Here is a 57,671-nt window from a genome sequence, read left to right as displayed (position 1 = left end):
ATTTTGGGTAAACAATTTTCTGAATTATCAGATAAACATGTAGAGTTTATCGAAAAGCAAAAAATCTATTTTGTTGGTACTGCCGCTGATAGCGGTAATGTGAATTTGTCACCTAAAGGTGGTGATTCATTGAGAGTCATCAATTCAAAGCAAATAGCGTGGTTAAATTTAACAGGTAGCGGTAATGAGTCTGCATCGCATGTTATTAAAAACGCACGAATGACACTCATGTTCTGTGCATTTGAAGGAGCTCCGCTCATTTTTCGAGTATATGGGAAGGCAAAAGTCTTACATACTAAAGATGAGGAATGGGGTCAGTTTGTGCAGCTATTTCCAGAAAGTGTCGCTTCTAGACAAATATTTATCTTAGATATTGATTTTGTTCAGTCGTCTTGTGGCATGTCGGTTCCGTATTTTAGCTATGAGGGGGATCGTGATGACTTGGCGAATTGGTCAAAAAAGCAAGGTGTCGAAGGAATAGAGCAATACTGGCTCAAAAAGAATCAAAAAAGTATCGATGGCTTTGAAACTGAAATAGCGAAAAGATCTGGCTTGGACGTAGAGTAATGAATTAAGCGGTTATTTCGCGCCTAATACTTCATCATACTACTCACGATATAACGTATTCATGGCCTGTTACGCTAGTATTTTGCTAGAAAACGCTCATAATCTTGCAAAACAACATTTAAAGAAGAAATTATCTATGACTGACTTTCAATATTACTTTCAGAAACTGCCATGTTTTAACTGTAAAAAAAATACAGTTAGCATTGATCTTGGTTGGTTAACCGCAGCGATGAAAGAAGATGTTATTGCACAAGCGTCTGCGATTATTGCGCAAGATAACGTTGAGCCTGAAGTGTCGGTGAACGTAACTTGTACAAAAGATGAAGCTCGTGATTATTTATTGCTTAATTTCTACGGTTATTCTGAAGAAGAGTTAGCGCATCAAGTTAAAGCTGAAGATGAACAAGAAGTAGCAGAAGAAATTGCTGAGCTTTTTGCTGATGGTGACGATGTAGGTGTATTTGAACACGAAATCGTACTGCTAAGTTGCACTGATTGCGGTATTGACGATTAGTTTAATTCAGCGTTGTAAGTATAAGGCAATGCTTTTGATAGCGTAATGCCAATGAAAAAGTCCGCAATTAACTTATTACTAGCGCCTAGTAGTAAAAGATTGCGGACTTTTTGTTATGTTTTTTAAGGTTGTTATTTGTCGACGTTTAACGCAATGGCGTTTTCAGTTGCAAATGCGGTTGCCACGTTACCTCCCGCAAGCGCTACATTGGTCGCTGTTAGCAATACATTGGTAGTCCCTGCTTCTGCCACGGCGAAATCGTAATTACCTTCACCCACGTTAAGTACAGCAGAGTCTTTGAAATTCACATTTTGTAATACCGCAGTATCGGCTGAGAATCCTGTACCGGTAGGGGCTGCGTGAATATCCACTGTGCCAGCTATTGGATTAGCATGAACGACTCTTAGTTTTGCATATGTCGCAACACTTCTTAAATCATCTTCAATGATAACAGGTTCTATAGATTGAGCGGCAAATTGTCCGACGGCAAAAATGGTTGTTTCAGAGCCTGCTGCAAAAGGGGTGCCTGGAGCTTTAATGGCTTCAGGTGTTGTTGATCCAGAAGGAGTAACCGTTAAATCGTAAGTGTTCGGCGCTAAATCAAGGCTTTTAATTGTTTCATAGCTTATCGAATCAAGTCCAGACACAACATTGCCACTGGCTCTTATATCGACATCACCTAAATCAGCGACGGCATGACCAACACGCACCGTTGAGTTTTCGCCAGTGTTTCTCAGTACATTAACGGTTGATCCGTCTGCAACAAGAAGATTGACAGGAGAAACGGCACCACCGCTTACATTGGGTACTGCTGTGACCATTAAGTCGCTACCACCATCTAATGCGATGTTGCCACTGTCATATACTACATCGGCATCAGTACTGTTACCTGCTAACGTGATCCTTATTCGGTATTCACCAGCGGGAAGTGTAACGGGGAGATTTGCATCGTCTTCTTTAAAGGTGAGATCGGAAACCGCAATTGTATCTGCACTGATACTAGGATCGGTCGTTACGTGAATATCAACACCACCAACGTTGGGGTGTCCATGTAACACATCGACGCGAATAGATTGGTCATCAGGGGCTTCATTAGACCGAGAAAGAATCACAGGCTCTATAGCATTCACATTATTTACAGCAAAGACGTCATACTGCATATCTGGTGCAAGGTTTACTGCGTTTGCTGTGATCACATCAGCGGTCGCATCGTTTGCAAGAAGTCCACGCACAATCAGATCATGACTGCCTGAATTAACAGTAAGTAATGGGCTACCTTGCTGATAATCAACGTTAGATAAGCCACTAACTACATCACCATCCATTAAAATAGAAACAAGCGGAGCATCCGCACTTGCATGCGTGACCCTTAACTGTGAAGTAGGCATTTCAGCTTGTTTTGTCTCATTTTCATCATGCGAATCGCTGTCACAACCGTTTAAGATTAATGCCGCAGTTGTAAGTAATGTAAGTGTTGTTTTTTTCATATAAAACCTCTTCCTTGCTTGATTAAGGAAAAATTTCTACGGCAATATGAATATATTGGTTCACAAGCAAAAAATCGTCACTGTGCATCATTTGTCTTATTGTGAGGAATATCACTCAATAGCTATGAATTATTACTTTTTTCATATTAGAAACCTTGGATAAGTTGTTGTGAAAATTAAAAATAGATAAATATGCTTACGCTCTGTTTGTTATCATTTCTATTACATTGATCTAACTTGTTTGTATATGAAACTCATTTTTAAAAGCAACAAATTTATAAAATAGGTGATTTATTAATAAGGAAGTTAAATATTACTCTTATGAAGCGTTTTATTGCTCGCCTGTTAATTTAAATGTTCTGTATTTTATTATGGAGAGAGTCATTTATCAGGATGATTTATTGATGTGGGATTGTTACATTTATACTTTTATTTCATTAAAAATAACAATGCTTTATCACATGTTATTCTTAATTTATGTTTGTGCTTTTAAATTATTTATTAACAAATAATAAGAATAAAAATATATTATCATAATGTTGATTTATTGTTACGTTATAACATTAATAATGGGTAATGTTTGTTATTCATCCATTATTTTTAAGTAACCATATTAGTATGTGAATTTTATTGTTTTTTTTAAATAATGTCTAATTTTCTTTATTTAAATGTACAATTTTCATTTATATGCCTACACTATAAAAACATTAATAAAATGTTACGTAAATTCAAAATTACAAATAAATAAAATCTAATTTCACCGACTATTCATTGATTAATTAATAATAAGTGAAAAACTGAATTTTTATTGAATAAACAGTTATTTTCATATTATTACCATAAGTTTGAGATTGCTTCTATTAAAGATGTTGACATAAGATTATTATTGATATGCAACTTGTTTTTATTCGCAAATATAGTATTTTCTAGGTGAGAGTTATATTAGTTCATAAATTAAAAGGATTATTATGAATAACTTGAAAATATATGGACCGATGATTTTATACTCATCTTTAATTTTATTTTTTCCTACTGCATTTGCTGATACCAATAATGTTTCTAATAATTGGTATGTAGGACTAGATATCGGCAAAGGAAGTTATACCAACGCTGGAGATGAACATGCTTTATCTGTTGATCAAGATCATTGGGCGTTTGGCACGCATGTTGGTTATCAATTTAATCGGTATTTATCAACTGAAGTTGCGTACCAATACTTTGGTGAGGGAAATGCATCATATCCATTAGGAAATATTAAAGGTAACTTTCAACAATTAGTTTTAAAAGGAATTATTGGCAATTATTTAAATGATTTCTACCCATTTTTGAGTGCAGGTGTTGCTGCATGGTCAGGTAAAAGTAAAGGTTTAAGAGAAGGTACTGCTACAGGTTTTTCACCCGTATATGGCGCAGGTATTCGCTATTATATAAATTCACGATTGAATATTAAGTTGGAATATCAACGTACGGAATCAATGGGAAATAATGATATAGGGCATACCGATCATCAATTAGTTTCTATGGGCGTAAGTTGGGTATTTTAAAAGTACAAGGAAGAGCGTACTATGAAAAAGTCGTGTATACCTTTAGTTATATTATTAACAGCGTGTGGTGGCGAAGATGATGGTTTTCTCGATCAGGAAAAACCTTCGAACAATGGCAACGATACTTCTGAGTTTTTACCACCAATTACTAAAGATTATGAAATTATTACCTTTAATCAAAAAGCGATAACACTAAATCTTAATAATTTATTTTCAGACCTTGATACAGAACAGAAGCATTTAATTGTTAGCATTGGAAAAAACTTTCAAATTAAAAGCCCTAGTACATATGAATTATCGAATCATAACTTAACTTATATTCCTAATGGATTTATTGGTGAGCAGGTTATACCTTACAATGTTTTTGATGGTACATCGTCGACGATAGGCCATATCAAAATAACTAATGAGCCTTCTTCTGGCTCACCAATTACACCTGATATTATTGAAGTTCATACGCGAGATCTCATTATTTATATGGCGTCGTCTGCAACTCAATCATTTAGTCTTGGAAGTAAAGGTACTGTTATTGATTCATTATCAGGGGGATCGCTAGGTCGTATATCTACAAATGGGAATCAAATTACCTATACACCCAATATTAATGCTGATGGTGAAGACATACTTTCTTATGTTACGACAGATAGTAACGGTAAGGTTGTATCAGGTACCATTTCCATTAATGTAATTAACGATAAACCTGAACCTTTGGTGCCAATTACAAAAGACTATTTTGTTTCTATGGTTACTGGAACCGAGAAAATAATCTCATTGAATTCTGGCCCATCTAATATTTCAATAGACACAATTTATGGTGAAAAATTAGGTACAATTAGCTTTTCTGGTAGTCGTTTTACCTATAAATCTATCGCCGGAAAATCAGGTGAAGATATTATATTTTACACAATGACGAATAATGATACGGGCCAGACATTCAAAGGAAAGGTTGTTATCGATCTCTCTTTACCTGCTCCCGTCACGAAAGATATTATTCTGTATGTTGATGCGGGTGAATCAAAAACATTTTCTTTGGGTGATGGTTCATCCATCAATAAGATCCAAGAAATTACTAACGAAAAGTTAGGCTCAGTTTCAATTAACGGAAGTGAATTTACCTATAATCCGTCTGAAAATAAGTACGGGCAAGATATTTTATCTTATACCATGGCTGATCCAAATAACCCGAATAAAAAACAAACAGGCAATATAATTGTTAATGTTGTACCACCTGAAAAGCCAACATTAACATATATAGGTCTTGATTTAGGTGGGGCGAGTTATGAACCTGGTGCCGAACTAACTTCTTCTTTATATTGTGAAAGGCATTGCGATAGTTATGAATATCAATGGATCATTAATGGAAAAGTGGTCGGGACTGATGAATCTTATACATTACAACCAGAAGATATAAATCACGCAGTTAAATTAGAGGTTGTTGGTGTTGATGAGTATGGACAAAAATCTAGTTCTGAGTATTCAATTTACTCTATAGCCACTGTCAATCAGATCCATAGCAATCATTATTCATTCATAGCGTCTAAAAGCCCTTCTTTAGATCCTTTTATTTCTTCATCAGATTTTATTGGTTGGGGAGCTGAAACATTAGGCGCTAAAGACCAATATATGCCAAGACCAGGAGCCGAATACAAACTCGTTGCAACGCAAATGGCTTATGTTTATGTACCTGAATACGATGCTGATGGTTGGGTGAAAGCTCCTGTCAATGCATGGGGAGATATTCGGCATGGTGGCGAGATGGGGATATATGATCCAAATTTCGGTACTAATAAACTTTATTATATTAAAGATTGTGTCGCATCACGTTTTGCATTTGCTTGTGTAACGGGTTTAGATTTTTATGATGACACTGGTGAGATACCATTTGGTAAAGTTTATACATGGTATGACCCTAATCATGACGGAAGCTATACCAAAGTCGTTGAAGAAGAGGTCCCTGAAGGTATTGACGTAATTTTTTCTGCTGAAAATGCTTTCGCTGCACTAAAAGGTGACGACCTTGTGTCTTGGGATGTTAGTGCAAACCCGACAGTATTAAAACTTAATGATGTTGTGAAAGTTTATGATTCAGGAAAGCAGGACTCAATTTGGAAAAGACGTCCTGGTTTTACCGCAGTGACTTCAACGGGGAGAATCTTCACTTGGTCAGGTGGAGAGACGTCAGCGAATGAGATTACTTTTAGTTCCGCAACTGGTACGCCTCTTAACGGTGATGATATTGTATCTGTTCATACAACCGACTCTGCATATGCTGCAGTAATGAAAGATGGCTCGGTGCAGGTATGGGGTAATACAGATGGGGGGGCGGATATTAATGGGCTCGAGCATCATTTATCTTCTGGTGTTGTTGATATTTTCTCCACGTCATCTGCTTTTGCAGCCTTAAAACAAGATGGAAGCGTTATTGTTTGGGGTGATGAAAGCTGCGGCGGCAAAAATAATACAGGTGTAAACTTAACTGATATTAAAGCAATCTCTAGTACAACAGATGCATTTGCCGCAATTAAAAATGATGGTTCAGTCGTCACTTGGGGAGATGTATCTGCAGGTGGTGACTCAAGTAGTGTGAGTTCTGAATTGATTTCAGGTGTTAAAGATATTGTGGGTAATAGGGAAGCATTTGCCGCTATTAAAAGTGACGGTTCTGTCGTGGTATGGGGATATAATCATGGCGGCGGTTTAATTACATCAACTGATGGTGTAACTGAACCTACAGAAAATGCTAATTTAGTTTCACGCTTAAAGTCTGGCGTAATTCATATTCAAGCAACATTATTTGCTTTTGCTGCACTAAAAGATAATGGAGAAGTCGTAAGCTGGGGACGAGATTATTTTGGTGGTGATACGAGTACTGTTGATTCAGAATTTATGCCAGATCCTAATTCGTTTTCACTTAGAGAAACATCTATTTTTGAGTCATATTGAAATTAGTATACCTATGATAATGCCCATTAATGTAGCTAGTTCATCTATAAATAAGCCGTTTTATTTTCCATATTAAATATTAATTAATGGTCAAAATATTATATTTAAGTGTGATTTTAGTAAATCGTGAATATTAGATGATTGTTTTTACGTATGTATTAACTAAATATAATGAGTGTCGGAGGTATATATATTAAAAATCACATATTAACCTAACGCTATTGATTGCATTGTTATTTACATTGTTGCAGAAATATTGAGGTTGATATCATATTACAATGATGAATTATTCATTAAAGGTATGTTTGGTTGATTTATGATAGCTGGTTGTTATAATAAAGACCTATAAAAAATATGGTTTTTAATTATTCACTTTAAAAGGTAACTGATCTGATGTTAATTAATCGCTCTGGTGTTAATTAATCGCTCTGGTGTTAATTAATCGCTCTGGTGTTAATTAATCGCTCTGGTGTTAATTAATCGCTCTGGTGTTAATTAATCGCTCTGGTGTTAATTAATCGCTCTGCTGTTAATTAATCGCTCTGCTGTTAATTAATCGCTCTGGTGTTAATTAATCGCTCTAGTGTTAATTAATCGCTCTGGTGTTAATTAATCGCTCTGGTGTTAATTAATCGCTCTGGTGTTAATTAATTGCTCTTATGTTAATTGATCGCTTTTATTTTAATTAAACACGCTGGTGTTAACTAATTTATTTTGTTGGAAATAAATTTAATGTGAAAAATGAAATATTTAAAGGTAATACTTTAAATGCATTTTTGAACAACGAATATTGATAAGGATATAATATGAAAATGGATAAAAAGACTACATTAGCTTCTACTATCTTACTATCTACTGCTTTTTTTTCAGTATCAGCTTTGGCAAATCAAGGTGATGTTATATTTCAAGGAGAAGTAACGAAAGCAACATGTAATTTTGTTATTCAAGACAGTGATGGTACAACGAATGCTTCTAACGTTGTGAATTTAAAGACAGCTACTGTTGATGAAGTAGAAGCTGGTAATGCCGAAGAAGTCGTTTTTGATATTGTTTCAGCAAAAAAAAATGATGGTTCTGATTGTTTCACTGCAGCTCATGATGTGACAGTTCTTTGGGTACCTGTTAATGGATGGGATGCTGATAATAACTTGGCTAATTTGGCGCCAAATGCATCAAAAGCACAAAAAGTTGCAGTAAGATTAATGAAAGGAGACGATGGCACTCAAATTACATCAACTGATTCACGTGTTCATTTTGAGAAAATAGCTCCAGGTACTGATGCTATTCACACACCTACAAGATATCAATTTAAAGCACAAATGGTAAAATCTTCTGATGATGCGAGTACAGAACCAGCAGTAACAGCTGGTAACGTAAAATCGCAAGCTAAATTTGTTGTCGGCTATCGTTAATAAATTGGAGAAGTACTTTATAAGTGCTTCTCAATTACTCTTATTAATAGTAATTATATTATTAATAACTTATATGTGAACATTACAGTAAGCATAATATCACAAGAACTCTATTAATTATTAGAGACCAATGATTACAAATTAAGATGGATTTAATTCGTGGTTGAAATGCGATGGAGATACGCATGCATATAAAAAATGTGATTACTATTTTAGCTGTTATGAACTCTTCTTTGTGCTTGGCACAAACTGAGTTTGATACTTCATTTATGAATGGTGGCAAAAATGTAAGATCAGATTTTTTAGACTATTCAAGTAGCAATGTTCCTGGAAAATATTTGGTTGATTTTTATCTAAATAATAAAAATTATGGTCGTCATGTTTTAGTGATAAAAGATGATGATAAAGAATCTATTTGTTTGCCATTAACTTTATTAGAAACGTTAGATCTACCTATTAATTATGAGAAAATGATCGACGCTTTCAATCCAACAGATCATTGCTATAATTTAGAAAAAATACCGAAAGCTTCAGCTATATTTGATTTTTCTACGCAATCTTTATCGCTTCAATTACCACAACTTATTTTATTAGAAGATAATGAGTATAGCTGGGACTATGGTGCTAATGGTTTTATTCTAAATTACAATGCAAATGCAAGTCATCACTATTATCGGGATCATGGTAAAGATACATCTTCAGCATTTGTGAATTTTGATTTACAGATGAACTATGATCGCTGGGTATTTACAACACAGGCGAGTGGTACTAATAAAACAGGTATAAGATCTTCAGAATATCTTGTGTCAACAGCGATAAAACCAATAAAAAGTGCTTTCTCTATTGGTAAAACATATACCCGATCATCTGTACTCAATGATTTTAGTTTTGTCGGCTTAACATTATACTCTGATAGCTCAATGGAACCTCATAAAACGAGAGGTTATGCACCGATTATCGAAGGATTTGCTGATTCCAGCTCAACAATTACCATTAAGCAAGGTAAATATATATTACTTTCTCGTGATATCCCTGCAGGTCATTACTCTTTTAGTAATATTAACCCTATTGGAAGTAAAGATATTGTTGTGGAGGTAGAAAGTGACACTGGAAAAATTACTAAAAAAATATATCCAATGTCAACGTTACCAAATCTGCTTGCTGAAGGTGACTACGATTATAATATAGCAACGGGACGCAAAGGTGATTTTGATAACTATATTAAAAATCCATTTATATTTGCTTCTTTAGATCGTGGGTTTAGGTATGCAACGTTAAATACAGCTGTGGTTTTACATGATAAGTACCAAAGCTTAGGTATAGGAGCTGGAGTTCCTTTAAGCTATTTCGGTGCAATTTCTTTTAATGTCAATGGCTCTAGAAGCGAATATAACAAAACGGATAAAAGTCAAAAAAGAAGTCTAGAAGGGATCAACACAAGTTTACGTTATGTGAAAGATATTACAGAACGTACACATGTTCAATTTGTAGCGTATGAATACCACAGTACTGGTTATGTTGATTTTAATGGCTTTGATCCTGATTCTTTTGATGAGTATGGCAGTGAGTCATTAAGAAATCGATTTGAAACAATTCTTACGCATAGTTTTGATCATTCATATCTATCTGCTTCTGGCTGGTACAGTAATTATCGAGGGATAATCGCTAGCGAATATGGTGGCAACGTATCATTCTCAACAGCATTTGAGAATGGTGTGACTGCAAGTATTAGTGGTTCAATAACATCGTCTGAATCTCTTGGTGAGGACTATTCAACGACTCTAAGTTTAAGTATTCCATTATCTTATAAAGAACGAGATATATTCACTAATTCATCAGTGACTTATTCTAAAACATCTGGGACTACCGTTAGTACCAATACGTCATTCAACAGCAGTGATAATATTTCTCATTCTGTAAGTGCAAGTGCTTCGAAGTCTGAACGTTCTGCGTCATTTAGTACAAATGCCAACTTGAATCCTGTTGCTATCGGTTTTAATGCTTCAACGAGTAATAACTCAACGTCTGTTGGCGGATCTATCTCGGGCTCAGTTGCTGCTGCAGAAGGGGCTGGTATTGCTTATTCAAGCCGTCGCTCGCAAACTATAGCAATTGTGAATACAAAAGGGATAGATAAAGCTAAAGTTAACGGTCGTAAAGCTGATAACTTTGGAAACATTATTATTCCGCTTTCAACTTATACACAGAATCGTATTAATTTAAATAGTAAAGATATATCTCATGATATTGAGTTAAATAAAACGTCATATAATGTAATTCCGACTGATAAAGCAATAATTGTTCGTAAATTTGATTATAAGAAAGTGCAAAGATACTTACTTCGTGTGTTTGATAAGAATGGAACTGAATTACCATTAGGTTCACAGGTAACAACGGACGATAATGTTTATGTTGGTTTTATTGCAACACAAGGGGTGTTAATGGCAACGCTTGACTCACCTTCACATTACCTACATATCAAAACAAATACTCAAACTTGTAAAGTGGACATTTCGAAAATTAAGCCAGATCTTAATGAAGTTAAAGATATATATTGCCAATAATGTTGAGGTTTTAATGAAAAATTACTTAATATCATTTTGTTTAGTAAGTTGTATGCTACTTTCTAGCAGTGTATATGCTGGGCTTAAAATGAACAAAACGCGTTATATTTATAATGAAGGACAAGGTGATATTACCGTAAAAATTGTCAATGATAGTGATGTTAACTATGGCGGCCAAGTATGGATAGATAATCTGAATGAAATAAATACGGATAGTGTTAATTTTATTGTGCTTCCTTCAATGTTTAAAATAGTAAAAAATGGTCGACAAATTATAAGATTAAAAAAGATTGGAAATAATATAAGAAAGGATCAAGAGTCACTCTTTTTTATTAATGTTCTTGAAATGCCACCTCGGCCAAAAGATACTCCTGATAGCTTTATGCAAATAGCGCTTCAAACAAAAGTGAAGTTGATATACAGACCAACATCATTACAAAAGACTCGTTTGGAAGCAGAAAAAGAAATAAAAATAGAAAAAGTGAATCATGGTTATAAGATAATTAACCCAACATCATATTATTTTGCTATTAGTAAAGTAATAGTGGATGGTAAATTGATTAATTTTAATAAATCCGTTGATAAAAAATTAGGATTATTTTCTCCAAAAAGTTCAATAGATCTATCTGGGATAAAGGTTAAATCTAGTTCAAAAATTACAATTTATGCACTCGATGATTTTGGCAGTAGTAGAGAATACATTATCAATGGGTAATTACTAAGACTTATTAAATGGTATTTATATGAGTGTGAATAAAATTGCTTTTGCAGTATTACTTTTATCATCTAATTACGTAATGGCACATATAGCTGAAGTAACTGTAAATATTAGCGGTAATATTATTAGTCCAGGTTGTACTGTTAATAGTAATAATGATGAAACCGTTGATTTTGAAACTGTTGATACGGGGCAGGTAATAACGGGTATTATAACAGAAACAGTGCCAGTTGTGATTCATTGCGCTAGGCCTGAAATTATTGACGGCATTAATATCAAATATGACCCTATTGATACATTAGGAAGTTCTGATGGAATACTTTCTACGAGTAAAGATGAACTTGGTATAAAACTCTTAGTTGAAGGCAGTAACTTGGTATTTGATCAAAACTACCCTGTTCCTATCGGTAATGAAACAGAATTTATCCATGATGTTACTGCTACACTGATTTACACGGGTAACGGTAATTATACAGATTTAAATGCAGGGGAGTTTACAAGCAAGTTAAGAATTACTTTAACTTATTATTAATCGTATTTTACTTAGGTTGATTCATGACATTCAAATATATTTTACATATTGGGCTATTTATACTTTTTTACAGTAGCAATTCGTTTGCTGCATTACAATTAAACGCAACAAGATATATTGTTAATGAAGGCGATAAAAGCGTTGAAATTAAGATAGAGAATATAGCAGATAAAACATACGCTGCTCAAATATGGATAGAGAACGAAAATAAAAAAGATAAAAACGTTAACTTTATCCCTATGCCTAACTTTTTTAAATTTAACAAAGGTGAAACACAAGTTGTTAGACTGCTAAATACACATAAATCGTCATCTCTTAATAATGAATCTCTGTACTGGCTCAATTTACAAGAAATACCACCTGTTGATAAGTCTAAAAAAAGTAGAATAACACTAGCTTTAAAAACAAGAGTAAAACTAATTTATAGACCTAAAGTTCTTTTAGGTAAAAGGGCTAATGCTGAGAAATTATTATCAATTGTTAAATCTAATGGAAATATAAAAATTACGAATCCAACACCTTTTTATCTAGCAGTAGTTAACGTTAAATTTAATGGTAAAGAAATAAAACTAAACAATGAGATGAAACAGCAGTTAGGTGTTTTTCCACCTGAAAGTTCAGTATTTATTAAAAACAATTATGTAGCAACAATCTCAAAATTTGAATTTGACGCTATTAATGATTACGGAACAGTCAGTCATTTTCAAGGGAAATTAGGATATTAAATACTAATTAAACGTTTTAATTATAGAATACATATTAGGCTATCAGAATGATTAAAATTAAAGGAATCATGTTGTTCCTAATTGTTACCAGTACTTTTAATGTATATGCTAATGATATTGATGTTTTTGTTAATCCAGGTAGAGACGTTGTAGTTCCAGTTGTGCTAGATGGAATTACTTTAAATAATCAATTAGTTAACAGTGAGTTCTTTTGGGCTCATGAACGAGTCGGTACTAGTGACGAATACTCACGATCTGAAACTAGAGGTAATATAACTCTTAGTATGGTAGGAACTGCATCAACATTTCGCTTGTTATTTAATGGTGGTGGAACAAATTGGAATTGTAACCTTGGCGGTAATCCACTTCCTGGTGCGTTTCCTGGCCATAATTTAGCGGGTAATATATTGCATAGATTTTGTGGAGGAGGAAGTCAACGTTTGGGGTTTCACCTCAGAAATCGGGTTTTGCGCAATAATTGGAGAGTTAACCTTCGAACTAGAGTAAATCAGGTACGTATAGTTGTACCCGCTAATGCTACCACTCAACAAGAAAGATTTTCTATTTTCCATCGAGTGCAAAGAAATAATGCTGATAGACCTATTAATGTCGGCACTGCTGATAGAATCACTGTACATATTATACAAAATACCTGTACGTTTGGAGCTAATAACGCTGATATAGATATTAATGTTGGCGATATTACACCCGGTATCGATGGACCGAGAACTCCAGTGGACCTTGATTTAACCTGTATTTCTGAAAATAATGAAGTTGGAACCGCTGTTAATGCTGGCTTATCGAATACGGAAAATACAATGTTGGCAAATTATCGTATTGAAGAGAATATAGCGAGTAATTTTAATGACAAGGCTGTAAATGTGTTCTTATTTAGACCGAATAATGTTCGTGTTAATTTAGGTCAAGTATATGATGATATATTTGAATTAAACAACTTGGAATATCAAGTTATACCAAGTCCAATTGATGAATTTGATCCTCATGATAACACGGCTGCTCAGTTTGGTGCTTTTACTCGATCATATAATGTAATAATTGATTATTTTTAATCATGATATTGGTTTTAAAAAGGCTTAAGCTATATTTTAATAGCTTAAGCCTTTTTTTATCAATAAGTAAAGTATTCATCTTTATAGTTATTTTAATGATAAAGATAGTCTGTTTCCTTTTTGGAATTGAATGGTATCTTGTTATTCTCTATATTAGTTTTTTATTACAATATAAACTGTGGTTGTTGTATATCGAGATTGTTAAATTATCTTATATTTTTAATATTAGAATATTTTAATAAAATTTAATCTTTAAAACGCTATATTTATATTGGTATTAATTAATGAATAAAAGGATTCTGTGTTTATCTTTAATTTCTTCTTTTTCACAGGCTAATGAGCAACATATTTATGTAAATCCGGGACGTACTGTTATTGTTGATGTCAATCTTGATGGTTATAACGGTGAGTTTGATACTGGTAAGAATCATGTTTGGAATGGCCTATCTTTAGCTAGAGAGCATAACTAGGTGTGCCAACATATAAATTTAAAGATATCCAAGCAACAATTGTGAATACATATAACCGTATGAGAATTAAGCGAAAGGGGTAGAGTTGGGGAAATATAAATAATTGTGATTATGATTGGTCTAATAGGGGAGATCCTGTGCCAACCTGGTTTCCAAGAGGTTACAATTCAACTCCTCAACCTAAAAATAGTGATTATGATACAAAAAAATGTCGAAACAATGTTCGAGCTGGTTTTAGTTTTAAAACAGGTAATGGAAGGCTTGATGGTTATAAAGCAAGTTACGATATTAAATTAACCAAGATTCAATTTGAAGTTCCCATCAGTCCTGTAAGTACAATTTATAGTATTCCGATACATACCAAAAGAACGACAAATAATAATACCTCAATAATTGATACAGATTATATACAGTTACATATTGTTCAAAATACATGTGGATTTGTTGATAGTGAATTGAATAATGATGTTGGTGATATGACTCCCGGTGAGACTTCAAGTATGCGAGATCTAGATGCTGCTCTACAGTGTACACATAGTGATATTAGTACTGGACAAGCAGGAATTTCTCCTGAACCGAATACGATGTATGCGACATATACAATGACGCCAAATGAAGTATTTGATGAAATTAACCGTGATGCAGTTGATGTTCATTTTTATCGTAATGGGTTTGATCCAATTCAGTTTGGTCATATATATAATGATAATTTATATGAGCTTAATCATTTAAAGTATCAAATAATAGTAAAGCCGATTAAGGATTTTAATCCCCGTAATGATACCGGACCTCAGTTTGGACGGTTTTTAAGATCATATACAATAACAATAAATTATTATTAAAGTTATTATTTATCGAATTATTACTTATTTATTATTAGTCTGTGCAATAATTTATATGTTCGTTTTAAGTTAACAAAGCCAGCAATAAATGCTGGCTTTGCTGTTAACCTGATGTGTTAAGTTAAGCGTTTAAGCAAGTAACAACATCTTCTGTAAAGTAGGGTTCTTGGTATCCCCAGAACATGTATTTTACTTTTAGGAAGTGCTGACTAAATGAGTGCAGCATCGGTGCGATGTTGTTTCGTTTTTCAACTACTGCAGTTGTGTTTGTTTGCCCTATGTAATTACCGTCTTGAATGGCAATCCCTAAAGGGACGGAATACTTATTTTCATGCATCATAGCTAAAGCATGGTTTAATTGTCCTCGACGCTTAACCATGAGATCAGGTGCACCTAATCCCACACCCATTTTTTCGCCATATCGATAAATACTTTTCAGGTAACCTTTGTCTTCCCAAGGAAGCCATTCACCGTTAACAAAGTTGGCATATTGCATGGTTGTTGAGGAAGGAAACGTCTGTTTCAAGGTCAGCATGTTTGCTTTGATACCTGTTATATAGTCTTTTTCATTAAAGCTTGGATCGGTTTTTACTGATACACCAATAGCGGTTTTTTGTAAGTTTATCCCTTCCATTTTTCGTCAAACTGGCGTCCTAATGCTTGCACTAATAGTGAGAAGGTATTTAGGTACGGCTTTATTTTCAGAATAGAAGATTGCATCTTGAAGTTGAATAAACAGTTTTTTACCGTGCTTTTTTAGGTATTCATAATCATCAAAAATGATAGAGAAATCTTAAACGTCTTTTTGAGGTTCTAAGTCAGACCATGAATACATGATTTGTGCGCCTACAAAACGAGGTTTGTTGAGTAAAGGATGAGATTTAATGGCTTGTCTGTCTTTAGCAAAATAGACGAAATGTTTCATGTTATCACTAGCAATAGGGCAGCTTGCGCTTAAGTGTTTTTCATATTCATCTTTATAGCGATCTGTTGGGTTACCCCATGCCGCATGGTGTTAATACTGAAACAAAGTGTGAAGAGAAATGGAAATATTGGCATAGTAGTTAGCGGTATATAGAACAAAAGCTAGCATGTTATATGCTAGCTTTTGTCGTTAGTTTTTCGTTGTTATAACGGTATGTTTAGAGTTTAAAGCGACTGATTTCTTGTTGTAGTTCATGAGATAAATTTGATAACTCAGCTGCCTGTTTGGCGGCTTCATTGGCTTCTACAGCAAGTTCATTAGAAACATCACGAATTCCCTCTGTATTACGGGTGATCTCAGATGTTACGGAAGATTGCTCTTCAGCGGCGGAAGCAATTTGTGTTGCCATATCATTGATCGTGGTTACGGCAGTCGTAATTTGTGACAAGCTTACTGCTGCTGCATTGGCATCATCAACACTGGTTTCAGAGAGATGACGACTATCCTCCATGATATTCACAGCTTGACCTGTGGTTTTTTGTAGGGTCTCTATCATTTGTTGAATTTCTTGAGTTGATGCATGCGTCCGTTGGCTAAGTACACGTACCTCATCTGCAACAACAGCAAACCCTCGACCTTGCTCACCAGCTCGGGCTGCTTCAATCGCGGCATTTAATGCCAATAAGTTGGTTTGTTCAGCAATCCCTTGAATTGTAGATAGGATAGTTGTAATGCTTTGAGCATGGTGATTTAGCTCACTGATCACAGATGTTGCCGTATCCACTTCTTGCGCTAATGTGCTGATGGATTGTTGGCTTTGGTTGACCTGTGTTGCACCGTGATTAGAAGCGGTTACCGTTTGCTCTGATGTTCTTGCTGTGTTTTCTGCGTTGGCAGCAATCTCTTGTGTGGCGGCTGCCATTTCATTGATTGCTGTTGCGACCATATTAATTTCATCTTGCTGATGCTGAATACGAGTGCTGCGCTCTTCGGCTTGTGAAGCGGTTATATGAGATTGATGATTAAGTGATTCTGAAACATGACGTAATCGAGTCACCATTTGGTGCATGTTACCGACAAACTGGTTGAAATTTAGTGCAAGCTTACCGACTTCGTCTTGGCTTCTTGGTTCTAAACGTTGCGTTAAATCACCTTCACCATTTGCAATTTCAGCCAGTGCTTTAGATACACGGTTAAGATCGCGAAGAAGATAGTTTACTAACCACGCTACCGCCATAACCACGATCAAAGTGATCACAATAGCAGTGATGATTAACTCTGTTAATAGTGAATAGTAGCTGGCTTCTTCTGTGGATTTATCCATTTCAAGACCAAATATCCAATCACTATTTGGTATATTTGCAAAGTAAAATAGCTTATCTACCCCTTTGATTGAGATCTGCTCTAAGCGGTTTGTATTGGCACTTTGTTCAATGTTACCCATGTTTAACTGATTGCTATAATTAGCAATCGGTTTCAATAACAGTGACTTATCAGAATGAGCAAGGAAAGTTCCATTCTTTTTATCGATTAACATAGCATGAGCATTATCACCAACGTTCAAACTGATCACATCGTTAATGAGTTGATCAATTAATACGTCGGCACCGATAACACCAGCGAGTGCACCGTTATGTCGAATAGGCTCGGCAATCGTCACTAAAAGGGCGTTAGTAATAGCGTCTTGATAAGCGGTGGTGATCACTTGTTTGTTGCTGTTTACGGCGTCACCGTACCAAGGGCGAGTACGAGGATCGTAATCAGCACGGTTACGTTCTGGGTGTGAACGAAGCATTTGTCCTGCAACGGTACCGTAGTAGATATCGTCAAAACCGCCTGCATCACGTGCTTGTTGAAGGAAAGGCACAAGATCTGCTTTTTGATAGGGTTCTTTGACTGAGGAGGTAATACTGCGACGGATATTAATCCAATCTTCAATACCGCTGGTAGCTGTGGTTGCTACGCTTTGTACGCGATCTAAGATATTTTCATTTGTTTGTTGTTGTAAATTACTGGCAGCAAGCCAAGTTAATACTGTTGCCATAAGGACAACAGCAGACAAGCTCGCGCTGATCAGCTTTTGTTTCAGTGATAGTTGCATTGTTGTCTCAGAAAATGAGGTGTTAGAAAGTGCGGCGAGTGTAAATAGTGTTTTATATATATGCACGTAAATAAATACAAAAATTAGAGGTATCACTTAAAAGAATTAAAATTGTCATTTTTATGACTGTGTGTAGTCTGATTGATGGCGTTTTATTCTAAATGTTAGGCTTGTATTGATTTTAATTTTTTTGGGAATAATTGTTTTTTGTACTTAGTACAAGAACTAAAACTCTAGCGTATATTAATAAAGAGTAGCGGCTGAATATAGTCAACCGTGATGTTAAGTTATGGATGTCGTATTGGGCTCATTCCACTGATTTATCAAAAGATAAATAACCTAATAGAAAAGAAAGATCGTGATTGAGCATAGTGTTAAACATTTAGCTTAGCTGACGTCTATTAATCAATTGAACAGCTATTACAACGGGATTTTCCGGTTAATAAATAGGAAATATGATAACGGTTTCTGGCAAAAAATAAGTATGCTTTATCGGCAACGATACGTATCACAGGAAGCCTGAGTATTTTTAACCATTTCTTTTTACCAACCAGGTTCCATGCTTTATAAGTGACATCAAGACCAAGTAAAAGCTGTTGTTCTGCGCCTATTTGAGATGAGAGTAAACCGTGTAAAACAGTGCTGGCTTTCTCTTTTGATATATCAGGAAAGCGTTGGATAAAATCAGGCGCAAGAATATCTTCAAATTGTAATTTTTGATGTTTATTAAGTTGTCGAAGTTGTTTCATTTCAGCGACGCAAAGTGGGCAACTTCCATCATAAAAGATGATCATCTTTTCCATTTTTCATATTCCCTGGTTATGTGATTGCAAATACAACCGCATGTAATCCGCAAACACAAGAAGTTAGACGATTACGTAATTGTTGATAATACTCATCTTGATGAACAGAGTTAAACTTCACCTCGGCGATACGAATGCAAATGAATCCCAGCATTAATGCAACAAGAGCCCAAGTGTAGTGATCTGTAGAATGTAATAGCGAAAACCAAGCGAGTAGCGCAAAAAAGTTACTCAAGAGTAAAGCAAACCGACTGGTTGAATTTTCCTTGTGATTCAGGCTGTTTCCCCACATAACACCAGAAAGAAAACTAAGAATAATGGCACTGTAACTGACGAAAATGAGCAAAGCGGAAGTGTTAAAAATACGTATCTCAAGGCTGATAGCGAGTGCACTTAGGGCAAAAGGAATAAGACCTAGATAGCCAAGTGTGTGGGAGGGTAATCGAGTGATAGTGTTCATATTACCTAGTCGTCATTGATTGATTAACTTAATACGCTTAAAAATAGGAATCTGATCAATGGGGGTTACATATTGATGAAAAGCGGGGATAATACTGCGCTCGCTGTAGGTATATGATTGGTATATACCTATGTGTAGCGATGCTGGTGTCACTTTCAACTTCTAGGATATTAACTATGCGTGCTTTCGTATTAAGAGCCCGTTCTGCACCCACCGACAGTAAAATGCTATTAGCATCTGTGGGTCAAGATGCTCACACTGAAATTTTGGCTCACGTTTTAATGAATGCTATTTTTGTGGCGCAGTCTCACCGCGAAGATATTATGGTGCATTTAGTGCTTGAAAGTACGCAAGACTTTTCTCGTACCATTAGCTTTAATTCAAATGATATTACTAATTTAACGGGTTTTCATGAGCAAGCATGGTTAGATAAGATTACTCATGCGCTTGATAAATCATTAGGCATGGGTAAAGAGCAATGTCGTAATGTAGAACCGGGGATCACAGTTCGTACGATCAGTTTTGAAAAGCTGATAGTTGAACTTGCTGAAGACTACCAATTATACATGTTAGATAAGAAAGGGGATTTTGTTCGCGATATTGAACTTGCTGCGAACCCTTGTTTCTTATTAACCGATCACATGCCAATGCCGAAGAAAAGTTATAATAGCTTAAAACGCTTAGGCGCACAGAAGATTAGCTTAGGTCCTAAGATGTTATTTGCTTCTCAATGCATCGTATTAATTCATAATGAGTTAGATTTAACGCTATAACGTGTTCTAACTGTTTCTTTTATTAAAGCCGTAGCAGCGATTGTTACGGCTTTTTTGTTACATTAATGTTGTGATTTTTGTTATATAGCTCTACTGAAGATTTTAGTTTAGTGACGTGTTTTTAACATAACCTTATGAATACTTAGTTTTTTTCAAAATTGATGCTTTGTTAGAACTAAAAATGGAATGATGTTTGTTTACTGCTTGTAAATGGAATAATCTATTTCTAGTGAAGCAATGATTAAATGTCTAAAACTATGAAAAGTAAGATACTAAATATGGGGTAAGAATATGCTTGAGCTTAGAGAAGTTCAGTGTATTTTCATTCTTAAATACCCTAGGTATAAACACACCCATAAGAATGACAACCGTTAGCTAAACGGGCCTTTTTACAGGAATCAATATGCAATTATCCTCTCAGCCTAAAGGGCTTTTTCACCTCATCGCAATACAAATGTGGGAATTTTTTAGCTACTACGGCATGCGTTCGCTATTAATTCTATTTTTAACCCAAAAACTCTTAATGTCAGATGAACATGCTTATGCTCTATATGGTGCATATACATCTTTAGTTTATGTGACACCCATTTTAGGGGGTTATTTAGCAGACCGTTATTTGGGTAATTACTGGGCTGTTGTTATTGGTGGCTCACTGATGGTTGCTGGCCACATTGTATTAAGTATTCCGAGTAACGATCATACGACCTTGTATTCTGCGTTAGCATTAATTATTTGTGGTTATGGCTTTTTTAAAACTAACTCAAGCTGTTTATTGGGTGAGTTATATAAAGGTCATGAAAGCGCACGTGAATCAGGATTTTCTATATCCTATATAGGCGGTAACATTGGTTCTGCTTTAGCGCCAATTTTCTGTGGGTATGCTGCAAGCCGTTGGGGATGGCATGTGGGCTTTGCTCTTGCAGGTATTGGTATGTTTATTGGCTTAATCATTTTTAGTACGGGCCGTAAAAACTTTGCCCATGTACAAAAAGCCAATAAAGCGGCGTTAACACAAAAAACAGCAGGTATTAGTCACTGGTTCTTAATCATTCTCGGTGTCGTTGCTGCCGCGATAGGTCTTGTATTTGTACTTAAAGATTTATTAGCCGGTTACATTCTTGCCGTGATCCTTGCATTTTCAGCACTACAAATGCTGCGTTTATACCGTAAGAGTGATGCTGAAGATCGCAAGAAACTTCACTCAATTATGTACTTTATGATTTTTGGTATGGTGTTTTGGGCATTTGATCAGCAAGGTGGCAGTTCAATCAGCTTATTCATCGAGCGTAATATTGATACTGATATTTTTGGTTACCATATTCCAACAGCTTTCTTCCAATCGGTGAATCCTGTAGCCGTTATTGTGGGTGGTGCTGCGGTGACATGGTTGTGGAAAGTATTATCGACACGTCAGATCTCTGTTCGTACATTAACTAAATTAAACATGGGTTTGTTTCTCTTAACTGCGGGCTTTAGTTTGATTACGTTGTCTTCTAAGTTAGCAATGGCAACAGGTCATACAACATTCCTATGGCTATTTATTGGTTTGTTTTTCATTGGTATTGCTGAGCTATTTATTGACCCTGTCGCGTTAGCTGCAATTACGCGTATGAATCCGCAAGGAGCAACAGGTACGGTTGCGGGTATTTACATGTTAATGGGTGGTTCGGTAGCAAACTATTTAGCAGCAAACATTGCTGAGTTAACATCAACCAATACACCAAAAGGTGATGCCATTGATTTAATTACTTCTGCTGCGCAATATCACCACGTATTCCAGTCTATTTTAATAGTGACGGTTGTGGTACTGGTGATGGGATTATTGGTGAATTTTAAAAACCGTAATCAGCCAGAATTTGATTAACGACTAATTACATTTTCAGCCAGTATTATTACCTTTCTTGTTAATAATACTGGCTTTTTTATTGCCTAAATTTCTTGACAGCAAGAATAAAAATCGATCGTTATGCCTATTCGTATCGTAAATGAAGAGTCGATAAAAAATAAGGCATATAATTTATGGCGGTAAAAGCTCTTTATTGGTTTACCAATGATCTACGTTTACACGATAACCCTATACTTCATCAAGCTTACGAGTATTGTGACAACTTGCTGTGTATTTATTTTATGGAGCCACAAAAGCAGCAATTTAATCGTTATCAACTTGTCTCGGTGGGAGCCATTCGCCATCGCTTCCTGCTGCAATCGCTACAAGCACTGCAATCTAATTTAGCCACATTGGGTCAGCGTTTATTAGTGATGCAAGCCGATCCTATGGTTTTTATGCCTAAATTAATAGAACAATACGGTATTAACCTTATCTATCGGAGTCGTCACTGCGGCTGGTATGAACAACAGCAATGGCATTACCTAAAACAATGTTACCCCCATTTTCAATTTGTAGAAGTTGATACGCATACGTTGTATTCACAAAATCAACTGCCGTTTCCTCTTTCAGATATGCCAAATAGATTTTCAAAATTTCGTAAACAGATAGAGCAAAGCGTCACTGTTTTTTCGTCCCTACCTGTGCCTGATTATTTACCGCCACAACCCAATGTATATTGTTCTGGATATTTAGATATTCGAAATGTTCCCATTTTAGATAATGATCAGGTGGAGTGGCATGGTGGTGAAAATGCAGCAATGATGCATTTACAGCAATACTTTTCTTCTCGTTTACCGTCTAGTTATAAAGAGACGCGTAATGCCATAGAGGGTTGGGATAACTCAACCAAATTTTCACCGTGGTTAGCGTGTGGTGCACTATCCGCCAAAATGATTATGGCTACCTTGCTAGATTATGAAAAATACAAAGAGAAAAATTCATCAACCTACTGGATCTTCTTTGAGTTGTTATGGCGTGAGTTTTTTCAATGGCATGCGCATGCTGTTGGGCGAGATCTGTATCGTTTCAGTGGCGTGCAAAATAAACGTTTATTAAGCAGTTTTTATCCAACTCGTTTTAAACAATGGTGTGAGGGCTCAACACCATATCCTATTGTTAATGCGTTTATGAAACAGTTAAACCAAACGGGCTATATGTCTAATCGTGGGCGCCAAATAGTTGCAAGTTGTTTGGTTAATGAGCTATCCGTTGATTGGCGCTACGGTGCAGCTTATTTTGAACAACAGCTGATTGATCATGATGTCGCGGCAAACTGGGGCAATTGGCAATATATTGCAGGGGTGGGAACAGACAGTCGTGAAAAACGTTGGTTTGACTTAGAAAAACAAACACGAATATTTGATCCTAATCAGCATTTTATTCGCCATTGGCGAGGGGATGAAAACCTTAACGCCTTAGACAGCGTAAATATTGATGATTGGCCAATGAGTGGTAGAGGATAATCATGCAATCGCGCTATACAACTCTTCGTTTTATTTTAGGCGATCAACTCAATGCGAGTCATCATTGGTATCAACAACCCAATGAACATGTGCTGTATGTTATTGCAGAGCTAAAGCAAGAAACCAACTATGTTACTCACCACCATCAAAAGATCTGTGCATTTTTTGCTGCGATGGAAAATTTCGCGATTGCGCTACAACAAGCAGGACATGAGGTTTTACATTTAACATTAGACGATACTCATACCTATCATGATTTACCTGATTTAATTATTTCACTTTGTCAGCAATATCATTGCCAAGCATTTGAATATCAACAACCAGACGAATACCGATTATCGCAACAGTTAGCAACATTAAAGATTCCTGATGTAACCGTTCAAGCATGTGATAGCGAGCATTTCTTACTGACATTGGCCGAACTTGAGCAGTATATAACACCAAACAAACATCACCGTATGGAGCATTTTTATCGCGCTATGCGGAAACGATTTGATGTATTAATGGTTGAAGGAAAGCCTCAAGGTGGTAAATGGAATTATGATGGCGCAAATCGAAATAAATTAAAGGCTGTTGATATTGAAGCGATTCCTCAACCGTTAATGTTTAGTAATGATGTTAGTGTTATTTCTAAACGACTCGAAAAACACGATATCAACACAATCGGTCAATCTTGTGAGCAGCTACTTTGGCCAACAAACCGTAAACAATCACTAGCGCTACTGAGTTATTTTTGCCGTGATTTATTGCCTTTTTTTGGACGCTTTCAAGATGCAATGACCACCAAAAGTGAGTCGGCATGGAGCTTATACCATTCTCGTTTATCTTTTGCTTTGAATGCGAAAATGTTGCATCCCATGCAAGTGATCCAAGCGGCTATTGATGCTTACTCTCAGCCAGATTCAAAAATTGATATTGCCCAAGTTGAAGGGTTTGTTCGCCAGATACTAGGCTGGCGTGAATTTATTCGTGCTATTTATTGGGTCAATATGCCCCATTACGGAAAAGAGAATACGCTAGAAGCTAGCGCTTCGTTACCTGATTTTTTCTGGGATGCAAAAACCAATATGCAGTGTATGCGTCATGCGATTAAACAGTCGCTTGATTATAGCTACGCTCATCATATTCAGCGTTTAATGGTCACGGGTAATTTTTGTTTATTAACGGGGATTGCGCCGAGTGAAGTCGAACAGTGGTATTTAGGTATTTATATTGATGCGGTTGAGTGGGTAGAAAAGCCCAACACGCTAGGTATGGCGCTGTTTGCAGATGGTGGTGTGGTTGCAACAAAGCCTTATGCTTCAAGTGGGGCATACATTAATAAAATGAGCGATTATTGCTCATCATGCCAGTATGAGGTTAAAAAGAAAACAGGGCTGAATGCTTGTCCATTTAATAGTTTATATTGGCGTTTTATGGATAAACATAGAGGGTTATTAGCAAACAATCCTCGTGTAGGTATGCTATTTAGTCATTGGGATAAATTAGATGATAATGAGCAATCTGTTATTGTAGAGCAAGCCGAGTATTATTTACGCCATATTAATTCACTATAAAGAAAAGGCGTGTTTAATCGCCAGTAATGACGTTGTTACACATCATCGTAAGATAAGGTTTAAGCATGAAAGATCCACATCAGTATTCAAAAGTGCCTAAAGGGCGATTATCACGACTATCGAAATTAGGCTCACTGGCGTCAAGAGTCGCAACGGGCATGGTTGCTGAAGGGGTGAAACAGTTAGCGTCAGGACATCGTCCTAAAGCCAGTGAGTTGCTCTTAACGCCGAAAAATGCTCAACGTGTGGCTGATCAATTAGCACAGTTACGTGGTGCTGCGATGAAAGTAGGTCAACTTTTATCGATGGATGCTGGTGATTTACTCCCGAAAGAATTAACTGAACTGCTATCTCGTTTGCAAGCTGATGCTAAACCTATGCCTATTAGCCAATTGAATCATGTGCTCATTGCTAACTGGGGGGAAGATTGGCAAGACAAATTTGCTCAGTTTTCGTTTTACCCTGTTGCTGCAGCATCAATAGGACAAGTTCATAGAGCAAAAACCAAAGACGGTCGAGATATTGCTTTAAAGATACAGTATCCAGGTATTGGAGAAAGTATTGATAGCGATGTACATAATGTTTCAACCTTACTAAATGTATCAGGATTGATCCCTAAGTCTATTGATGTGTCAGAGTTATTAGACGAGGCGAAAAAACAGTTACATGCCGAAGCTAATTATCAGAAAGAAGCACAATATCTTAAACAGTTTCGCCAGTTACTTTCTGATGATGCCCGCTTTTTGATCCCTGATATATACGATGATTTAACATGTGAAACGATCCTTGCGATGAGTTTTGTCGAAGGCATAGAAATAGAGCAACTGGCTAAGCAACCCCAAGCGGTACGTGATGAGGTGATGGCATTAGCCTTTACCTTATTGTTCAAAGAAGTGTTTGAATTTCGATTGGTGCAAACCGACCCGAATTTTGCTAACTATCGTTATAACCTCACAACGAATCAGTTTATCTTGCTTGATTTCGGCGCCACGCGTGAATATCCCGAGCACGTCTCTGAAGGCTATCGCCAATTGATGACTGGTGCGGTGAAAAATGATCGGGGATCTATGCTTAACGCGTTAAAACAAATAGGCTTTTTCCATCAGCACATTGAAGATGTCGCACAACAAGCAGTCGTGAATTTGTGTGTAGAAGCTTGTGAGCCATTAGCCTTTGATGGTGTGTATGATTTTGGTGCAACAGATATGGGGAAACGCATTCGCGATGCCGGTAGTGCCTTGAGTATGAATAGTGGTTATTGGCATACACCGCCCGCAGATGCTATTTTTTTACACCGTAAATTGGGTGGTTTATATTTGTTGGCAGCCAAGCTTAAAGCAAGAGTGAATGTTCATGCGTTATTTAAGCCTTATATGAGGTAATGTTGAATAACGAGTTAAATACTCTCTGATAATATTAACTTGTATAATCACATAAAACCTAAAGTTCAAGCTGTTAATGTTTAGAAATTAGAGCGTATATTTTTACAATCAAATATTGATCGTTTTTTATTAGACATTAGACCCCTATTTGATAGTATGCCTTGCGATATTTGTATGATGAATATGCATCAAAGTATGCAGTAATCTTGAGAGAGTAACATGACAGGTAAGCATGTATCTTATGCGGTACAAAATTATGACGCATTGTCCCATAAGCCTCAGGACGTATCTAAGATAGCACTTGTCACTGAAGGTGGAGGCCAAAGAGGGATTTTCACCGCAGGGGTATTGGATTCATTTTTAGATCAGGATTTTAATCCGTTCTCACTAATGATTGGTACGTCTGCAGGATCGCTTAATTTAGCGTCTTATATCTGTGGTCAAAAGAAACATGCTTTTAAGGTGATCACAGAAGCAACAACGAATCACCATTTCTTTGACGTATATCGTTTTTTGTTTGGTCGTGAAGGGCTTGATCTTGATTGGTTAATGCAGCAAACCCAGACACGCTTTGAGCTTGATTGGCATCAAGGCCGACAGAATATGCGTAATCGAACTGTACTCGCATCAGCAAGTAATACGGTGAGTCATCAAGCGGCGTATTTTAATTTAAATACGGATAATTGGTCTTTGGCATTAAAAGCTTCATGCGCGATCCCTGTTTTAAATCGACAACCCATTTACTCACAAAATGAATATTGGGTTGATGGTGGCTTATCTGCCCCCATTCCTGTTCAAGAAGCTTATGAGCGCGGTTATCGTCATATTGTGGTGATCCGCACTGTGCCTATTGATACATCATTTGATCATTGTTGGATGAGTAATATTCGTCGTGCGTTAGGCCAATCAAAAGCCGCAGGTATGATTGAGATGTTGTTAGAGCACGAAGATAACTATAGAAAAACACAAGAGTTTCTTAGTAATCCACCTGATGATGTTACTATTTATGAGATTCATCCGCAAAAAGCACTAAAATCAAAAATGATTGGTAGTGATATGCCATCTTTAGAAGAAGATTATAGGCTTGGTTATCAATCAGGTAAGTATTTTTTAAACACTGTGGGTCGTTATATTGATATTGATGAACCTCATTGTAATGCATCCCATTTAGTGGGAGAAGAAGTCAGCGATTTATGTAAGTTTGTATAATAATTATAAGAAGTTGTCATGGTTAAACAAAATTGTGAGAGGGATTTTGTTACCAAGGAGTCGGTTTTTACACAATTAATGGCGAGTGAAGTCCATTATATGTGGCAGAAGAGGGAGCAAGGCGAATTTAAAGGTGTTGATGGAATACCGATCCGATGGATAAGTATTCGACATCCTCAAAATGAACGTTGTGTGGTCATTGTTAATGGGCGTAATGAGAGCTTCTGGAAATATCAGGAGTTATGTTATGAGTTATCTCGTAAAGGTTATGACGTGTATGCCTACGATCATCGCGGTCAAGGCGCATCAGGACGATTAACTAACGATAGTGAACTTGGACATGTGATTTGTTTTGATGATTATGTGTCAGATCTTCATTCATTTATTACAAATGTCGTTGGAAAACAAACATACAGACAACGGTTTTTATTAGCTCATTCAATGGGTGGTGCGGTAGCAACCTTATATTTAGAGCATTATCAGACTCATTTTAATGCCGTTGTTCTTAATGCACCTATGTTTGGTATCAATCTTCCTGTCCCCCTTAAATTAGTCGCATCTTCAATCGCTAAAATTATCGAGCATTATCAAACACAGCCGTCTTATGTGTTTGGATATAAGCCGTATCACGAAGCACCTTTTGAAAAAAATGATCAATGCCAAAGTCAAATACGTTACGTTTGGGCGAAGCATTTGTATCAGTGCCACCCAGAACTGCGTGTTGGTGGTCCTAGTGCACGATGGGTATGGCAAGCATTAGCTGCCGCGAAAAGCTGTATTCGGGATGTGGAACATATCCATACGCCCATTTTATTGTTGCAGGCAGGCGACGATACCGTTGTAGATAATAATTCTCATCATCTTTTTTACGCAAAATGTGCAGAGTGTGAAATGAAAGTGATCCCACATGCTCGACATGAATTGTTAATGGAAAAAGATTGCTTACGTAATCAGGCATTAGACGATACGTTAGACTTTTTTGAGACTTACAGTTAATGATTTTATGCTATTCATGCGTAAGATAAATAAAGAGCCCAGCATAACGATGAGATTATGCTGGGCTTTGTTATTTTTTAAAGAGAGTAATACTATTTACTGACAAATAAACCAAGAACGTGCATCTGCTTCAATTACCGCTTCTTTATACCAAGGTAGTGGATCAATTTCAGGTGCAATACGAATATCGCCTTTTAACTTTTCAGTCGCTAATACACTAACGCGGTTGTCATTTACACTTTGGATTTTACCTTTGTAGGTCACACCATAAGCTTCGTCTTTGGTCTTCTTATACATACACACAGTTTCACCTACGTGTGTCGCAATAAAGCCGGTTTCTTCAGTCCAAGGTTCTTGTTCCGGTGCAGGTGTTTCTTTCTCATTAAACAGTGCTGCTTGAGATTGGTTTGATGGGACAATTTTTCTATGTACAGAATAGGGTTGATAACCAAGAAGTTTAGCGCCATCAATCCAAGCGGCTTCATTGACGTCTTTATTTTCAATGACACGCATTGTAACAAATGGCCCTGTAGGACAAACATCAGCCCATAGATCTGTTGACGTAATTCGTGCTGAGAAAATAGGTGTTTCATCAGGCGTATTAGGGTGACTCACACACCAGGCATCAGTATCTTGGTTGATCATGGTGCCAGAGTTAGCTTTACATGTTTTTTTTGCTAATTGATAAAATTGATCAATATCTTGTTTCGCTTGTTCGGCACTTGCAGAGCAGTAACGATAACTTAGAGAGAAGGTTTCTTTAGGGTAAAACATACCTTTATCAACAACTGTACCTTGGCTACGTGTTGCATCAGAAGTCATAAATTGGCTAGCTATCGTTTTGAAACTTTTTTCAACTTTTGGAGCTGGCGGCGGTGGTGTTGATGAACAACCCGCAACGGTAGCAATAAGACTTGCTAGTGATACTCGGGTTAAAAGGGTTTTGCGCATTCTTGCCCCCAGAAATACTCTTCGTATATATAAATAAAAAGATAGAATTAATTATTAAGTGTATAGGGGACAACAGAACGTGTGAGGAATCAAGAAAATATTCTGTAAAATAAAATGTATTTGTTATTTTTCAATTGGTTAAGTTAAAAATAAATTACATTTTTATTTCTTTATGATTTTTAACAAAAAAATGCCCACAAATTTTCATTTGTAGGCACATTGCTGAGGCGATAGATTAACCGGCGAAAGTATTCATTAGTGTTTGTGAAGGTACAAAGTAGTGAGTACCTGTTTTTGCTTCCACAAAATCCAGTAAGCGATCGTAGTTACCATTTTCATCAGCATAAATCATTTGCTTCAATGAGATATCTAGAATTTCAGGTGAGGCGGCAAACCCGACAAACATAGTGCCATGTTCCATAGCATTACCAAATGGACGGTTCTGACGTAGCATTTTAATTTCTTGGTCATCAATAATAACTTTACTCTTATTATTGTGCGCCCAAGCGGGTTTTTGATCATCATCAAGTTCAATATCATCAAGCTTGGTACGACCAATAACTTGCTCTTGGTATTCTGTGGTTTGTTTATCCCATAAGCCTTGACGATCTACATAGCGTTGTACGGTTAAGTAAGTCCCGCCTTGATGGATATCACGGTCATTATCAACTAATACGGCATTAAAACGAGCTTCATTTTTTGGGTTTTCAGTTCCATCAACAAAGTCGATCATGTCGCGGTTGTCTAGATATTTAAAGCCTTGAATATCTTCAATTAAATTAGCGACAGGTTGAAGCGCTGCGGCAATGTATTTCGCAGCTTGAAAATTAATATCCATACGTTCAGATTTTATCATGATGAAAATATCTCCCGGTGTACTTGGGAAACTACGTTCGCCGTCAGTCATAGCAATGAAATCATGCAATAAAGATGGCGCTTGAACATCAGGAAAAACGGTAGGCCAACCTTTATTTGAAATACCAATGGTTAAAGAAAGGTTGGCTGAAGGATCTTTTTGCGCGATGGATTTTTCAATAATTTGAATTTTGGCAAAGATTTTTGTTACGTCATCATTTTCAATATTTTCTTTGAAAATAAAGGTGAGGTATTCAGCGAAAGTATTAGGGTTAGAAATAGCACCAGGTTGTGCAAGTTCAGATAATTGAGTATTCATAATAAAAACCTTTAAATTTTTTTATTACGCTACGCTTTTTATACTCATAACTATAGTATGAATAATGTAATGTTAAATTACTAAATGTGAGTGTGTAAAGTGCGACATAACATACTGACAGAAAACAGTTATTTTTTTTATCATAAGCTTAAATCAAAAATGTTGACGCATTTTATTGATAAATAGATATACACAAAATGTTGTTATATTCATGCCTTATTAATTAAAGCTTATATATAAATAGCTTGGGTCAAATATGTCTAAATATTAAACGTTTTTTATTTGCCAAGAACTTCTATTACTACGCTTGTTATTCGTTATTGACTAGTCATTTTCAGTTGTTTTTGTAATTTTATTACATGAACATCGATTTGATCACAAAGTTAAATTTATCAGCTTAACTCCTCTAATTACCTCTGATACTAAGTAAATCATAATGACACAGGTTACTTTAGGAGGTTGTTGTGTCTATTAACTCTATCGATTTTTCAGAAATTTCTTCCGTATCATCTAAGTGGGATCACAAGGATGAGTCGGCAACCAATATTGCTGAGAGTAAAAAACAACAAGCGGCAGCAAGACGACGTATAGAGCTTCTCCGTGATATTCAAGCGAGCGGGCTTACCATTGCCGAAGCCCGTGAGTTAGGGTTATTACATTAATTACCAGTTAAGTTATTAACGCTAATCGTATTGTGACATTGTCACTGTAGTTGTGGGAGTTCCAGAATAAGCAGTGTAATCATAATTAACTAATAATAAGTGACACTGAATGGGATGCGATGTTTGCATCCCATTTGTATGCGTTCGATATAATAGTTTTTTATCAATCTTTTTTGCGACATTCGGCTTTTGATAGTTTTAGGCTATTGCTCTAATAAGTTGAATCATATTGCTTTTTTATCTGTAAGCGTTACAGTAAATACAGATAAAGTTTAAAGATGGATGATAATAATGACTACAATCACAACACGCTGTCCACACTGTAAAGCACTGAACCGTTTACCTTCTGAGCGCGTAAATGATGAAGCAAGCTGCGGCTCATGTAAGGAAAAATTATTCGACGGCATGCCAATTGAAGGTACTAGCGATAATTTCTCTACACTATTAGAAAGTGATAAGCCTGTCGTTGTTGATTTCTGGGCACCGTGGTGTAATCCATGCGTAGGATTTGCTCCTGTATTTTCAGACGTATCTCAAGAGCGTGATGGCCAAATACGTTGTGTGAAGATTGATACTGAAGCACAACAAGCACTCGCTGCTCAATATCGTATCCGTAGTATTCCAACAATCATGGTGTTTAAAGAAGGCAAGATGGTTGATATGCTAAATGGCGCAATGCCGAAATCGCATTTCGACCAATGGCTAAATGAAGCACTTACAAAGTAAACATTGCTCACTAATAATATATTCCCAAAAGCCGAACATTTATCGTGTTCGGCTTTTTTGTTATCAATTGAGTGCGCTGTACGATAAATCAACAGTTATGCGTTAAAGGATTTATATAAGGTATTATTTGCTTATATAGTATTCACTTGGCCTTGAAGTATGCTAATTATGAAAAATGATATTGTTATTGTGAGCAAGATCTCTATATACTCTCGCCTCGGTCAGAACAGTTAAGTTCAGCCACCTTATTTTACAAGCTGTCACCAGGGATAAGTGAACGACCCACGGAGTTGGACCGGCGTTATTTGTAGCTTGTTAATTTAGGTGACTCGTATGTTGTATTATTGGGCGAACACATTCATATTTTTAGCGTTGTATTACGTTAATCCTACCTTTTTTACTTTTTCCCCAAAAGTAATTGTTACTCAATGGCAGCAAACAGCAATACCTTCATTATTCGACACCCATTTAAAAAACAGCAGGACGAAATAATGCAGTTGTTAATTACATTAGCCGGTATCGTAGTACTGGTTCTATGCGCAGTGGCGCTTTCTGATAATAGAAAGGCGATCAATTGGAGAACCGTTGGCGGTGCTTTATTCTTACAAGCGAGCTTTGCCGCTCTTGTACTATATGTGCCCATTGGTCAGAAGATGCTAGGTGCAATGAGTGACGGTGTAGCTGGTCTTCTTAGTTTCGCTGATGTTGGTATCAATTTCGTCTTCGGTGATTTAGCTAATATCCAAAAAAGCGGTTTTGTTTTTGCTATTCGTGTTCTTCCTCTTGTTATATTCATCAGTGCTTTAATTTCTCTCCTTTATTACTTCGGTATAATGCAATGGGTAATTAAAGTTTTAGGTGGTGGTATCCAAAAACTATTAGGCACCAGTCGCGCAGAGTCTTTGGTTGCGACAGGTAATATCTTCCTTTCTCAAGGTGAGTCTCCTCTTCTTATTCGTCCATTCCTTGCAAAAATGACACGCTCTGAACTTTTCGTGGTAATGACATGTGGTATGGCGTCAGTTGCGGGTTCTGTATTAGGTGGCTATGCAGGATTAGGTGTTGAACTTAAGTATCTGATTGCAGCAAGTTTTATGGCGGCACCCGGTGGTTTACTAATGGCTAAAATTCTTGTACCAGAACAAGAAACGCCAATGGAACAAACTGAGGTCGAAATGGCAAAAAGTGAGCACAGTAATGCTATTGATGCATTAGCTGCTGGTGCAATGAACGGTATGAAAGTAGCTGTTGCGATTGGTACTATGCTTATTGCTTTTGTTAGTGTGATCGCAATGGCGAATGCTGGCCTTGAAGGGGTAGGGCATTGGTTAGCAAGCATTACGGCAACGATTGGTCTTGATTCGGTATCGCATTGGTTCGCTACAACGCCACTAACTATGCAAGCTATTTTGGGATATATTTTCTCGCCACTTGCTTTTGTTATCGGTGTACCGGCGACAGAAATGATGAAAGCAGGTACTTTTATTGGTGAGAAGCTAATTCTAAATGAATTTGTTGCCTTTATGGACTTCGCAGCGGTTAAACAAACGTTATCTGAACATACCCAAGTGATCATCACTTTCGCATTATGTGGTTTTGCGAATATTGGTTCTATTGCTATTCAAATTGGTTCAATTGGTGTTATGGCACCTGAGCGTCGTGGTGATGTTGCAAAATTAGGTATTAAAGCCGTTTTAGCGGCAACATTAGCTAACTTAATGAGTGCGGCGCTTGCTGGTATTTTTATCGGATTATAAGCGTTATTAACAGCATAAAAATTTATAGCCGTAGAGTTTGCTTTGCGGTTTTTTAATACGTGCTTTTCAATAAATATCCATATCTTATTGTTATTTAATACTTATTAGTATCAGTAACAAAGATGGAAACTATTTGATTTTAGCGCTAGAAATTAAAATATAACAAGATTTTGTGAATAATTTCCTTGTCACCATGAGTATCGACGCTTATCATTGCAATGACCTTATTTTTGTTCACTATTTTTAGGTATTATGTTTCTGACCTTTGTTCGTTTTTTGATATTAAGTATTTGCTTAGGGGCTGCGTCATTAGCTTCGGCATCTACACATATCAACGAAAATGTTCAACAGTATGTCGTGCATAATACAGTTAATCAATGCAATGAAATGGTTGTGCAATCGCAGCCTGTCAATCTTAATGCGGATGTTGCACCACTTAATTGTAATGAAAATCAAATAGTTAAACATTCTTCTGGTAATGAACACCAATTAATACAAAGCAATAACAGTATTGGTTTACCTGTTTCTGTTAATAATTCAAAATTTGTCTGGAATTTCCCAATTTCTAAGCCAAATAAAAGCAGTGATAAGAATAAGCAACATCGTATTGAATTTAGCGATTACAATATTGCTTTAGGGACATCGAGCCGTTTATTAAATGCGCTTCATCTTAACCCTGAAGAAGTCTCGCCTGAATATCGATTAGCATTTGAGCTTCCTATCCTTGTTGCTGTACCACTTACCCTCGGTTATCAAGAGCCTCTGTCACCAACGGTTGAGTGGATACTCAAAATTAAATCATCTTCATCACGTATTTCAGGTTGGAAAGATACAAATCTGATCTACTCTCAATATGGCGAACAACTACAAGTTGTCTAAAATATTATTTATTAGTTGAAAATTACGATTCAGCTAATAGTAATAGCCTTTCAAAATATATTAATAATTGTCTGATTATTAAGTTCTATTTATCGTATCTGTAATTATATTGATCCTTTAAAAGTGGTCATATTTATGAGTATCTTTAACAAACTCTTGTGATAAAGGTATAATTATAGGTGTTCTATCGACTGCGACAGGCTGTCTGTTGCAAGGTACATGGCTAAATATAATGAGAAAAAAGAATACTAAACAGATTCTGAATCATTACGCAGCATGGAAATATGTTGTGTTAATTGTGACAGTTTTAATAATGTTATTAAGTGCTATTCCAACGTGGTATGGCGACAATGAAGCTGTACAAATCAGCAATAAAGGCGGTCCAATGCCGACACCTTTTGAAATTCAAAAGGTGTTAAAAGAACATGATATTGTACCGCTAAAAATTGAACAAAAGCCTGATAAAACAATTGTTGTATTAGATAACACTAAACAGCAAACGGATACTAAAGCGGCGTTAGATACACTGTTGAAAAGTGAAAAACGTTTAACGCTAGCATTAGAACCAGCAGCTCCAATGTGGCTACAAGACATGGGCTTTGAACCAATTAAGCTAGGTCTTGACCTTCGCGGTGGTGTTCAATTTCTTTTAGATGTTGATGTTAAGCAAGTTTACAAAAACCATGCTCAGCAATTAATGGATGACTTACGCGTTAATTTCCGTAAGGAAGATATTCGTGGCGGTCGTGCTGAATTAAAAGGTATGGATGAAGTTATTGTTCGTTTGCCTAGTGAGGCGGCAAATAATAAGGTTCGCCAGTTTATTCGGGAACAGTACCCACAATGGCAAGCTACCAATGGTTCTGCTGATAATCTTCTTCTTACAATTAGTGAGAAAGAGAAAACAGATTTGCGTAACCTAACCGTTCAGCAGAACTTACAAACAATGCGTAGTCGTATTGAAGAGCTTGGTATCACGGAAGCATCTGTTCAGCGTCAAGGTGAAAACCGTATTCGTATTGAACTTCCTGGTGTTCAAGATCCAGCGGCAGCGAAAAATGTTATTGGTGCAACAGCAAGTCTTGCTTTCTATGCTGTGAAAGAAGAAGGCACAGGTAGCACAATGATTCTACCTGATAAGAATGGTAATCCTATTCGTGTTAGCCGTAAGCCTGTACTTACAGGTGATCACATTGTTGATGCGCGTGCAAGTTTCGGTGAAAACGGTACGCCTGAAGTAAATATTACGCTGGACAGTGCTGGCGGTAAGATCATGTCTGATTTCTCACGTATGAATGTGGGTAAACCAATGGCGACGTCTTACAGTGAATATAGCCGTAATGCCCAAGGTCAGACGGTACAAACTAATAAGATCATCAGTGTTGCAACGATTCAAACACAATTAGGTAGTCGCTTCCGTATTACGGGGGCAGGTTCGCTAGAAGATGCACAGCAACTTGCTTTACTTCTACGTGCAGGTTCGCTTACTGCGCCTGTAACAATTGTTGAAGAGCGTACTATTGGTCCAACATTGGGTGCTGAAAACATCAAAAATGGTTTCGCTGCACTTGCTCTAGGTATGGGTGTAACACTGCTATTTATGGCTGTGTGGTACCGTCGTCTTGGTTGGGTTGCTAACATTGCACTTATTACAAATATGATCATGCTATTTGGTCTATTGGCGTTGATTCCAGGTGCGGTATTAACTTTACCTGGTATCGCTGGTTTAGTGTTAACCGTCGGTATGGCGGTAGATACCAACGTACTTATATTTGAACGTATTCGCGATATGATCCGTGATGGTCGAAGCATGGCTCAAGCCATTGACCGTGGTTTTAGCAGTGCATTTGGTACTATTTTCGATGCTAACTTCACAACAATGATCACAGCTGTTGTGCTTTACTCTATTGGTAATGGTCCAATTCAAGGCTTCGCATTGACGTTAGGTCTTGGTCTATTAACAAGTATGTTTACTGGTATTTTCGCTTCTCGAGCCATTATTAACTTGGTTTGGGGTCGTGATTCGCGTCGAAATGTAAGGGTTTAACGCAATGAAAAATTGGATTATTAAAAACTTAACCAAATTGCGTTACATGACAGGTATTGTCTCTATCGCCTTAATGGTTATCTCTATTACTTTTATTTGTGTAAGAGGTCTTAACTGGGGTTTAGATTTTACTGGCGGTGTTGTTAGTGAAATTCAAATGGACAGCCAAATCACAAACAGTGAAATTGAGCCATTAATGGATGCAGGCTTTAATCAAGATGTTGTTGTTATTGCTGCAGATGAACCGGGCCGTTGGATTTTACGTTATGCAGCGCCAGCTAAAGGTGTTGACTATCCAGAAATTACAAAAGTTCTTGCGCCGCTCCATGCCAATATACAGGTGTTAAATACCAGTATTGTTGGTCCCCAAGTTGGTGCTGAGTTGGCCGAGCAAGGTGGTTTAGCGCTATTAGTAACAATGCTATGTATTTTAGGTTATCTAAGTTACCGTTTTGAATGGCGTCTTGCTGCAGGTGCATTACTAGCGTTATTACACGACGTTATTCTTGCTGTTGGTTTCTTTGCTATGACGCAAATGGAATTTAATTTAACAGTACTTGCTGCGATCCTAGCGATCCTAGGTTACTCGCTAAATGACTCAATTGTTATTGCTGACCGCATTCGTGAATTATTGATTGCGAAACCTAAGCAAGATATTGAAACGACAAACAATGAAGCGATTGTTGCAACGTTCTCTCGTACTATGGTGACATCTGGTACCACATTGATGACTATAAGCTCACTATGGTTATTAGGCGGTTCGTCACTACAAGGATTTTCTATTGCGATGTTTATCGGTATCTTAACGGGTACTTGGTCTTCAATCTCTGTCGGTACATTATTACCAGAGTATTTAGGCTTAAAACCTGAACATTACCAACCGAAACCAATAGCTGAAGAGCCTTAATCGGAAAATGTAGAGTTGTAAAGCTGTCCTTAAGCGAGTCTTAAGGGCAGCTTTTTTTTGCGTTAAATGTGATGTGACATGTGAAAATACCAACAATCGATTAACAATTTATTGGATAGTGAGCCAAACTTGATTTGCTGAAGTATTATCTAACAGGAGACGTTCAATGAAAAATAATATCACTGTAGTATTTGTCGCACTTATGATGCTCGGTTGTACTCATACTGCTAATAACGGAGTACGTTTCTTACCTGAACAGTATGTCAGTAATGTTCAACACGATAGCATTTATTATTATGGTTATAACCAAGGTTGCAAGTCTGTATTGGCTCAGAGAGGTCATTCGAATGCTGGTTTTAAGAAAGACTCGACATTAGATGGTTCAGACTCTCGCTTTAATATGGGATGGGATGATGGGATGCAAGCGTGTGCTACGGGAGAAATGAAAGTTATTGATGATATTAATGCTAAGAATTTATCTATTTAAAGTTGTAAATGCTGAAAATTCTAATTAATGGATAAGATGAGACCAATCTCAAATAACGCAATAAATAATTTGGTAAAAGAATATAGATGTAATAATCTTCTTACAATAAGATGCAAAATGTTCAGGTAAAAAAAAAACAGATCAAATGATCTGTTTTTTAGAGTGAATAATAAGAAAGCCTAGCCGTAGTATTTCTTAATCGTTCGTGTTTAATTTGTTTCTGTGTTTATGCTGCTTTTGCATCGATAATAGAGATAACATCTCCGTTATCGAAGTTGATAGTGGTTGCAACGTTGATTTCAGGTAACAGTAAATAGGCGCAATTGGTGCCATCGTCTGTGATAATTTCAACAATAACATTAAGTTGATTTTCTAAAAAATCACTTAAGCTTATATTTTTGCAATCAATATCAGAAATATGCAGTTTTTTATAGTGTCCTCTTGAATCGTGTACCCAAGTAGTGAAATTTTGCAATTCACTTTCCATTTGATATATAAAATCTGCCAGATTTCTCATAAAACGTCCTTTATGTTGATCAATATAAAATATTGACTCACATGTTCATTATGTACAAAAAACTAAATTATGAAATATAGTCCTGAAATTTTTTATAGATAGTGTGATCTGAAATGATATTTAAGGTAATTATTACTTTTATCAACATTTTTTATCATATGATTTATAAAATATAACAAAGAATAGTTTCATTAATATTTCAAAAAGGCATGGTAAATAGGTTGTTTTTTGTCAAAATATATGTTTATGGAATGTTTGTGGGCGAATTATTCGGTGTGTTACATGTATAATTTTGTTAATTAGGCATAGTGAAAACAATACTTTAAGAGAATCAATTGATAACTAATATTTAATTTATTTTTACGCTGATTAATTGTCATTATCTAAATCAAAGTAAGTGAACAATTGAGTGTTTAACTTAGTATGATTAAAGAAAATTTGTCTCATTCATGAACAAAATTCGCTATTATGTGTTGGTTTATAATAGTTACTTAATTGGTTAATTATGCCTAAAACAGCAGTAAAAGTTATACAAAAAGTTACATGGATAGGATCGATCGCCAATATTAGCCTCGCATTTATCAAAATTACTATTGGTAAAATGACGGGAAGTCAGGCACTTATTGCTGATGGTGTACATAGTTTTTCTGATCTAGTCACAGATACTGCAATACTTATTGGATCGCGTTATTGGACGGCGCCTGCCGATAAAGAACACCCTTATGGTCATGGGCGTTTTGAAACGTTAACCAATATATTTATTGGTATATTACTCGCTCTTGTTGGTATTGGTATTGGCTGGGAATCACTGACGTCTATTAGTGAACAATCACATAGTCATCCTGGTATGCTGGCGTTTGCAGCTGCAGTTACCTCAATTGTCGTCAAAGAAGTGCTGTATCGCTGGACTGCAGTGAAAGCAAAAGAAATTAATAGTCGGGCATTATATGCCAATGCATGGCACCACCGCTCTGATGCTCTTAGCTCTCTTCCTGTCGCTATTGCTGTTATTGCTAATTATTTTGTACCTGAACTGCATTATTTAGATCAAATTGCCGCGCTAATTGTTACGGCTATGATTTTAAAAGCAGCGGCTGAAATTTTATGGCCTGCGGTACTTGAAATTACAGAAGCGAAAGCTGACGCTGAAATTGAAAATAAAATTCAAGCATACGCGGCAGAGGAAAGGGATATCAAAGAAGTACATGCCATTCGTAGTCGTCGTACTGGCAGTACAATTTTGTTAGATTTTCATTTACTTGTCGATCCTGAAATGAGTGTAGATAAAGCGCATACGATTGCAGAAAATTTTAAAATGCATTTACTCGAAGTGTTAGATGAAGTGGTTGATATCATTATTCACATTGAACCTTTTAACTGCCAAGAACGAATATTAAATCCTTGTTGTGATAGCTGTGATGACAATAACTAGTTAATTTTGAGGCGATAAATTTAAAAAATTAAAGAGGCGATGTTGTTGCTGCACATTACCTCTTTATTTTTAAATATATCTATTGTTAGCAATATCAGCTATACACCTTCTTATAGTAGGGGATATATAATCAAGGCTACTTGGTTAATTGGGAAGATAATTAATAAGCGGCAAATATCTAAATTTAATGAAAGAATAAAGCCGCTATTAATGACTAGATAATAACCTGTTTAAGCCATGTATTAATATCGAACAGCTCGTTTTTATATTGCTCCTGCTCTACTGTTAATTCTGATATGGCGTTACTTATAGTGGCTGCATTATATTCAAGACCAAAGAGTGTTTTTTCAACTAGCTCAATAGGTGTAGGATCTAAGCTATCTGTGAACATTTTTACAGAAATGATATGACCTTTTTTAACATCTAAATGAAGTTCAACGCCTCCCCAAGAAAAGCGCTCATCAAGAGAATGCATAAACTGGGGCGTATTGCCAAAGTTCCAGTTCCAACTTGCTTGTTGTTGGTATTTTTCTTTAAATCCAGGTAAGTCTGGCAGGTTTTCTGGTGAGATATACTCAATATCTACACATTCACCATAGTGGGCAAAAAAAGAGGCTGTAATCGCTTTACATACACTTTTATGGTCTATATTTGGAAGAAGTTCATTTAGGTTGATAACGCGAGATCTGACGGATGTGATCCCTTTAGCCTCTAGTTTCTTTTTATCAGGATTTAGATAGTTAGCTAAACGTGTCAGATCTGCACTTAGAAGAAGAGTGCCATGATGAAACCCACGATCCATTGTCTCTCTATATGCAGAACCTGAAAACTTTCGATCACCGTCTTTTGTTGATACAACGAGATCGTTTCGACCTGTTGCTGCTGCGTTTATTCCAAGTTGTTTTAAGGCTGATAAAACGATCTCTGTTGAGACGTTTTTATCATATTTTGGTTTTCCTGCCATAAAAGTGAAATTAGTATTACCCAAATCATGAAAGACTGCACCGCCACCACTTTGACGACGAGCGAGGGTGATCTCATCCTGCTCCATTTTCCTAGTGTTACATTCTTTCCATGGATTTTGAGCTCGACCAATCACAACTGTATCCGCATTGCGCCATAAAAAGAGAACCTGCTGATTGGCTGGCATATTTCGGAAAATAGCGTCTTCAACAGCAAGGTTAAACCAAGGTTGTGTTGATTGAGAAATAAAAACACGTGTTGTTACGGACATTTAACAGACCTGACAATGACTAGACAATATAGTGAATTTACAGGGTAACGTTATTGAGGTAAAGCAGAGGAAGATTCTGTTTTTATTGTACAAGGAGGTGAGGTTTGGCTTAAATCGCTAAATGTAACAAAAGTAATAGTTAAAAAAAAACCAAATCACATATTATAAACTGGAAGAATATATGATTTGGGAATGATATTTATGTTTCTCTATAGAGAATTTTAATGCGTTTTATTGCTTAAAATTAGGATAACATTGCAGGTTGTCAGAACATATAGCTATTGTTGAAAGGTAAGGTTGATAACATAAATGTTAATTTTCTAACCTGTCCCTATAAAGCGTAGTTAAAGAATACTGACCTGAAAAGCAAATAATTAAAAAAGTTGAAATGAGTGCATGGCTGAAACCATGCCTCTAATCGTGATGAAAATTTATTGCTGGCTGGTTTGTGCAGAGGGCGTTGTACTTTCAACTTGTGTAACAACATCATAAGTGATGAAGTAACCCACAAGTAGAATAAGAGGAAGAAATTTAAACCACTTTTTCATTTTAATATACCGATAGTAGAGATAGCTTCTCACCATACCATGCAAAAATTTACGATAAAGAGCCATTAATGGAAAGTTAGGTTGCTTATGGAGTTCATATTATGACCGTTATTCCGAGGCTAATTTTTATATAAAAAAGCCGAACATTATGTTCGGCTTTGTGACTTATTATTCTTATTTGTTAGAAATAGAGGCGAACAACTGATTCAGCAACACAGCCAGGACGACGACATCCTTCAATTTCAACTGTAATTTCTTGCACAATTTCCAAGCCACGTTTAATTGGCGTGACGGATTGAATTTTAGTACGAGCACGCACATTTACGCCTGATTTTACAGGATATGGAAAGCGCACTTGGTTTAATCCATAATTCACGGTCATTTTGGCTGTAGGAAATTTTTGATCTTTAGGATCGACACTATCTGTTAATACTGATAATAATGACAGTGTTAAAAATCCATGAGCAATAGTTGTTTTAAAAGGTGATTCTGTTTGTGCGCGCTCTGGATCAGTATGTATCCATTGGTGATCTTCAGTGACATCAGCAAAATGGTTAATACGTGACTGCTCGACTGTTAACCATTCCCCAACATGAATTTCTTCACCTAATGTTGCAGTTAAGGTATTCATTAGCTTTTGAGCTTCAGGGTGCATCTCAATAGGTTCTGGCTTTTCAACTTCTATAGCATTGTCATTGGCGACAGAAACCAAGCTATGATCTTTAACCCATGAAGCAATTTGGCTATTGTTTGCTTTGTTTAAGAACTCAACCCAGTAATCTCGGATTGTTGGTGATAGCCAGTCTTTAAACTCAAACTGGTGATGCGCTAAGTCTTCACGCTTACGTTTGATAAAATCGACTACTTTTTCTTTCATAGAGCATAACCTTCGTTGATATAACCCACTTGTAGGGGGGCACGTATTTTAGCGAGATATTACATCTTCACAAACTTTTTCGTGCTTTGTGTCGCATAAATTAACTCATCCGATGAGTGAATTTTAGTTAAATCAATGAAATAGCGCAATGTATTAATGATAATTCCTTTATTAAGTTACATGCTAGTCAGAAAATTAATAACTAAATTAATGACTTAATAGTATAAGTATTATGTTAGAGAATATTGCACCTTTACTCTTCGTCATAAAAACATCCTTCCATTGTAGTAAAATTTTCATTTTTGTTTGCCAAAGTGTAGTGGTTTTTTATTAATGTTAAGGATCAACTGTGAAAAAACCATTATTTGCTGGGCTATTGATTTCGTCTTTATCTATACCTTTTTCTAACGCTCAGGCTGAAAGTCAATTTGATATACATTTAATTGGACGTGCATTGCTTAATGCTGAATCGCCAGAAGGTGCAGCTGAAATTGTTGCGTACCAGAATAACAAAAAACGAATATTTGCAATTAATGGATCTGGTTCGACATCGACGGTAGAAATTGTTGATATTGCTAATACCCCCTTAAAAAAACTCAAACGAACATCTGAAGGGGTGGTTAATGGTAGTAATTTAAAATCTAGCTATACGATTGATTTAAATAAATATACAGCAGGAAATGCGAATAGTATTGCGATTGCTGAAAAATCAGGATTAGCTGCTGTTGCTATGGCTGCTAATAAAACAGGTGAAAAAGGCGTCATTGCTTTTTATGACATAAGTAAAGACATACCTGCATTTATTAAGAATGTCGAAGTGGGTTATCTACCAGATATGGTGACATTTACACCGGATGAAACCAAAGTTGTCGTCGCCAATGAGGGTGAACCATCAGGGGATTACTTAACCGATCCTGAAGGCTCTATTGGTATTATTAGTATTAATAATGGCAAAGTGGCAGATAAAGCAGAATTACTCGACTTTACTTCTTTTAATGGCAGACAATCAGAACTAGAAAAACAAGGGATGGTTTTTTCTAATCCTAGCGGTCAAACCATTAAGGGCTCGAAAATTATAACAACAGTCGCCCAAGACATAGAGCCTGAGTATGTCGCTATATCGAAAGACAGTAAAACTGCTTATGTGTCGTTGCAGGAAAATAACGGTATCGCTATTGTTGATTTAGCGACAAATAAACTCACTTTAAAAGGCTTAGGTTTCAAAGATTGGTCTAAGTATAAGATGGATGCATCTGATAAAGATGGCGGCATTAATATGAAGACTTATTCCGGACTCTATGGCATGTACCAGCCTGACACATTGGCAAGTTACAGTGTAGATGGAAAGAACTTTGTTGTGATTGCAAATGAAGGTGATGGTCGCGAATATTTCTTTGATGCGAAAGATAAGGAATCATGTAAAGCACAAGGCGGAGTAGATTTTGACAAGAAAAAGGGCTGTGTGTCTTTTGTTAATGATATTCGCGCAAAAAAATTAACGCTTGCTGATAATTTTAATTATTTAAAAAATGATGAATCGGATATAGGTCGTCTTAAAGTTAATCCTCAGTTAGGTGATAAAGATGGCGATGGTAAGTATGAAGAGCTATATACCTTTGGCGGACGTTCTTTTTCTATTTTAGATAGTCAAGGCAAGATGATTTTTGATTCGGGTGATGAGATTGGACAACTCACCGCTAAAATTCACGGTAAAGCATTTAATAATGATGAAGATGAAAATGCAGGTGATGCGCGTTCTGACGCTAAAGGTGCTGAACCTGAAGCGTTAACCGTCGGAAAAGTGGGTGACAAGACATATGCTTTTGTTGGTTTAGAGCGCATGGGTGGGGTAGTTGTTTATGATATTACAGAACCACGTAAAGCGCATTATGTCGATTATTTCATTAATCGTGGTGTTGTAGAAGGCGAAGCGATCACGGGTGATTTGGCACCTGAAGGCATGACATTTGTGGAAGCAAAAAACAGCCCAACTCAAAAGCCGTTAGTGATTATTGGTAATGAAATTTCTGGCAGTATTGCGGTATGGGAAATCTCAACTAAGTAATTGTTAATAAATAAAAACGCCGATATCTTTTTTATTATATTAAGATATCGGCGTTGATGTGTGATTTAATTAAACAAGATGACGGTTATTATTGCTCTGATTTTGGCTGGCTTACATTACCTTCACGGAGTGACTTCAACACGGCATCTTTTGGACCATCGGCGACAATGCGTCCTTGCTCCATAACAATAAGTCGATCAACAATATCAAGCATACTGGTTTTATGAGTGATTAAAATCAGTGTTTCTTCTGGGGTCATATTAGTCAGTTGACGTTTTATATACATTTCAGAGCGGTTATCCATACTACTCGTTGGTTCATCCATAATCATAACGGGTGGGTTAGATAAGAATGCACGCGCAATCGCAATTGCTTGTCGTTGACCACCGGAAATAGCATGACCACCTTCACCAATTTGTTTTTCTAAACCTGCGGCATCGTGTTGTGTAAAGGCTGTCACGCCAGCACGCTCTGCTGCTAATAATATTTCATTATCACTGGCTAACGGGCGCCCCAATGTAATATTGTCACGAATTGAGCCAAAGAATAACGTGATATCTTGTGGAACACAGCCAATATTCCTACGGATATCAATATGATGAAGTTGATTAATATCAGTATCATCAATTAAAACAGAACCTTCTGTTGGTCTATATAGCCCCATTAACAAACGTTCTAAGCTTGTTTTACCAGAACCAATACGACCAATAATTGCCACTTTTTCACCAGGATTAATGGTGAGGTTAATATTTTTTAGCGCGGCATGTGTTGCATTGGGGTAAGCAAAGGATACATTATCAAATTCAATTTTTCCGCGAATAACAGGGCGATGAATGTAACGTTTACCATCTTCTTGCTCTAATGGCATAGCCATCAACTGTTCAATGACCGTCATTGCTGATTTTGCTTGGTTATAACGGGTAGAAAGTAGGGCAAGTTGTACCATTGGACCAACCGCACGCCCACTTAACATGGTTGAGGCTATCAAACCACCCATAGTGAGGTCGCCATTGGCAATTAAATACACGCCTACCACAATCATTGCGACAGAAACGAACTGCTGTAAGAAACCTGCGGTATTTTGTACAGAGTCTGTTAAACGACGTGATTTTAAACTCCAGTTAGACATATGCGCGACAGCTTCTTCCCAACGGTATTGGAATTGGCTTTGTGCGCCAAACATTTTAACTGTTTCTAAACCTGATAGGCTTTCGATGAGGTTGGCATGTTTTTGCGAAGAAAGACGTGAGCCTTCTTCAATACTTTTTCGAAGTGGGCGTTGGATAAAGAAGCTATACGCCACTAATATGAGTACAGCAATCAAAGGTACTAATGCTAAAGGCCCTGCCATTATGTAGATGATCAGTAGGAATAGCAGAGCAAAAGGTAAATCGATTAATGAAGATACGGTTGCCGAGGTAAAGAACTCTCGAATAGATTCAAACTCTTGTAAGTGGCGAGCAAACGCACCAACAGAAGCTGGTTTTGCTTCCATACGAATACCCATGACACGGCTAAATATTTTTGCTGATATTAATATATCTGATTTTTTACCAGCAAGATCGATGAAATAGCTTCTCAGCAATTTTAATATCAAATCGAAGACAAAAATAACCGTAATACCAATGGCTAGCACCCATAATGAATCAAACGCTAAATTAGGTACAATTTTGTCATACACTAAGCGAGTGAAAAGGGGAGCGGCGATGGCAAATATATTGATAAGAATTGAGGCTATCAATACATCACGGTAAATATTACGAGATTCCCATAAGGTACTCCAAAACCAGTGGCCATCACGCGTTTTTAAAATTTCAGGCGAGCGTTCATCGTAGCGGAAGCGCTTTTTGACTAAAAATAACCGGCCCGTGTATTGCGCATTTAATTCATTCAATTTGATCCATTGTTCACTACCTTCATTTTGTGGCAGGACAACTTCGGCTTCACCTTTTTCTTTATCAATACTTAAAACGACACATGCGTCTCCACCTTTAAGTAGAGCGATGACAGGAAATAGAAGAGAAGAGATACTCTTCAATTCCATTTTTGTTTCTTTGGCTTGCAGTCCTGCTTTTTCTGCTGCGCGAGGAAGAAGAAAAGGAGAAAGTAAACCATCAGTTAATGGTAAATCTGCCACGAGAGCATCTGGTGAATTTGCTTGACCATAAAAACGGCTGACATATACGAGTGACTGAAGTAAAGGATCTTTCATTTTAATTCTCGTGATTCAATTGATCAGTAACAAAACCTTGGAACCCGAGGATATCCATCGCAGCTAATTTATCTTTTTGCTCAGCCGTTTCTACGCGTGTTGCAATTGTGGTGACAGAAAGGTTATTGGCCGTACGTGTGATAGATTGAAGTACATCCGTTTTTATCTGATCATCGAGTTGTGAAGTATAAGCAAAATCTAATTTAACGTAGTTTGGGCGGAGACGATTTAAATAACCAGCTGAGCTAAAGTTATGCCCGTAATTATCAATACCAAAGCGGAAGCCATTTTGATGAATGATTTCACACAGTAAAGATACATTGTCAATTTGCTTAATAAAGCAAATTTCAGGTAATTCGAATAAAACACGATCTTTAATTTGCTGTGAACTTTGGAGCTTGCTGTTTAACCAACGAATGAAACCCGTATCGTTAATACTGCTTTGTGTAATGTTAATCGCAATAGGAACAGAGGTTGGATTTCTCTCTATATCGCTAAATAATGCATCAACGATGTAGCGGTCAAAATTAGCACCTTCATTGAGTTGTTCTATCGCAGATAAAAATTGACCGGCATTAAAGCGCTGGTTGTCTTTTTGAATGTAAGCGAAAGCTTCTTTATGCAGTATTTTATTGCCAACATTGATCGCTTTTTGGAATGTGAAGTGGATAAGCTTATTGGCGATAGCTTCATCAACCAGTGCTTTCCATTGTTGCTTACCTAATGATGCCGTTTCTTTCTTCTCATGAGATTCAATCAGCGCGAGTGGTTCTTTAGGCTCTTGTCGTGCTTTGTTTAACGCATTATCAGCACTGGCTAATAATGTAGAGATTGTTTCATTGTCTGAACAAATCACAATGCCGACAGCAGCATGTAATGGTGCTATGCCTAATGGATCTGAATTAAGTTCTGAAGTCATGTTAAGCATTTTTCGACCAGTTTCGATAAGTTCTTCTTTGGTCGCGTTAGGAGATATTAAAGCAAACTCTGATTGGTTTAGACGTGCAATGGTTACATCGTCATTCGACAGTTCTTTTAAGCGAGAAGAAACTTTTTGAACTAATTGGTCACCAGCTTCATAGCCGGATTGAGTATAGCTATCTTCAATATCATCTGCTTTCAATAACGCCATACCGCCACTTGGTTTATGAGATAGCCAGGTGTTAATTTTTGATAGGAGATAACTACGGTTAGCCAAACCTGATACAGGGTCTTGATAAGCACGAATACGAAGGTTGTCTGCCTCTTGTGCTTGCTGTTCAAAGTGACTTTGAAGTTGTTGGTTCATTGAGTTAAAAGCGGTAACCACATCAGCTAGATCGCGGGTGAGAGGCATTGGAAGAGAAGATGTGAAATGCTGTGATGCCATCTCTTTTGCACTATTTTGGATCTGTTTTAACGGTTGTAATACTTTATTGAGAACAAGCGATAAAACGATTGCACCTAAAACTGAACATATAACGAAACCTAGCATGAGCTGCACGGTAGCTTTCCACAATTGTTGGTAAGCTGTAGCTGGGCTACTTGTTACTGTAAGGTTTGCAAGTTGCATCCAACCACTTGCAAGTGTTGTTGATTGCGTGATCGGTTCAATATTAATGAGGCTTTGGAACCAGCTAGGTACACCAGCAACCTTCTGAGGATACTGACGAACGATTTTCTTGTCGGAATCTAAGAGCTCAAGTTTAACTTCACTGTAAAAACTTGAGTCAAACGTTGCGCTTATCACTGATTCTGCAGCAACCATGTCTTTATTTTCAAGGTAAGGAGACAGGGCAAAACCAACAGAGCTTATTGCATTCGTTAACTCTGTTGATTGCTGGTGAACAAGATAGTCTTTTGTAGTACTGAATTGGATTGCAAAGACCGCACTGATAAATGCGAAAAATACAACCAGCATCCATAGTAAAAGCTGTCGATAAAGTGTCATTGATGTTCACTCGTTAATAAGTATTTTTAGGGCGGTGTAGTATTATTTTATTGGAACGATCACGGAGGTCGTTCCATAGGCTAAGACGTGACGCTTTTCCTGCGACTTGACTTTGCCCTCTATTTTTCATTAGCCACAACTTGCTACCATTAAAGCTGTAAATCGGTAGTAAATCTTTTCGTTGTGTTGCAGGTGAAATTTCACCTTTTAAGTTATCTAAAATTAGAGGTACAGAGGAGGGAGTAGGGTAGTAAGCGACAACCATGTGGAATTGATTCAGTTCTAAAGCTTTTACGTAAATTAATCGCAGCTTTTTATCTGGTATGCCCAGTTCTCTTAATGCTTGGTATTTGGCGATACTAAAATCTTCACAATCACCGGCACCTGCACCTACAAATTCATAAGGTGTGGCCCAGTAATCTTCTTTACCCCATAACTTCTCATCACTGATAAAAACAAATTGATTGAAAAAGTTATTAACAGCTTTCAGTTTTTGCTGTTCACTTAAGTGTTGTGAATTTTGGATGAGTGCTCGCCACGCAGTCGCTCGTTTCCCAGCTCTTTCTCCGTAAAAGTGTTCTATTTTTGCGATCTGTTGCTTGTTCGTGGCAGCGAATACATTCACTGCCACGACTAAACACAGAGCCCAGAAGATTATTTTTTTCAACGTGGATTCTATTTATTAATTTTCACGAACAGTATAGATACTCCATTCTTTCACAACGTTACCTTGAGATCCAACAACTTGAGCGACAACGCGACGGCTAAGTGCGTTACTTTCTTCAACATCTGACGCTTTCACAGGATCGCTATCACCAAAACCAATAGTTTTAATGCGAGACGGTGCAACCCCTTCAGTGATCAGTGCTTGTCGAATAGCTGCAGCACGGCGCTTTGATAACGCAACATTGTATGCCGCGTTACCAACTGGACTCGCATACCCTTTTAGTTCAATGTGTGTTTTGGGGTATTTGGCTAAAAATTCACTCATATTGCTAATGTTTTCCATATAGCTTTCAGGGATTTCTGCAGAGTTATTAGCAAATAATACGTGAATATTATTCTCTTCTGAATTTTTAACATATGTAGGACAGCCATCGTTATCTACGACGGCATCTATAGGCGTATCAGCACAGCGGTCACGCTGATTGATCACACCATCACTATCTGCGTCAAACAGATCTTTTGTTTGCTTTGCAATAGGAGGCTGCGGTACAGATAGTGAACAACCAAGTAAAGAAAAAGACAGTAAAACCGTGATTACGTATTTCATTTTTAATCCTTTTATTTAACAGACTTTGCCCAAGTTTCTGGGATCTCAACGCGCATCTCATCAAGGATTAGACCGGTTGCATTAAGAACACGGTATTTTGCTAAAATACCATCATATTCAGCTGCTAAATAAGCTTTACGTGCTTCAAATAATTCGTTTTCGGTGTTGAGTACATCCAGTAATGTACGCTGACCAATCTTAAACTGTTTTTCATATGCGATAACGGTACGTGCAGAGGCATCAACGTGCTCTTGCAAGAACAGTTTTTGTTTTTTCGCTAAATCTAGTGCGCTCCAAGATAGGCGAGTACCTTCTTCTAACATGTGGTGAGCACGATCACGAATGTCTTTAGATTTGTTAATTTGGTATGCAGCACGACGAGATTTTGCTACATCACTGCCACCGTTATACAGGTTATAGCGCATTTTTAGCATGGCTTTTAGCTCATCAGTTTTACCTTCAGAGCCATTTAAGTCATCTCCCCATTCTTGTGATGCTTCTATACTAAATGATGGGTAGAACGTACCTTTTGCTTGCTTGTACTGATATTCAGCAGCGTCAATGTCATTTGAGGCAACGTGTACCACAGGGTTATTTTTCTTCGCTTTTTCTAATGCATCATCTAATGATTTTGGTAGGTAGTTCACGTCAACTTCAGGCTTTACAAGATCTTTAGGATACTGGCCAACGATACGCACAAACTGGGTTATCTTGTCTTGCAAATTGCTTTGTGCTGCCAGTAGATTTGTATTAGAACTGGCTAAACGGCCTTCGACTTGTGCTAAGTCAGCTGTTGATCCAATACCTGAGTCTGCACGTTTTTTAATGTCTGAATACATTTTTTGATGAACTTTAAGGTTTGATTCAGACAAAGCGAGTACATCTTGAGCATGAAGCACATTTAGATATGCTTCTGTGCTTTTTAATGCTTTGTCTTGTGCATCAGACAGTAATTGATAACGCTCTGCTTCTGTTTCTGACTTATTACGTTGAATATCGTTGTACGTAATCGAGCCATCCCAGATTAGCTGTCGAATGTTGATTTTCGCATTACGAGGTTTATATTCACCAGAAGGGCTTTTCGCTTTGTAATCGTCATAGCCAACACCCGCTTCAAGATCGACACTTGGTAGGTAGTCACCTTTTGAAGCATTGATCAATTGATGCTTACTTTGGAACTCATTGTAGGCACTTTTAATCTCTGGATTACTTGAGAGCGTTTCAGCTACAGCTTGTTCCAATGATTGCGCCATTACAGGCGCAGCCATACATTGAAGACCGATGAGAAGAGTAATTTTTTTTAATTTATATTTCATAGTCACTTCATTATTCTCTTAACGCGGTATGTCGCGCTTTGAGTATTGGTTTAAGAAGGTAGTCAAGTACAGAGCGTTTTCCTGTAATGATATCAACGGTGGCTGTCATACCGGGTATAATCGGTAAAGCTTCGCCATTAGGTCCCTTTAAACTACTCGCATCAGTACGAATTCTGACTTGATAGAAACTATTGCCTTCTTTATCTTGGATTGTATCTGCACTGATTGTTTCCAATGTTCCATGTAAACCACCATAGCTAGTAAAATCATAGGCACTAAACTTAATAATTGCAGGTAGATTTGGTCGTAGAAAGCCAATATCTTGCGGTGCTATTTTAGCTTCTATTAGCAAGGTATCTTCCGTTGGAACAATTTCCACAAGTGGCATGCCTGGTTGAATAACACCACCTACAGTATTGACATATATTTTTTGAATTGTGCCAGTTACCGGTGAAACCACGGTTGTTCGTTTAACACGATCTTCTAAACCAATTTGGGTTTCACTTAAGCTCCCTAATTTGTCACTGGTTTCATTTAGTTGTGCTTGAATATCTGAACGGAACTGTAATGCAATATCAATGTACTTAAAGCCAGCTTCTTGAATCGCTGCTTGCGTGACAGGGATTTGCATTTTTGCAGAGTTTAAATCACGTTTCGTATCGTTGAGTGACCGTTGTAACTTCAGTAATTCTATCCGTGGTACAACACCTTCCTCAGCTAATGGTTTCGTAATATTGTATTCTTTTAGAGCAATATTGTAGCTGTTACGTAAGTTGCTGACTCGAGATTGTGTTTCAGCCAACTCTCTTTCTTTTTGCGATGCTTGCTCAGAAGCAACAGAAAGCTGGTTTTGTAGGTTATTTAATTTGTCGGTAAATTGATTGAGCTGCCGACGAACTAATGCTGAATGTGCTTTTTTAAATGTATCATCAAAAACAGGTGGTTTACGTTCAATCGTGACACTATTTCGCCAATGCGTATTATCGGCTTTGTTGCTCACTGTAACGCTCGCAAGTAACGCATTTAAACGTTGGGAGTCTGCTTGCATAGAAGCTAAGCTTTGTGTTTTTTCTTTAAAATCGGATTTAAATTGCGTGTCATCAATTAATAATAGTGTTTGACCTTTCTTTACTTGTTCACCTTCTTTAACAAGCACTTTTTTGACAATACCACCTTCCAGGTTTTGAACGACTTGAAGTTGAGATGACGGAATAACTTTTCCGCTACCGGTGGTCACTTTATCTAACTTGGCAAAGTAAGCCCAAATGAAAGCCGTGACAAAGAATAAGATCATTACCCACAGAATAACACGAGCGCTTTTAGGGGTATTAAGCAACAATGCTGCTGATTTATCATCCACATACTCTAGGTTGTCTGCTGAAATAGAAGTGTTTTTCTTGTTCATTAGTTGTCCGCGTTAGATGCTCACTAAAGGGAAATGCTGACCGACGTCCATGTATTTTGTTATTTAAAATGGTCGTTCGCATTACAGTTTTTATACTATTTACTGTATGCTATCAACACTAGTATCATTAAGTTTGCAGGGCATTTTTTCGCTCTTATTTGTTCTTAATTGGTATTTATTATTGATATTTCTATGAAGTATGTTACAAAAGCTTGCAAAATCATAGTTGAATAATAAGAATTTTTAGCTAAATATGTCGTCAAATTATTGACGATATGTTTTTTTAAATCAATTAAAAAAATACCGTTTTTAATAGAAAACCTCTATCGATTATAAAAACATCAATTGGTGGTGCGTAACATGTTCTGTATGACTGGGATCGTTACTATCAAATTGAATAAACAAAAAAGGTTAAGAGAGTATGACTACCATTGATAATAAGAATTTAGGCATGATCAAGCTTGTGAATGGAGACGGCTTTATTCTTAAGGCTGGTGATAAAGTTCAGCCAATTATTGATGAGCATACTCTTCAACCTGATGAAATCGTTGTTACTAATGGTAACGCTAAATTTATTATTAACAATAATGGCTTTGAGCAAGTCATTAATCAGACATGCCCAACTTGCGTAGTAACAACGCCTGTAGGTGTTAAAGCAACGGATCTTAATAACAAAATCGCGTTTAATCATGAGGGAGCGGAACATACAACTTTCGCTTCTGACGACATTGATGCAATTCAAGCTGCGATTTTAAACGGTCTGGATCCTACTCAACTTTTTGAAGCACCTGCGGCTGGTAATGAATCTGCAGGTAATGTAGGCCTTAATGGATCATCTTCTGCTGCAAGTTTTATAACGATTAATTACGATAACGATGCACTTTTAGCTGAAGCTGGCTTCGATACGGCTTATGATCCAAGTCGAAATATAGATAACCTAGATCCACGGGCTATTTTAGTTCCTGATGGTGGCGAACTAGGCTCATTACTTATTACTGAGGGTGATCTCAGTGATAATACCTATCCTGTTGTTTCTTCGACATCTATTTTTGTAGAAGCGGCAACGCTTCCTCTTGAGACTTCATCGTTTGTATTTGATCCTCTCACCATCAATAATGTTTTAAATGAATTAAACAGTGAGATCACATCAGGCGGTCAGGCTGTTACTTTTGTCTACGATAAAGTAACGAATATGATCATCGGTACTCTCGATGGTCAACCTGTTATGTCTATTGCATTAGAAGCAACGTCAGAAAATGGGCGTGATGTAACGGTGACAGTAACCACAACGATTAATCAGCCACTTGACCACTCTGGTGATAATGTTTCTGGCTTAGTCAATCGTGATGGCGATCAAATCAATATTGATGTTGCTATTCAAGCAACAGATAGCAGTGGTAATGCATTAGATAAGCCAATTAATGTTGAGATTGGTGTTATCGACGGTGCAAATCCCGAATTTGGTACTGATACCGGCGTGACAATTAATGAAGGCACTCAAGCTGATCAGGTTATTGACGGAAAGGTTCCACTTGATGTTGGTTCTGATGCAATCGCAACCATTCATTTTAATGCTGAACAAGCAGGCTTAACGGCAATTACAAGTAATGGTCGAGAAACAACGTTTACCGTTGATGGTAATGTTTTAACTGTTTTAGATTCATCTTCGCAACCTGTGATGGTGGTGACCATTGCGAATGATGGTACCTACACTGTAAAAGTGACTGGGCCTATTGACCAAAACAGTGACGATATCGCGAATATTAAATTAGATGTTACTGCGACAGATAAAGACGGTGATACCGCTCAAGGTGAGTTAAATATCACCATAAATGATGGCACTGATGCTGCGGGTGGGGAACGCGTTTCTATTACATTAACGGAAGGTGATATTGACGTTGATGGGAGCGGTACAAGCACGGGTGGCGCAGATACCACTTACCCAGTAGAAAAAAACGGTGAGCTTACGCTGGTTGCGGGGGAAGATCGCCTCGATCCAACCACCGTTGCCATTGATGCGACGCAGCAAACGGATTTAATTAAAGAGCTAAACGCAGAGCTTACATCTGGTGGCAAACCATTAACCTTTACGATTGACGCTAATGGTAACTTAGTCGGTACCATTGCGGGTACTGATACAGTTGCCGTACGAGTTGAATTAATCCCAACGCAAGTGGGTCAAAACGTTAACGTCGAAATTCAAATCATTCAAGAATTACCACTTGATCATAACCCTTCTGGAAATTCACAAGGTTTTGTTACTGTGAATGGCAGTAACATTTCAATCAATCTTCCTATTCAAGCAAAAGACACTGATGGTGATTTTCTTGAAAAACCTGCGCAAGTAGATATCACGATCAATGATGGTGATAATCCTGTTTTTGGTATTGATCTTGGAACAGAAAATCCAATTAATGAGACCGATGATCTAGGTAAAGTTGTCGATGGGAAAATCCCCCTTAATATTGGCTCAGACGAAATATCTCACATTCACTTTGATGCTGAACAACCAGGCTTAGCGAATATTACGAGTGATGGCAAACCTGTTACTTTTTCTGTTTCAGGTAATACCATTAACGTCGTTGATGCTGAAGGCAAGCCTGTAATGACTGTTACTATCGCTAATGATGGTAGCTACAAAGTTATTGTAGAAGGCGAGTTGGACCAAGATAGTCTTAATATTGCGAAAATAGAATTAAACGTCACTGCAACAGATAAAGACGGCGATACCGCACAAGGCCAACTAAATATTCAAGTAGAAGACGGTGCAATTGCCGGTGGCGGTGAGTCTGCAAGTATTACGATTACAGAAGGGGACTTAACCCCAGAAGGTAATGAAGTCGGGTATCCCGTTTCAGCAAGTACTTCTTTAACGATTACCGCTGGTGCTGACCGATTAGACCCAAGCTCGATTACGATTGATGAGAAACAACTCGAGGCTTTAAAAAATGAGCTTACAACAGAGCTTAGTTCTGACGGTAAGCCATTAACATTTACTTATGATGTAGCAACGGGCGTATTAACCGGAAGCGCAAATGGTGCAACTGTTGTTAGCGTAACATTGACAGCCCTTCAAGCAGCGAATGGTAAAGATGTTGATGTAAAAGTTACCATGACTCAGTACGGACCATTAGATCACAATGGTAATGAGATCGATGGTCTAGTCGCTAACCATAATGATCAAGTTGTTATCGATTTACCTATTCAGGTGAAAGATACCGATGGTGATTGGTTAAAAGATCCTGCAACCGTAGATATTACCGTTGTCGATGGCGAAATCCCTGCTTTTGGTGTGGATAGCAAAGCGACCTTAAATGAAGGTAAGGATGGCATTGCAACCGGTACGGGGAATATTGCTGTTGATAGCGGTAGTGATCAGGTCGTTAAGGTTACGTTTGAGGCGAACCAAGACTCCCTTAATGGTTTAACCAGTAATGGTCATGCTACAACTTATTCACTGAGTGCTGATGGCACTACGGTGACGGTGGTATTAGCGAGTGATCCATCGCAAGTGGTAATGGAAGTGACTATTGATATCAATGGTCATTACGTTGTAACGCAAAAACAACCTATCGATCAGGTCGATGATACTGCAGCTGATAATGAGAACATTGCTTTATCTGTTGTGGCAGAAGATAGAGATGGTGACGTAAGCAAGCCAGGTAATATTGAGATTACTATTCATGATGGTGCCAATGCATCAGGTAATGAGCAAGGAGCTATTACTATTACAGAAGGTGATTTAACACCTGAAGGTAATGAGCAAGGTTACCCAGTAAGTGGTAATACAACCATAGCTATTGCTGCGGGGGTTGATCGTCTTGATCCGACAACAGTGACCGTTGACCAGACACAAGTTAATGCGTTGATCCATGAGTTAACTACTGAACTTACAACAGCAAATGGTACGGCAATTAACTTTAGCTATGATGCTAAAACGGGATTAATTACAGGTACTGCGGGTGGTGAAACGGTATTAACGGTAACTGTGAGCGCTGTTCAAGCGGTAAATGGGCATGATGTTGATATTAACGTGTCTATTACGCAATTTAAGCCACTTGATCATAATGACAATGGCACCGATGGCTTAATTAAAAGCGTTGATGACAAAATTGTTATTGATGTTCCAGTCCAAGTTAAAGATACCGATGGTGATTGGTTAGACAAACCTGCCAATGTGGATATCACTATCGAGGATGGTGCGAACCCTGAATTTGGTACCGATAAAGGTATCATCATCAATGAAACCACCGACGCTGATAAAGTGATGCAGGGTCAGATCCCGTTAAATGTCGGCTCTGATGATATTCAGACCATCCACTTTAATG

At 37.1% G+C, this 57,671-nt stretch carries 46 protein-coding genes; 29 read left to right on the top strand and 17 right to left on the bottom strand.

From position 1 onward, the window contains the following. The first annotated feature begins 3 nt into the window (after positions 1-3). Positions 4-567: a pyridoxamine 5'-phosphate oxidase family protein gene (locus C9J38_RS08500; RefSeq protein ID WP_369918800.1), complete on the top strand. Its 564-nt coding sequence runs from the start codon at positions 4-6 to the stop codon at positions 565-567. A gap of 136 nt (positions 568-703) precedes the next feature. Beyond that, positions 704-1,081, top strand: a complete 378-nt coding sequence (locus tag C9J38_RS08495) for a hypothetical protein (protein WP_107206693.1) — start codon at positions 704-706, stop codon at positions 1,079-1,081. A 131-nt stretch (positions 1,082-1,212) separates the two neighbouring features. Here C9J38_RS08495 and C9J38_RS08490 read toward each other — a convergent pair whose 3' ends face one another. Beyond that, positions 1,213-2,568 carry a DUF4397 domain-containing protein gene (locus C9J38_RS08490; protein ID WP_107206692.1) on the bottom strand — a complete coding sequence of 452 codons (1,356 nt, stop codon included), beginning with the start codon at positions 2,566-2,568 and terminating at the stop codon, positions 1,213-1,215. 968 nt (positions 2,569-3,536) lie between these two features. Here C9J38_RS08490 and C9J38_RS08485 point away from each other — a divergent pair. From C9J38_RS08485 to C9J38_RS08440, 10 genes are all read left to right on the top strand, one after another. Continuing rightward, positions 3,537-4,112 (top strand): outer membrane beta-barrel protein, encoded by a 576-nt coding sequence (locus C9J38_RS08485; RefSeq protein WP_107206691.1) that lies wholly within the window; start codon positions 3,537-3,539, stop codon positions 4,110-4,112. 21 nt (positions 4,113-4,133) lie between these two features. Next, positions 4,134-7,055: an Ig-like domain-containing protein gene (locus tag C9J38_RS08480; RefSeq protein WP_107206690.1), complete on the top strand. Its 2,922-nt coding sequence runs from the start codon at positions 4,134-4,136 to the stop codon at positions 7,053-7,055. Positions 7,056-7,861: 806 nt separating this feature from the next. After that, positions 7,862-8,467, top strand: coding sequence for a fimbrial protein (locus tag C9J38_RS08475; RefSeq protein WP_107206689.1), 606 nt, complete (start codon positions 7,862-7,864; stop codon positions 8,465-8,467). Between the two features lie 185 nt (positions 8,468-8,652). After that, positions 8,653-11,031, top strand: a complete 2,379-nt coding sequence (locus C9J38_RS08470; protein WP_158259501.1) for a fimbria/pilus outer membrane usher protein — start codon at positions 8,653-8,655, stop codon at positions 11,029-11,031. A 13-nt stretch (positions 11,032-11,044) separates the two neighbouring features. Further along, positions 11,045-11,746, top strand: a complete 702-nt coding sequence (locus C9J38_RS08465) for a fimbria/pilus periplasmic chaperone (RefSeq protein WP_158259500.1) — start codon at positions 11,045-11,047, stop codon at positions 11,744-11,746. Positions 11,747-11,774: 28 nt separating this feature from the next. Further along, complete coding sequence (locus tag C9J38_RS08460; RefSeq protein ID WP_107206686.1) at positions 11,775-12,281, top strand: fimbrial protein; 507 nt, start codon at positions 11,775-11,777, stop codon at positions 12,279-12,281. Positions 12,282-12,304: 23 nt separating this feature from the next. Continuing rightward, positions 12,305-13,006 carry a fimbria/pilus periplasmic chaperone gene (locus C9J38_RS08455; RefSeq protein ID WP_107206685.1) on the top strand — a complete coding sequence of 234 codons (702 nt, stop codon included), beginning with the start codon at positions 12,305-12,307 and terminating at the stop codon, positions 13,004-13,006. A 47-nt stretch (positions 13,007-13,053) separates the two neighbouring features. Next, complete coding sequence (locus C9J38_RS08450) at positions 13,054-14,076, top strand: hypothetical protein (protein ID WP_107206684.1); 1,023 nt, start codon at positions 13,054-13,056, stop codon at positions 14,074-14,076. 284 nt (positions 14,077-14,360) lie between these two features. Next, positions 14,361-14,546, top strand: a complete 186-nt coding sequence (locus C9J38_RS08445) for a hypothetical protein (protein ID WP_107206683.1) — start codon at positions 14,361-14,363, stop codon at positions 14,544-14,546. Between the two features lie 137 nt (positions 14,547-14,683). Then, on the top strand, positions 14,684-15,388 hold the full coding sequence (locus C9J38_RS08440; RefSeq protein WP_107206682.1) for a hypothetical protein: 705 nt from the start codon (positions 14,684-14,686) through the stop codon (positions 15,386-15,388). A gap of 121 nt (positions 15,389-15,509) precedes the next feature. On the opposite strand, the gene C9J38_RS21995 is transcribed toward C9J38_RS08440, so the two are convergent. The 5 genes from C9J38_RS21995 to C9J38_RS08420 all read right to left on the bottom strand — a co-directional run bounded on the left by C9J38_RS21995 (position 15,510) and on the right by C9J38_RS08420 (position 19,677). Then, entirely contained in the window at positions 15,510-16,022 is a 513-nt protein-coding gene (locus C9J38_RS21995; RefSeq protein ID WP_233217813.1) for a hypothetical protein, read from the bottom strand. A gap of 159 nt (positions 16,023-16,181) precedes the next feature. Beyond that, the gene (locus tag C9J38_RS22115) at positions 16,182-16,313 is read right to left on the bottom strand and encodes a hypothetical protein (RefSeq protein WP_255418312.1); all 132 of its coding nucleotides are present in this window, start codon (positions 16,311-16,313) and stop codon (positions 16,182-16,184) included. A gap of 217 nt (positions 16,314-16,530) precedes the next feature. Beyond that, entirely contained in the window at positions 16,531-18,414 is a 1,884-nt protein-coding gene (locus C9J38_RS08430; protein WP_107206681.1) for a methyl-accepting chemotaxis protein, read from the bottom strand. 401 nt (positions 18,415-18,815) lie between these two features. Then, complete coding sequence (locus C9J38_RS08425; RefSeq protein WP_107206680.1) at positions 18,816-19,217, bottom strand: thiol-disulfide oxidoreductase DCC family protein; 402 nt, start codon at positions 19,215-19,217, stop codon at positions 18,816-18,818. A gap of 16 nt (positions 19,218-19,233) precedes the next feature. Further along, on the bottom strand, positions 19,234-19,677 hold the full coding sequence (locus C9J38_RS08420) for a DUF3429 domain-containing protein (RefSeq protein WP_107206679.1): 444 nt from the start codon (positions 19,675-19,677) through the stop codon (positions 19,234-19,236). A gap of 176 nt (positions 19,678-19,853) precedes the next feature. Here C9J38_RS08420 and trmY point away from each other — a divergent pair, with 176 nt between their 5' ends. The 7 genes from trmY (at position 19,854) to C9J38_RS08385 (ending at position 28,944) form a co-directional block, all read left to right on the top strand. Next, the gene (trmY, locus tag C9J38_RS08415; protein WP_107206678.1) at positions 19,854-20,450 is read left to right on the top strand and encodes a tRNA (pseudouridine(54)-N(1))-methyltransferase TrmY; all 597 of its coding nucleotides are present in this window, start codon (positions 19,854-19,856) and stop codon (positions 20,448-20,450) included. 403 nt (positions 20,451-20,853) lie between these two features. After that, a complete protein-coding gene (locus C9J38_RS08410) occupies positions 20,854-22,314 on the top strand; it encodes a peptide MFS transporter (protein WP_107206677.1) in 1,461 nt (486 codons plus the stop codon). Positions 22,315-22,469: 155 nt separating this feature from the next. Further along, positions 22,470-23,801, top strand: coding sequence for a DASH family cryptochrome (locus tag C9J38_RS08405; protein WP_107206676.1), 1,332 nt, complete (start codon positions 22,470-22,472; stop codon positions 23,799-23,801). A gap of 2 nt (positions 23,802-23,803) precedes the next feature. Then, a complete protein-coding gene (locus C9J38_RS08400) occupies positions 23,804-25,357 on the top strand; it encodes a cryptochrome/photolyase family protein (protein WP_199189216.1) in 1,554 nt (517 codons plus the stop codon). Between the two features lie 65 nt (positions 25,358-25,422). Beyond that, the gene (locus C9J38_RS08395) at positions 25,423-26,739 is read left to right on the top strand and encodes an AarF/ABC1/UbiB kinase family protein (RefSeq protein WP_107206674.1); all 1,317 of its coding nucleotides are present in this window, start codon (positions 25,423-25,425) and stop codon (positions 26,737-26,739) included. A 219-nt stretch (positions 26,740-26,958) separates the two neighbouring features. Then, on the top strand, positions 26,959-27,948 hold the full coding sequence (locus C9J38_RS08390) for a patatin family protein (protein WP_107206673.1): 990 nt from the start codon (positions 26,959-26,961) through the stop codon (positions 27,946-27,948). A gap of 78 nt (positions 27,949-28,026) precedes the next feature. Further along, positions 28,027-28,944, top strand: a complete 918-nt coding sequence (locus C9J38_RS08385; protein WP_107206672.1) for an alpha/beta fold hydrolase — start codon at positions 28,027-28,029, stop codon at positions 28,942-28,944. A gap of 96 nt (positions 28,945-29,040) precedes the next feature. On the opposite strand, the gene C9J38_RS08380 is transcribed toward C9J38_RS08385, so the two are convergent. Both C9J38_RS08380 and C9J38_RS08375 read right to left on the bottom strand, forming a co-directional pair. Beyond that, complete coding sequence (locus tag C9J38_RS08380) at positions 29,041-29,895, bottom strand: hypothetical protein (protein ID WP_107206671.1); 855 nt, start codon at positions 29,893-29,895, stop codon at positions 29,041-29,043. A gap of 235 nt (positions 29,896-30,130) precedes the next feature. Continuing rightward, positions 30,131-31,069, bottom strand: coding sequence for a Dyp-type peroxidase (locus C9J38_RS08375; RefSeq protein ID WP_107206670.1), 939 nt, complete (start codon positions 31,067-31,069; stop codon positions 30,131-30,133). Between the two features lie 464 nt (positions 31,070-31,533). Between C9J38_RS08375 and C9J38_RS08370 the strand changes: the two genes are divergently transcribed. The 7 genes from C9J38_RS08370 to C9J38_RS08340 all read left to right on the top strand — a co-directional run bounded on the left by C9J38_RS08370 (position 31,534) and on the right by C9J38_RS08340 (position 38,534). After that, on the top strand, positions 31,534-31,731 hold the full coding sequence (locus C9J38_RS08370; protein ID WP_107206669.1) for a hypothetical protein: 198 nt from the start codon (positions 31,534-31,536) through the stop codon (positions 31,729-31,731). A 291-nt stretch (positions 31,732-32,022) separates the two neighbouring features. Continuing rightward, positions 32,023-32,457, top strand: a complete 435-nt coding sequence (gene trxC / locus C9J38_RS08365; RefSeq protein ID WP_107206668.1) for a thioredoxin TrxC — start codon at positions 32,023-32,025, stop codon at positions 32,455-32,457. Between the two features lie 491 nt (positions 32,458-32,948). Next, positions 32,949-34,214 (top strand): NupC/NupG family nucleoside CNT transporter, encoded by a 1,266-nt coding sequence (locus C9J38_RS08360; protein WP_107206667.1) that lies wholly within the window; start codon positions 32,949-32,951, stop codon positions 34,212-34,214. Positions 34,215-34,466: 252 nt separating this feature from the next. Beyond that, the gene (locus C9J38_RS08355) at positions 34,467-35,093 is read left to right on the top strand and encodes a hypothetical protein (protein WP_107206666.1); all 627 of its coding nucleotides are present in this window, start codon (positions 34,467-34,469) and stop codon (positions 35,091-35,093) included. 232 nt (positions 35,094-35,325) lie between these two features. Further along, positions 35,326-37,140, top strand: coding sequence for a protein translocase subunit SecD (gene secD / locus C9J38_RS08350; protein ID WP_107206665.1), 1,815 nt, complete (start codon positions 35,326-35,328; stop codon positions 37,138-37,140). A 4-nt stretch (positions 37,141-37,144) separates the two neighbouring features. After that, entirely contained in the window at positions 37,145-38,047 is a 903-nt protein-coding gene (gene secF, locus C9J38_RS08345) for a protein translocase subunit SecF (RefSeq protein ID WP_107206664.1), read from the top strand. A gap of 166 nt (positions 38,048-38,213) precedes the next feature. After that, positions 38,214-38,534: a hypothetical protein gene (locus C9J38_RS08340; RefSeq protein ID WP_107206663.1), complete on the top strand. Its 321-nt coding sequence runs from the start codon at positions 38,214-38,216 to the stop codon at positions 38,532-38,534. A 226-nt stretch (positions 38,535-38,760) separates the two neighbouring features. Here C9J38_RS08340 and C9J38_RS08335 read toward each other — a convergent pair whose 3' ends face one another. Then, positions 38,761-39,051, bottom strand: a complete 291-nt coding sequence (locus C9J38_RS08335; protein ID WP_107206662.1) for a hypothetical protein — start codon at positions 39,049-39,051, stop codon at positions 38,761-38,763. A 505-nt stretch (positions 39,052-39,556) separates the two neighbouring features. Between C9J38_RS08335 and C9J38_RS08330 the strand changes: the two genes are divergently transcribed. Further along, entirely contained in the window at positions 39,557-40,483 is a 927-nt protein-coding gene (locus tag C9J38_RS08330; RefSeq protein WP_107206661.1) for a cation diffusion facilitator family transporter, read from the top strand. 214 nt (positions 40,484-40,697) lie between these two features. Here C9J38_RS08330 and C9J38_RS08325 read toward each other — a convergent pair whose 3' ends face one another. Then, positions 40,698-41,717 carry a lipoate--protein ligase gene (locus C9J38_RS08325; protein WP_107206660.1) on the bottom strand — a complete coding sequence of 340 codons (1,020 nt, stop codon included), beginning with the start codon at positions 41,715-41,717 and terminating at the stop codon, positions 40,698-40,700. A 729-nt stretch (positions 41,718-42,446) separates the two neighbouring features. Continuing rightward, on the bottom strand, positions 42,447-43,142 hold the full coding sequence (locus C9J38_RS08320; protein WP_107206659.1) for a MaoC family dehydratase: 696 nt from the start codon (positions 43,140-43,142) through the stop codon (positions 42,447-42,449). Positions 43,143-43,491: 349 nt separating this feature from the next. Here C9J38_RS08320 and C9J38_RS08315 point away from each other — a divergent pair, with 349 nt between their 5' ends. Next, the gene (locus C9J38_RS08315) at positions 43,492-45,207 is read left to right on the top strand and encodes a choice-of-anchor I family protein (protein WP_107206658.1); all 1,716 of its coding nucleotides are present in this window, start codon (positions 43,492-43,494) and stop codon (positions 45,205-45,207) included. Between the two features lie 88 nt (positions 45,208-45,295). On the opposite strand, the gene C9J38_RS08310 is transcribed toward C9J38_RS08315, so the two are convergent. From C9J38_RS08310 to C9J38_RS08285, 6 genes are read right to left on the bottom strand one after another with little or no spacing between them, the layout of a single operon-like run. Beyond that, positions 45,296-47,419, bottom strand: a complete 2,124-nt coding sequence (locus tag C9J38_RS08310) for a type I secretion system permease/ATPase (RefSeq protein WP_107206657.1) — start codon at positions 47,417-47,419, stop codon at positions 45,296-45,298. Between the two features lies 1 nt (position 47,420). Further along, a complete protein-coding gene (locus C9J38_RS08305; RefSeq protein ID WP_107206656.1) occupies positions 47,421-49,349 on the bottom strand; it encodes an EAL domain-containing protein in 1,929 nt (642 codons plus the stop codon). A 13-nt stretch (positions 49,350-49,362) separates the two neighbouring features. Further along, positions 49,363-50,016, bottom strand: a complete 654-nt coding sequence (locus C9J38_RS08300; RefSeq protein ID WP_107206655.1) for a transglutaminase-like cysteine peptidase — start codon at positions 50,014-50,016, stop codon at positions 49,363-49,365. 15 nt (positions 50,017-50,031) lie between these two features. Then, on the bottom strand, positions 50,032-50,622 hold the full coding sequence (locus C9J38_RS08295; RefSeq protein ID WP_107206654.1) for an OmpA family protein: 591 nt from the start codon (positions 50,620-50,622) through the stop codon (positions 50,032-50,034). Between the two features lie 11 nt (positions 50,623-50,633). Further along, the gene (locus C9J38_RS08290) at positions 50,634-51,938 is read right to left on the bottom strand and encodes a TolC family outer membrane protein (RefSeq protein ID WP_369917486.1); all 1,305 of its coding nucleotides are present in this window, start codon (positions 51,936-51,938) and stop codon (positions 50,634-50,636) included. Between the two features lie 10 nt (positions 51,939-51,948). Continuing rightward, positions 51,949-53,343 carry an HlyD family type I secretion periplasmic adaptor subunit gene (locus tag C9J38_RS08285; protein WP_107206652.1) on the bottom strand — a complete coding sequence of 465 codons (1,395 nt, stop codon included), beginning with the start codon at positions 53,341-53,343 and terminating at the stop codon, positions 51,949-51,951. 421 nt (positions 53,344-53,764) lie between these two features. Between C9J38_RS08285 and C9J38_RS08280 the strand changes: the two genes are divergently transcribed. Continuing rightward, on the top strand, positions 53,765-57,671 hold a 3,907-nt coding region (locus C9J38_RS08280), incomplete at its 3' end, for a retention module-containing protein (RefSeq protein ID WP_146144060.1).

It is taken from the genome of Photobacterium sp. GB-210 (assembly GCF_003026075.1).
GTDB lineage: Bacteria > Pseudomonadota > Gammaproteobacteria > Enterobacterales > Vibrionaceae > Photobacterium.
Note: the sequence above shows the minus strand (reverse complement) of the source record. Positions and strands in the feature narration are given on the sequence as shown.

Coding starts and splice junctions, on each gene's coding strand:
- C9J38_RS08395 (WP_107206674.1), top strand. CDS start 25,423: ATGAAAGATCCACATCAGTATTCAAAAGTGCCTAAAGGGCGATTATCA.
- C9J38_RS08390 (WP_107206673.1), top strand. CDS start 26,959: ATGACAGGTAAGCATGTATCTTATGCGGTACAAAATTATGACGCATTG.
- C9J38_RS08335 (WP_107206662.1), bottom strand. CDS start 39,051: ATGAGAAATCTGGCAGATTTTATATATCAAATGGAAAGTGAATTGCAA.
- C9J38_RS08340 (WP_107206663.1), top strand. CDS start 38,214: ATGAAAAATAATATCACTGTAGTATTTGTCGCACTTATGATGCTCGGT.
- C9J38_RS08285 (WP_107206652.1), bottom strand. CDS start 53,343: ATGAACAAGAAAAACACTTCTATTTCAGCAGACAACCTAGAGTATGTG.
- C9J38_RS08425 (WP_107206680.1), bottom strand. CDS start 19,217: ATGGAAAAGATGATCATCTTTTATGATGGAAGTTGCCCACTTTGCGTC.
- C9J38_RS08460 (WP_107206686.1), top strand. CDS start 11,775: ATGAGTGTGAATAAAATTGCTTTTGCAGTATTACTTTTATCATCTAAT.
- trmY (WP_107206678.1), top strand. CDS start 19,854: ATGCGTGCTTTCGTATTAAGAGCCCGTTCTGCACCCACCGACAGTAAA.
- C9J38_RS08475 (WP_107206689.1), top strand. CDS start 7,862: ATGAAAATGGATAAAAAGACTACATTAGCTTCTACTATCTTACTATCT.
- C9J38_RS08410 (WP_107206677.1), top strand. CDS start 20,854: ATGCAATTATCCTCTCAGCCTAAAGGGCTTTTTCACCTCATCGCAATA.
- C9J38_RS08430 (WP_107206681.1), bottom strand. CDS start 18,414: ATGCAACTATCACTGAAACAAAAGCTGATCAGCGCGAGCTTGTCTGCT.
- C9J38_RS22115 (WP_255418312.1), bottom strand. CDS start 16,313: ATGAAACATTTCGTCTATTTTGCTAAAGACAGACAAGCCATTAAATCT.
- C9J38_RS08330 (WP_107206661.1), top strand. CDS start 39,557: ATGCCTAAAACAGCAGTAAAAGTTATACAAAAAGTTACATGGATAGGA.
- C9J38_RS08360 (WP_107206667.1), top strand. CDS start 32,949: ATGCAGTTGTTAATTACATTAGCCGGTATCGTAGTACTGGTTCTATGC.
- C9J38_RS08405 (WP_107206676.1), top strand. CDS start 22,470: ATGGCGGTAAAAGCTCTTTATTGGTTTACCAATGATCTACGTTTACAC.
- C9J38_RS08325 (WP_107206660.1), bottom strand. CDS start 41,717: ATGTCCGTAACAACACGTGTTTTTATTTCTCAATCAACACAACCTTGG.
- C9J38_RS08355 (WP_107206666.1), top strand. CDS start 34,467: ATGTTTCTGACCTTTGTTCGTTTTTTGATATTAAGTATTTGCTTAGGG.
- secF (WP_107206664.1), top strand. CDS start 37,145: ATGAAAAATTGGATTATTAAAAACTTAACCAAATTGCGTTACATGACA.
- C9J38_RS08480 (WP_107206690.1), top strand. CDS start 4,134: ATGAAAAAGTCGTGTATACCTTTAGTTATATTATTAACAGCGTGTGGT.
- C9J38_RS08380 (WP_107206671.1), bottom strand. CDS start 29,895: ATGCGCAAAACCCTTTTAACCCGAGTATCACTAGCAAGTCTTATTGCT.
- C9J38_RS08455 (WP_107206685.1), top strand. CDS start 12,305: ATGACATTCAAATATATTTTACATATTGGGCTATTTATACTTTTTTAC.
- C9J38_RS08400 (WP_199189216.1), top strand. CDS start 23,804: ATGCAATCGCGCTATACAACTCTTCGTTTTATTTTAGGCGATCAACTC.
- C9J38_RS08485 (WP_107206691.1), top strand. CDS start 3,537: ATGAATAACTTGAAAATATATGGACCGATGATTTTATACTCATCTTTA.
- C9J38_RS08450 (WP_107206684.1), top strand. CDS start 13,054: ATGATTAAAATTAAAGGAATCATGTTGTTCCTAATTGTTACCAGTACT.
- C9J38_RS08290 (WP_369917486.1), bottom strand. CDS start 51,938: ATGAAATATAAATTAAAAAAAATTACTCTTCTCATCGGTCTTCAATGT.
- C9J38_RS08385 (WP_107206672.1), top strand. CDS start 28,027: ATGGCGAGTGAAGTCCATTATATGTGGCAGAAGAGGGAGCAAGGCGAA.
- C9J38_RS21995 (WP_233217813.1), bottom strand. CDS start 16,022: ATGGAAGGGATAAACTTACAAAAAACCGCTATTGGTGTATCAGTAAAA.
- C9J38_RS08375 (WP_107206670.1), bottom strand. CDS start 31,069: ATGAATACTCAATTATCTGAACTTGCACAACCTGGTGCTATTTCTAAC.
- secD (WP_107206665.1), top strand. CDS start 35,326: ATGAGAAAAAAGAATACTAAACAGATTCTGAATCATTACGCAGCATGG.
- C9J38_RS08320 (WP_107206659.1), bottom strand. CDS start 43,142: ATGAAAGAAAAAGTAGTCGATTTTATCAAACGTAAGCGTGAAGACTTA.
- trxC (WP_107206668.1), top strand. CDS start 32,023: ATGACTACAATCACAACACGCTGTCCACACTGTAAAGCACTGAACCGT.
- C9J38_RS08490 (WP_107206692.1), bottom strand. CDS start 2,568: ATGAAAAAAACAACACTTACATTACTTACAACTGCGGCATTAATCTTA.
- C9J38_RS08305 (WP_107206656.1), bottom strand. CDS start 49,349: ATGACACTTTATCGACAGCTTTTACTATGGATGCTGGTTGTATTTTTC.
- C9J38_RS08310 (WP_107206657.1), bottom strand. CDS start 47,419: ATGAAAGATCCTTTACTTCAGTCACTCGTATATGTCAGCCGTTTTTAT.
- C9J38_RS08495 (WP_107206693.1), top strand. CDS start 704: ATGACTGACTTTCAATATTACTTTCAGAAACTGCCATGTTTTAACTGT.
- C9J38_RS08295 (WP_107206654.1), bottom strand. CDS start 50,622: ATGAAATACGTAATCACGGTTTTACTGTCTTTTTCTTTACTTGGTTGT.
- C9J38_RS08420 (WP_107206679.1), bottom strand. CDS start 19,677: ATGAACACTATCACTCGATTACCCTCCCACACACTTGGCTATCTAGGT.
- C9J38_RS08470 (WP_158259501.1), top strand. CDS start 8,653: ATGCATATAAAAAATGTGATTACTATTTTAGCTGTTATGAACTCTTCT.
- C9J38_RS08465 (WP_158259500.1), top strand. CDS start 11,045: ATGAAAAATTACTTAATATCATTTTGTTTAGTAAGTTGTATGCTACTT.
- C9J38_RS08445 (WP_107206683.1), top strand. CDS start 14,361: ATGAATAAAAGGATTCTGTGTTTATCTTTAATTTCTTCTTTTTCACAG.